At 41.6% G+C, this 57,671-nt stretch carries 57 protein-coding genes (1 of these 57 running past the window's edge); 17 read left to right on the top strand and 40 right to left on the bottom strand.

The features are described 5' to 3' along the window. The 3 genes from CDG79_RS07950 to rpiA all read right to left on the bottom strand — a co-directional run. Positions 1-1,618 carry the 5' portion of a COG1470 family protein gene (locus CDG79_RS07950; protein WP_094341658.1) on the bottom strand. The gene continues 701 nt to the left of window position 1, outside the view, so only the first 1,618 of its 2,319 coding nucleotides appear in the window; it begins with the start codon at positions 1,616-1,618; its stop codon lies off the left edge, out of view. Between the two features lie 13 nt (positions 1,619-1,631). Then, complete coding sequence (locus CDG79_RS07945) at positions 1,632-3,866, bottom strand: hypothetical protein (RefSeq protein WP_094341657.1); 2,235 nt, start codon at positions 3,864-3,866, stop codon at positions 1,632-1,634. A 465-nt stretch (positions 3,867-4,331) separates the two neighbouring features. Further along, positions 4,332-5,039, bottom strand: coding sequence for a ribose-5-phosphate isomerase RpiA (rpiA, locus tag CDG79_RS07940; protein WP_094341656.1), 708 nt, complete (start codon positions 5,037-5,039; stop codon positions 4,332-4,334). Positions 5,040-5,337: 298 nt separating this feature from the next. Here rpiA and CDG79_RS07935 point away from each other — a divergent pair, with 298 nt between their 5' ends. Next, positions 5,338-6,012: an S-layer homology domain-containing protein gene (locus CDG79_RS07935; RefSeq protein WP_094341678.1), complete on the top strand. Its 675-nt coding sequence runs from the start codon at positions 5,338-5,340 to the stop codon at positions 6,010-6,012. A gap of 34 nt (positions 6,013-6,046) precedes the next feature. On the opposite strand, the gene CDG79_RS07930 is transcribed toward CDG79_RS07935, so the two are convergent. After that, a complete protein-coding gene (locus CDG79_RS07930; RefSeq protein WP_094341655.1) occupies positions 6,047-7,288 on the bottom strand; it encodes a hypothetical protein in 1,242 nt (413 codons plus the stop codon). Between the two features lie 429 nt (positions 7,289-7,717). On the opposite strand from CDG79_RS07930, the gene CDG79_RS07925 reads away from it, so the two are divergent. After that, positions 7,718-8,338, top strand: a complete 621-nt coding sequence (locus CDG79_RS07925; protein WP_189524919.1) for a CP12 domain-containing protein — start codon at positions 7,718-7,720, stop codon at positions 8,336-8,338. Positions 8,339-8,406: 68 nt separating this feature from the next. On the opposite strand, the gene CDG79_RS07920 is transcribed toward CDG79_RS07925, so the two are convergent. The 6 genes from CDG79_RS07920 to CDG79_RS07895 all read right to left on the bottom strand — a co-directional run bounded on the left by CDG79_RS07920 (position 8,407) and on the right by CDG79_RS07895 (position 13,577). Then, positions 8,407-9,522 (bottom strand): LptF/LptG family permease, encoded by a 1,116-nt coding sequence (locus tag CDG79_RS07920; protein WP_094341654.1) that lies wholly within the window; start codon positions 9,520-9,522, stop codon positions 8,407-8,409. Between the two features lie 319 nt (positions 9,523-9,841). Continuing rightward, positions 9,842-10,570, bottom strand: coding sequence for an LPS export ABC transporter ATP-binding protein (gene lptB, locus CDG79_RS07915; RefSeq protein ID WP_094328037.1), 729 nt, complete (start codon positions 10,568-10,570; stop codon positions 9,842-9,844). 30 nt (positions 10,571-10,600) lie between these two features. Beyond that, entirely contained in the window at positions 10,601-11,098 is a 498-nt protein-coding gene (locus CDG79_RS07910) for an LptA/OstA family protein (RefSeq protein ID WP_094341653.1), read from the bottom strand. 259 nt (positions 11,099-11,357) lie between these two features. Further along, positions 11,358-11,750: a DUF309 domain-containing protein gene (locus tag CDG79_RS07905; RefSeq protein WP_094341652.1), complete on the bottom strand. Its 393-nt coding sequence runs from the start codon at positions 11,748-11,750 to the stop codon at positions 11,358-11,360. Beyond that, positions 11,747-12,112 (bottom strand): ferredoxin thioredoxin reductase catalytic beta subunit, encoded by a 366-nt coding sequence (locus CDG79_RS07900; RefSeq protein ID WP_094328080.1) that lies wholly within the window; start codon positions 12,110-12,112, stop codon positions 11,747-11,749. The genes CDG79_RS07905 and CDG79_RS07900 overlap by 4 nt, the downstream gene beginning before the upstream one ends. 301 nt (positions 12,113-12,413) lie before the next feature. Further along, positions 12,414-13,577 (bottom strand): DUF58 domain-containing protein, encoded by a 1,164-nt coding sequence (locus tag CDG79_RS07895; protein ID WP_094341651.1) that lies wholly within the window; start codon positions 13,575-13,577, stop codon positions 12,414-12,416. Positions 13,578-13,883: 306 nt separating this feature from the next. Here CDG79_RS07895 and CDG79_RS07890 point away from each other — a divergent pair, with 306 nt between their 5' ends. After that, positions 13,884-14,327, top strand: a complete 444-nt coding sequence (locus CDG79_RS07890) for a DUF29 domain-containing protein (protein ID WP_094341650.1) — start codon at positions 13,884-13,886, stop codon at positions 14,325-14,327. A 172-nt stretch (positions 14,328-14,499) separates the two neighbouring features. Here the strand turns inward: CDG79_RS07890 and CDG79_RS07885 are convergent, their stop codons facing one another. The 11 genes from CDG79_RS07885 to CDG79_RS07840 form a co-directional block, all read right to left on the bottom strand. After that, positions 14,500-14,799 carry a type II toxin-antitoxin system RelE/ParE family toxin gene (locus CDG79_RS07885; protein WP_094341649.1) on the bottom strand — a complete coding sequence of 100 codons (300 nt, stop codon included), beginning with the start codon at positions 14,797-14,799 and terminating at the stop codon, positions 14,500-14,502. Next, on the bottom strand, positions 14,796-15,062 hold the full coding sequence (locus CDG79_RS07880) for a ribbon-helix-helix domain-containing protein (protein ID WP_094341648.1): 267 nt from the start codon (positions 15,060-15,062) through the stop codon (positions 14,796-14,798). The genes CDG79_RS07885 and CDG79_RS07880 overlap by 4 nt, the downstream gene beginning before the upstream one ends. Before the next feature lie 386 nt (positions 15,063-15,448). After that, entirely contained in the window at positions 15,449-15,682 is a 234-nt protein-coding gene (locus CDG79_RS07875; protein ID WP_094341647.1) for a hypothetical protein, read from the bottom strand. Next, positions 15,666-15,833: a BrnT family toxin gene (locus CDG79_RS07870; protein ID WP_223278052.1), complete on the bottom strand. Its 168-nt coding sequence runs from the start codon at positions 15,831-15,833 to the stop codon at positions 15,666-15,668. Before CDG79_RS07870 ends, CDG79_RS07875 begins: the two co-directional genes overlap by 17 nt. After that, positions 15,811-16,224 (bottom strand): type II toxin-antitoxin system VapC family toxin, encoded by a 414-nt coding sequence (locus CDG79_RS45420; RefSeq protein ID WP_094341645.1) that lies wholly within the window; start codon positions 16,222-16,224, stop codon positions 15,811-15,813. Before CDG79_RS45420 ends, CDG79_RS07870 begins: the two co-directional genes overlap by 23 nt. Continuing rightward, positions 16,221-16,481, bottom strand: coding sequence for a DUF2281 domain-containing protein (locus CDG79_RS07860; RefSeq protein ID WP_094341644.1), 261 nt, complete (start codon positions 16,479-16,481; stop codon positions 16,221-16,223). Before CDG79_RS07860 ends, CDG79_RS45420 begins: the two co-directional genes overlap by 4 nt. 144 nt (positions 16,482-16,625) lie before the next feature. Continuing rightward, positions 16,626-17,252, bottom strand: a complete 627-nt coding sequence (locus tag CDG79_RS43510; protein ID WP_223278053.1) for an AAA family ATPase — start codon at positions 17,250-17,252, stop codon at positions 16,626-16,628. A gap of 87 nt (positions 17,253-17,339) precedes the next feature. Further along, positions 17,340-17,852 carry a hypothetical protein gene (locus CDG79_RS43505; RefSeq protein WP_223278051.1) on the bottom strand — a complete coding sequence of 171 codons (513 nt, stop codon included), beginning with the start codon at positions 17,850-17,852 and terminating at the stop codon, positions 17,340-17,342. Between the two features lie 138 nt (positions 17,853-17,990). Further along, positions 17,991-19,781 carry a translational GTPase TypA gene (typA, locus tag CDG79_RS07850; protein ID WP_094341643.1) on the bottom strand — a complete coding sequence of 597 codons (1,791 nt, stop codon included), beginning with the start codon at positions 19,779-19,781 and terminating at the stop codon, positions 17,991-17,993. A 582-nt stretch (positions 19,782-20,363) separates the two neighbouring features. After that, the gene (locus tag CDG79_RS07845) at positions 20,364-22,034 is read right to left on the bottom strand and encodes a dipeptide ABC transporter ATP-binding protein (protein WP_094341642.1); all 1,671 of its coding nucleotides are present in this window, start codon (positions 22,032-22,034) and stop codon (positions 20,364-20,366) included. A 235-nt stretch (positions 22,035-22,269) separates the two neighbouring features. Continuing rightward, a complete protein-coding gene (locus tag CDG79_RS07840; protein ID WP_094341641.1) occupies positions 22,270-22,527 on the bottom strand; it encodes a hypothetical protein in 258 nt (85 codons plus the stop codon). Positions 22,528-23,010: 483 nt separating this feature from the next. On the opposite strand from CDG79_RS07840, the gene CDG79_RS07835 reads away from it, so the two are divergent. Then, positions 23,011-23,319, top strand: a complete 309-nt coding sequence (locus CDG79_RS07835; protein WP_094341640.1) for a hypothetical protein — start codon at positions 23,011-23,013, stop codon at positions 23,317-23,319. A gap of 179 nt (positions 23,320-23,498) precedes the next feature. Here the strand turns inward: CDG79_RS07835 and CDG79_RS07830 are convergent, their stop codons facing one another. Then, positions 23,499-23,708, bottom strand: coding sequence for a hypothetical protein (locus CDG79_RS07830; RefSeq protein ID WP_094341639.1), 210 nt, complete (start codon positions 23,706-23,708; stop codon positions 23,499-23,501). A gap of 384 nt (positions 23,709-24,092) precedes the next feature. On the opposite strand from CDG79_RS07830, the gene CDG79_RS07825 reads away from it, so the two are divergent. Both CDG79_RS07825 and trxA read left to right on the top strand, forming a co-directional pair. Then, on the top strand, positions 24,093-24,410 hold the full coding sequence (locus CDG79_RS07825; RefSeq protein WP_094341638.1) for a hypothetical protein: 318 nt from the start codon (positions 24,093-24,095) through the stop codon (positions 24,408-24,410). A 201-nt stretch (positions 24,411-24,611) separates the two neighbouring features. Next, positions 24,612-24,959 carry a thioredoxin gene (gene trxA, locus CDG79_RS07820; protein ID WP_094341637.1) on the top strand — a complete coding sequence of 116 codons (348 nt, stop codon included), beginning with the start codon at positions 24,612-24,614 and terminating at the stop codon, positions 24,957-24,959. Positions 24,960-25,089: 130 nt separating this feature from the next. Here the strand turns inward: trxA and CDG79_RS07815 are convergent, their stop codons facing one another. The 4 genes from CDG79_RS07815 to CDG79_RS07800 all read right to left on the bottom strand — a co-directional run bounded on the left by CDG79_RS07815 (position 25,090) and on the right by CDG79_RS07800 (position 29,601). Next, complete coding sequence (locus CDG79_RS07815) at positions 25,090-25,623, bottom strand: dihydrofolate reductase family protein (RefSeq protein ID WP_094341636.1); 534 nt, start codon at positions 25,621-25,623, stop codon at positions 25,090-25,092. Between the two features lie 15 nt (positions 25,624-25,638). Then, positions 25,639-25,893 carry a TIGR03643 family protein gene (locus CDG79_RS07810; RefSeq protein ID WP_094328016.1) on the bottom strand — a complete coding sequence of 85 codons (255 nt, stop codon included), beginning with the start codon at positions 25,891-25,893 and terminating at the stop codon, positions 25,639-25,641. Between the two features lie 42 nt (positions 25,894-25,935). Then, a complete protein-coding gene (locus CDG79_RS07805; protein WP_094341635.1) occupies positions 25,936-27,738 on the bottom strand; it encodes an ABC transporter ATP-binding protein in 1,803 nt (600 codons plus the stop codon). Between the two features lie 69 nt (positions 27,739-27,807). Beyond that, positions 27,808-29,601, bottom strand: a complete 1,794-nt coding sequence (locus CDG79_RS07800; RefSeq protein WP_094341634.1) for an ABC transporter ATP-binding protein — start codon at positions 29,599-29,601, stop codon at positions 27,808-27,810. A gap of 193 nt (positions 29,602-29,794) precedes the next feature. Here CDG79_RS07800 and CDG79_RS07795 point away from each other — a divergent pair, with 193 nt between their 5' ends. Next, positions 29,795-30,850 (top strand): L-histidine N(alpha)-methyltransferase, encoded by a 1,056-nt coding sequence (locus CDG79_RS07795; RefSeq protein ID WP_189524918.1) that lies wholly within the window; start codon positions 29,795-29,797, stop codon positions 30,848-30,850. 340 nt (positions 30,851-31,190) lie between these two features. On the opposite strand, the gene CDG79_RS07790 is transcribed toward CDG79_RS07795, so the two are convergent. From CDG79_RS07790 to CDG79_RS42155, 3 genes are all read right to left on the bottom strand, one after another. Further along, the gene (locus CDG79_RS07790) at positions 31,191-31,400 is read right to left on the bottom strand and encodes a type II toxin-antitoxin system HicB family antitoxin (protein WP_442937455.1); all 210 of its coding nucleotides are present in this window, start codon (positions 31,398-31,400) and stop codon (positions 31,191-31,193) included. Then, positions 31,387-31,653, bottom strand: coding sequence for a toxin HicA (locus tag CDG79_RS07785; RefSeq protein WP_094341632.1), 267 nt, complete (start codon positions 31,651-31,653; stop codon positions 31,387-31,389). The genes CDG79_RS07790 and CDG79_RS07785 overlap by 14 nt, the downstream gene beginning before the upstream one ends. A gap of 237 nt (positions 31,654-31,890) precedes the next feature. Continuing rightward, the gene (locus CDG79_RS42155) at positions 31,891-32,046 is read right to left on the bottom strand and encodes a hypothetical protein (protein WP_189524917.1); all 156 of its coding nucleotides are present in this window, start codon (positions 32,044-32,046) and stop codon (positions 31,891-31,893) included. A 68-nt stretch (positions 32,047-32,114) separates the two neighbouring features. Between CDG79_RS42155 and CDG79_RS07780 the strand changes: the two genes are divergently transcribed. The 4 genes from CDG79_RS07780 to patX all read left to right on the top strand — a co-directional run bounded on the left by CDG79_RS07780 (position 32,115) and on the right by patX (position 35,880). Continuing rightward, positions 32,115-32,885: a pentapeptide repeat-containing protein gene (locus tag CDG79_RS07780; protein ID WP_094341631.1), complete on the top strand. Its 771-nt coding sequence runs from the start codon at positions 32,115-32,117 to the stop codon at positions 32,883-32,885. Positions 32,886-32,927: 42 nt separating this feature from the next. Continuing rightward, a complete protein-coding gene (locus CDG79_RS07775; protein ID WP_094341630.1) occupies positions 32,928-33,545 on the top strand; it encodes a TenA family protein in 618 nt (205 codons plus the stop codon). A 209-nt stretch (positions 33,546-33,754) separates the two neighbouring features. Then, entirely contained in the window at positions 33,755-35,545 is a 1,791-nt protein-coding gene (locus CDG79_RS07770) for an FAD-dependent oxidoreductase (protein ID WP_094341629.1), read from the top strand. 107 nt (positions 35,546-35,652) lie between these two features. Beyond that, the gene (gene patX / locus CDG79_RS07765; protein WP_094327999.1) at positions 35,653-35,880 is read left to right on the top strand and encodes a heterocyst-inhibiting protein PatX; all 228 of its coding nucleotides are present in this window, start codon (positions 35,653-35,655) and stop codon (positions 35,878-35,880) included. An 820-nt stretch (positions 35,881-36,700) separates the two neighbouring features. Here patX and CDG79_RS07760 read toward each other — a convergent pair. Then, positions 36,701-37,600 carry a ferritin-like domain-containing protein gene (locus CDG79_RS07760; protein WP_094341628.1) on the bottom strand — a complete coding sequence of 300 codons (900 nt, stop codon included), beginning with the start codon at positions 37,598-37,600 and terminating at the stop codon, positions 36,701-36,703. A 200-nt stretch (positions 37,601-37,800) separates the two neighbouring features. On the opposite strand from CDG79_RS07760, the gene CDG79_RS07755 reads away from it, so the two are divergent. After that, positions 37,801-38,001 (top strand): hypothetical protein, encoded by a 201-nt coding sequence (locus CDG79_RS07755; protein ID WP_094327996.1) that lies wholly within the window; start codon positions 37,801-37,803, stop codon positions 37,999-38,001. A 111-nt stretch (positions 38,002-38,112) separates the two neighbouring features. Here the strand turns inward: CDG79_RS07755 and glnA are convergent, their stop codons facing one another. After that, positions 38,113-39,537: a type I glutamate--ammonia ligase gene (gene glnA, locus CDG79_RS07750; RefSeq protein WP_094341627.1), complete on the bottom strand. Its 1,425-nt coding sequence runs from the start codon at positions 39,535-39,537 to the stop codon at positions 38,113-38,115. Between the two features lie 356 nt (positions 39,538-39,893). Between glnA and apcB the strand changes: the two genes are divergently transcribed. Beyond that, positions 39,894-40,403: an allophycocyanin subunit beta gene (gene apcB, locus CDG79_RS07745; protein ID WP_069071277.1), complete on the top strand. Its 510-nt coding sequence runs from the start codon at positions 39,894-39,896 to the stop codon at positions 40,401-40,403. Between the two features lie 147 nt (positions 40,404-40,550). Further along, on the top strand, positions 40,551-41,369 hold the full coding sequence (locus tag CDG79_RS07740; RefSeq protein ID WP_094341626.1) for a TlyA family RNA methyltransferase: 819 nt from the start codon (positions 40,551-40,553) through the stop codon (positions 41,367-41,369). Here the strand turns inward: CDG79_RS07740 and CDG79_RS07735 are convergent. The 5 genes from CDG79_RS07735 to CDG79_RS07715 all read right to left on the bottom strand — a co-directional run bounded on the left by CDG79_RS07735 (position 41,366) and on the right by CDG79_RS07715 (position 48,274). Next, on the bottom strand, positions 41,366-41,626 hold the full coding sequence (locus CDG79_RS07735; RefSeq protein WP_094341625.1) for a Calvin cycle protein CP12: 261 nt from the start codon (positions 41,624-41,626) through the stop codon (positions 41,366-41,368). The genes CDG79_RS07740 and CDG79_RS07735 overlap by 4 nt on opposite strands. 198 nt (positions 41,627-41,824) lie before the next feature. Then, the gene (locus tag CDG79_RS07730; protein ID WP_094341676.1) at positions 41,825-43,171 is read right to left on the bottom strand and encodes a GTP-binding protein; all 1,347 of its coding nucleotides are present in this window, start codon (positions 43,169-43,171) and stop codon (positions 41,825-41,827) included. A gap of 110 nt (positions 43,172-43,281) precedes the next feature. After that, positions 43,282-43,587: a hypothetical protein gene (locus tag CDG79_RS07725; protein ID WP_094327986.1), complete on the bottom strand. Its 306-nt coding sequence runs from the start codon at positions 43,585-43,587 to the stop codon at positions 43,282-43,284. A 375-nt stretch (positions 43,588-43,962) separates the two neighbouring features. Further along, positions 43,963-45,648 (bottom strand): dihydroxy-acid dehydratase, encoded by a 1,686-nt coding sequence (ilvD, locus tag CDG79_RS07720; RefSeq protein WP_094341624.1) that lies wholly within the window; start codon positions 45,646-45,648, stop codon positions 43,963-43,965. Positions 45,649-46,006: 358 nt separating this feature from the next. Beyond that, positions 46,007-48,274, bottom strand: coding sequence for a RelA/SpoT family protein (locus CDG79_RS07715; RefSeq protein WP_094341675.1), 2,268 nt, complete (start codon positions 48,272-48,274; stop codon positions 46,007-46,009). A gap of 297 nt (positions 48,275-48,571) precedes the next feature. Here CDG79_RS07715 and patD point away from each other — a divergent pair, with 297 nt between their 5' ends. Further along, on the top strand, positions 48,572-48,925 hold the full coding sequence (gene patD, locus CDG79_RS07710) for a heterocyst frequency control protein PatD (protein ID WP_094341623.1): 354 nt from the start codon (positions 48,572-48,574) through the stop codon (positions 48,923-48,925). Positions 48,926-49,125: 200 nt separating this feature from the next. Here patD and CDG79_RS07705 read toward each other — a convergent pair whose 3' ends face one another. Beyond that, the gene (locus CDG79_RS07705; protein ID WP_094341622.1) at positions 49,126-49,716 is read right to left on the bottom strand and encodes a TetR/AcrR family transcriptional regulator; all 591 of its coding nucleotides are present in this window, start codon (positions 49,714-49,716) and stop codon (positions 49,126-49,128) included. Positions 49,717-50,067: 351 nt separating this feature from the next. Here CDG79_RS07705 and CDG79_RS07700 point away from each other — a divergent pair, with 351 nt between their 5' ends. Further along, positions 50,068-51,657, top strand: a complete 1,590-nt coding sequence (locus CDG79_RS07700; protein WP_094341621.1) for a DHA2 family efflux MFS transporter permease subunit — start codon at positions 50,068-50,070, stop codon at positions 51,655-51,657. A gap of 712 nt (positions 51,658-52,369) precedes the next feature. Continuing rightward, complete coding sequence (cysH, locus tag CDG79_RS07695) at positions 52,370-53,095, top strand: phosphoadenosine phosphosulfate reductase (RefSeq protein ID WP_094341620.1); 726 nt, start codon at positions 52,370-52,372, stop codon at positions 53,093-53,095. Between the two features lie 223 nt (positions 53,096-53,318). Here cysH and CDG79_RS07690 read toward each other — a convergent pair whose 3' ends face one another. Genes CDG79_RS07690 through CDG79_RS07680 form a run of 3 tightly spaced genes read right to left on the bottom strand, consistent with a single transcriptional unit; the run spans position 53,319 to position 57,558 of the window. Beyond that, positions 53,319-54,419, bottom strand: coding sequence for a hypothetical protein (locus tag CDG79_RS07690; RefSeq protein WP_094341619.1), 1,101 nt, complete (start codon positions 54,417-54,419; stop codon positions 53,319-53,321). A gap of 20 nt (positions 54,420-54,439) precedes the next feature. Beyond that, positions 54,440-56,335, bottom strand: coding sequence for a trypsin-like peptidase domain-containing protein (locus CDG79_RS43500; protein ID WP_223278050.1), 1,896 nt, complete (start codon positions 56,333-56,335; stop codon positions 54,440-54,442). A 56-nt stretch (positions 56,336-56,391) separates the two neighbouring features. Then, positions 56,392-57,558, bottom strand: a complete 1,167-nt coding sequence (locus CDG79_RS07680) for an AAA domain-containing protein (protein WP_094341618.1) — start codon at positions 57,556-57,558, stop codon at positions 56,392-56,394. Between the last annotated feature and the right edge of the window lie 113 nt (positions 57,559-57,671).

The raw sequence follows: 57,671 nt of genomic DNA, 5'->3' as shown, positions 1-57,671 counted from the left end.
TATCTGTTTGGAAACTAAGCACTTCAGCAATTTGTTTTTCAGCTATTTCTACTTGGGTTGTTTGGCTTACGACTTGAGTCTTTGGAGAAAGGATTTCTATGCCATTACGATAAAAAGCTTGTAATTCAAAAGTGTAATTTCCTTTGGTTTTAACTCCCGTTTTAACATTGCTACAAATTAGCTCTTGTTTTTCTTGTACCTGACAAGGAGGTATTTCATTAGTACTTGCTTTACCTAGTGTTTCAGGAATGCCATTCCTAAAATCATAAGTAATAGGCTGAATTGCTTGGGAACCTTTAACCATCAGAATCAACATTTGCAATTGTTGATAGTTGTGAATATCCCACTTTAAAGCTACCTCATCCTCCTCTTCAGTAATTCGAGGATTATTAGCACTGAAATTTTCTAATCTTAAAGGATCGGGGTTTAAAATTCGCCAGATGAGAAATCCTATCCCTCCCAATAATCCTAAAATTGCCAAAATTAACAGAAGAAATTGCCACCAAGGACGAGGTTTCCATACCAAACTTCCTTGGGGCAATGTGTTAGGTAGGGGTAAATTTGCTTGGTCTTTGATATCGAGTTGAAAGTTCACTACTAATCCTGCACCAAACCAAGGTCGTCGCCACCAAGGTCTGGGTTTGACCGTCAAATTGGCCACTGCACTTCTATTAGGTAATAATCTGACTTCAGTCGGATCGAATTTGTAAGTATATAGTTCTTCTTCGTCTCGACTTTTTAAGTCTAATATCAGTTCTCGGACAATATTACCCTGGTTTGTTAGTGATAATTCGTACTTGCCAAGACTCCGGCTAACTTGTCCCAAAATGGTATTAAGTTCTATATCTAGGCGATAATTTGTTGGAATCTGGATATATACCAAATCTAGTAATACTAAGTCGGGAGAGTTTTCTGAATACAAACGCATTGTCGGAGAATAGCTTCCCGCGAGGGTATCCCCAGGTGGGTGAAATTTCAACAATATTTGACCTTGAGTACCAGGATTGAGTTCTAGTGCAGTCACATCAGATACCAACCCTGTACCCTCAAATCCAGTTGTCGGATAATTGATTGTGAACCAGTCTTCGTCTAAATCTGGACAACTCAAGCGAAACCTGTCTACGAGATAAGAGCGATTATCAACTATTACCTCCACTTGTAGAAATTCACTAGGATTGAAAATTAGCGGCTTATTAGGGTTGGTGTTCGGTCTAAGGGAAAATGTCGGGTCGTTCACCCGAATTGAAGTCTGTTCTTTGAGCAGAACCTTGATTTGGTTGGGGAAGGTTATGGGTGTATCTTGGGGATAATGTTGAGGGGAATCAACGACTAATGTATAGTCATAGGTTCCGGGGAGAGCATTTGCGGCGATTTGAAACTCAAATTTTACTTCGTCACTATTCTGTTGGGGAGCTAATGCTAAACTTTCTCTAGGCGAACTAGACCAACCGGTTAAACTTTGAAATACTTCGTCAAAAACGAAATATAAGTCAATAACCGCACTTTGATCTCCTTGATTAATCACAACTATATAAAGTTCGATAGTATCTCCTGGCATCCCAAATTGAATTCCAGGTGGGTTGATAATAACTTGCAGTGGATTAAATTTAGCTTGCATGTCATTGACTCCCTTATTTGATGTGGTGTAGTTTGACCTGAAAATCTTCACTACCACTCACAATCATGGTTCCTTGATTAGTTTTCAAGTCGATATTATTAATTTTTTTAGAACTTTGGTAAATTGTTTTACCTTCTGCTGCCTTTATTTTGTCGAGTTTGTGTTCAGGGGTTAAGTACCAAATCACCACTCGTCCATCATCGCCACCACTTACTAAGAGACTACCATCCCCACTAAATGCCAGACTACGCACAGATGTTTTTGATGCTGCCCAACGATCTATTGGCGAACAATTGAGTTCATTGATTTTCTCCTGCGGATTGCGATTTTTGCGAGTTTGGCACTGATTCAAATTCCAAATCGTAATGAATCCCGCAGAATCAGAAGTTGCTAGGATTTTTTCTGCCGAGTTAGGAACAAAAGCCAATCCCCAAATATAGTCTTCACGCCCAATTAATGGGTCTAGTTTTTCTAGATTTTGCACTGATAAAGCTGGGAATTGTTTATCAGATGGGGTTGGATTCCATTGCCACAAGATGAAACGCTTAAAGTTTCCAGCAATTACTAGAGTTTTTGCATCTGGGCTGAGATTTAATGCCCGGACTTGGAAACCTGATAGTTTCAATGTACTTTGTACATCGATAACTTGCGGTTCTGGCAGAAAATCGCTGTTAGGTGCCGATCTTGACCATACTCTAACTTTACCACTGCCATAGCCACTGAATAAGTTAAGTGAGTTTGAGGTGAAAGCTAAGTCAAAAACGCGATCGCCTTTTGCTTTAGGATCTTTAAGGTCTTGAAGTTGACCGATCTTTGCACCTGATGGTACATCTCTGAGTTCAATTACACCATTATCTAAACCAACAGCAACACGATCGTTTTGTAAAGGCATGAAGCGTAAGACTTCTACAGCGTCATCGGTAATTGCCATCAAACCCTTGGGCTGTTGGCGTCGATCGCAAGCAATGGGTTGCCCAGAGTATGTTACTGTATCGTCGGGGTCTAAACTATCAGTACCAATTCTCCAAAGTCTTAATGTACAATCATCTGAGCCACTGACCACAGATAAACCAATGCCGCTAAAACGCACTGAGTTTACGGAACGTGTATGCATTACATCTCTTGGTTGCAGTAATAATGCTAGGAGTGCGGCTAATAGTGCGATCGCAGCTAGTTGCAGCCATAGAGGTATAATCGGCTGAGTCTCTACTTCTAATGTCTGCGTAGCTGGATCTGTACTCCCTAAACGTTGGTCGGATAATTCAGATTTGGCTTCTAATAAGAGAGTTTTGCCAATTCCTACCCAAGGGCGTTTCGTTTTCACATTGAGAATAACTTTACTTGTTTCTCCTAAATGGAGGTTGGCAACTTCGGGAAGCTTTTTGAAAGTACATTTTCGCCAGTCTCTACCCTGTACCTGCACATTAATTTGCTGGTTGAGGTTGCTAGCGTTTTTAAATAGTAATTCAAAAGAAGCTGTATGAGATTTCCAGTTAGGCAACCATGCCGATTTACTAGGAATTTTCAGGTTTTTTTGGGTGGTGGTAAAATCTATAAAACCCACAGGTAAAACTTCAATTTTGCCTTCAGCATTGGTTGGATAACCATTATTGCTAACAGCTTCAATAGTAAAAGGGTAATTTTGACTGGGCGCTTGGACTACAGAAGGAGGTTGACATTGAAATGTGGCTTCTGCCGATCCACCTGGTTCTAAAGATAATCGGCGTTCTGCACTACCTGTCAGCCAAGATGGATCGACACCTGTAAAACGTAGCACCACATTAGTTGGTTGTTGCCCCAAATTCCGCACCCGTACTGGTATATCTACAGAATTGCGGGGATAAACTTGGAACTCTCGCACAGGTAATTCTACACTTAAATGTGTTGGTCTGTTGTCTCGCTCGATTTTCAGGCGCAGCACAAGTCTGCACTGTTGTGCTAATTGCGGTGAAAAAATATTCACCATCAGGTTAACAGTACCGACAAATCCCGGAATCGGTGTATTGAATATGAAGACTTGGAATATGGTACTACTCCCTGGTGGTTTAGCTGCTGCCACCTCTGGTTCGAGTCGATACCAGCGATATCCTGTATTCCGCGTTTCTCCGGCGGCGGTAATTTCTATCTGAAAATTGACAAAGCGATCGCTATCATTATTGACAGTTACCTCAAATGATACAGGAGTATCACCTGGACGAAAGGTTAAGTTCTGAGTAGAAAGACTGGCATTAATAACGCTTTTTTCCATACTATTACTTATAATATTTTTTTATACTCTGGATGATTAGCACTATTAAAAAATTAATGTCTGCGAAAACGTGACTATTTGCTAATGGTAATAATATCAGTATTTTTACTAGTATTACTGCTATAGGAATCCGGTTTGATTTCTGAAAAGATACGTAGGGTGCGTTACGAACTCCGTTCTAACCACCCTACAATAGCTAATTTTGTTCAAAAATCAAATAGTAATCCTATATGTCAGCCTAAATAACAGGCTTATTTAAAAATGGGAAGAAACTTCACAATTCATTAATGCAGAGTTAGATGAAAAGGGCAATTTAATAAATATTGGGTAAGACGTGGGTAAAGTAGCGATCGCCCCAATGTGCGATGAAGACTATAAATTTTGGTTAAATTAGTATTTTGATGAACTGGATCTATTGGTTAATTTTGGATTTTAGATGTCTCTAAAATCCAAAATCTATAACTCTTAAAGTTGCCGCACTAATGGCTGACCATCTTTAACTTCACCTACTAAAACTAAATCGACACAGTTAACAAAGATACCATTTTCCAGAACACCGGGAATGTTATTCAATATCTTTTCTAGGCTAACTGGATCTTCAATAGAGTCAAATCTGACATCTAAGACAAAGTTTCCTTGGTCAGTGATAACTGGGCCAGCTTTTTTGATACCCATGCGGAGTTCTGGTTTACCACCGAGTTTTTTGATGGCATTGGTAACAGGGGTAATTGCCATTGGAATCACTTCCACGGGCACAGCGAAACTAGAACCTAAGCGGTCTACCAACTTACCACTATCGACGACGACGATAAACTGCTCTGCTAGGTAGTCTACGACTTTTTCGCGGGTATGTGCTGCACCACCGCCTTTAATCAAATTCTTCTGCGGATCGACTTCATCTGCCCCATCAATGGCAATATCGATGTGGTCAATGGCATCCAAAGTGGCGAGAGGGATACCATACTGTTTCGCCAGCACTTCTGACTGAAACGAGGTAGGGATGCCAATGATATCTTTGAGTTCGCCAGACTTAAGGCGATCGCCTAAATACTGAATCGTATATGCTGTAGTTGACCCCGTACCCAACCCCACAATGGAACCCGACTTGACTAGGGCGGCGGCGGCTTTGCCAACTTCTTGCTTCATCAACTTTACGGGATCTGTTGCTGTCATTCCCAAAACTCCTGAAAAACTGACTATAGTCCATATTAGTGGGCAGATAACGTCAAAAGATGAAAGGTAAAAAACAAGTTTTTGCTGATTTCTACTTCCTTTATTAGGAACTTACAAAAAATAAAACATCCTAGTGTTCGGAACAAAGGAAAAGCTACACCCTACGTAGCCACGCAACAAAGTCCCGCCTAAATTCGTCACTAGCTAAGTTACAGGTTATTAGGAACACCAAATTTTGCGTTAATCTCAGTAACGTAGTTTTTGAAATTCACGTTAGCGGCTAAAAGTGGTTATGGTAATGCGTCAGCTTTCAATTACTCTATCTTTAGTGGCACTACTACAAAATTTACCAGCAATTGCTCAAGTGCCAGAAACTACTTCTGCAATCCCATCTGATTCCATTCAACAGGTAATTGCTGCTAAATGGATGACAAACTTTTCTGATGGCAAGTTTTATCCAGAAAGGTTACTGAGTCGGGCCGAATTAGCGTCAATTATGGTAAAAGCATTTCGGCTAGATAAAAGAGAAGCTGTTAGCAAAGAAAATTTAGTTATTCCAGATGTTCCACGTTCTTATTGGGCATTTAATGATATACAGACAGTCTTAAAAACTGACATCATGAAAGGCTATCGGGGCAATGAATTTTTCCCTAATCAAAAAGTGACAAGAGCAGAAGCTCTGGCTATTTTCGCCCAGGCTTATGGTGTATTTCAGTTTCCTGATGAGGCTGTTAATGAGATTCTGGCTTCCCATCCAGATGAAAAGTCTATCCCAACTTGGGCTAGAAAAGCGATCGCTACAGTAGCTAGTGAGGGATTTCTCAACACAGATACCCAAGGTAATATTTTCCCATTGAAACCCGTTACCCGTGGAGATATGGCTTATGTATTGAGTAAATATTTACAACGACAACAGCAACAACCTGAAACACCAGAAGTTCCGATGATTCCAAATAGCCCACAATCACCCTAGCTAAATTTTATTTAGTCAAGCAACCTACTTACAATCAGTTTTGACCTGGACTTCTATACTTGTCTCGAAGTTGGCGAAGATATAAGGAATTAGACTGTGTTGGTTGCTGCTGCACATAATTCCCATAATTAGGCTGTGTTGGTTGCTGCAAGCCAGAATTCCCATAATTAGACTGTGGTAATTGTGTCGGCTGCTGCAAACCATAATTACCATTTATGGGGGTGACAATGCCTTGATTTGGCATCTGGCTAGAGTAAGGTGAAATATTACTTGGTGCGCCAGAGGTAACTGGGGGCGTTACTGGTGATACATTAGGCACTACCTGACCGTTATTTAAATTATTGTAGGGATTTTGCGGTAAGTTCGTACCCGTTGATGTATAACCTGTACCAGTAGTTAACCCAGTATTAGGCAATACCTGACCGTTATTTAAATTATTGTAGGGATTTTGCTGCAAGTTCGTACCAGTTGACGTGTAGCCCGCCCCCGGAGTTAATCCATTACTTGGTAGAGAATTCTGACTGGGTAAGGTGTTAATAGGTGGCATTAACGTTGTTCCTGCGTCAGAGACTTGACCCACAGTATTTGGCACTGTTGCAGTACCATTGAAGCTAGACAGCTTCTGATTTGTCGATTGGTTGAGTGCTGCTTGCAGAGGGTTGATGGAGACAGAATTTTGAGTCTTGTTGGTTTGATTTGTGAATCCAATTCCCAGACTAGAGGATGTTTGTTCGTCTCCTGTTGATTCAGAGGGTGTAGTTAAGGTATTAAGACCTAGAAACTGGTTATTACTATCAACTGTCCCCGTCCGCAACGAATTTTCTGCTTGGACAACAAAGGGATTTTTCAAAATTGGGGGAGTATCACCATTAACGCCTGAAGCCGGATTTAGCTTGGTATCGCGATCAGACTTTTGTTTGTTAATTACATCTTCTAATAAGCCCTTGCTATTTTTTTCCTGAGTCTTTTCCTTGGGAGTATTTGGCGTTACTGAGAGACTTGCTTGCTCAAAGTCATTAAACAAAACCGGTAGGTTATCAATATCGGCTGCGATCGCTCTGTTTTCTGATGACAGGGAAGAGTCAGCAGGCGTTTGTGAAGAGACTTGGCTTTTTTGCTTATAAACAAAAATATCTGGGTTTGACCAGTATTCCCAGGTTACTAGCCCTACTACAGATAAAAAAATTGCAGTTCCCCAAAAACCAGGTCGCCCTAGATTCCATAACCTGGCTTTGAGATAGCGTAAGTATGCGGGAGGATAATAAGGATGTGGCATGGGATTGGTAATTGAAATTTACTCGAAATCAGGAAGAATTGACGGGATGTGAAGGTGTTGCGGTTTAATGCTTTTGCTTTCCTCAATAGGAAATATCTCAACTAAAGTTGGATAGTGATTTCATCCTAACTTCTCCATCAGTTATTAGTCATTACCAATAGACATGTAGTAGTCAAAAATTTACTTTTTAGTGGCTGGAGCCTTTGGGAAGATTTTTGAGAAAGTTATGGCAATTTATGGTTAGTTTTTCGGTATCGGTCACATTGGATATCATCAGGAGTTGACAGTTGCTCTAAGTTTATTGTTGTAGCTGGACAAAAGTTCAACTTTTTTACTTTCTAGTTAGCAAACTGTGCGCTGCAATGCTTCGATACATACGCCTCTGAGGGCGCTGTGCCGCACTGTACTATTTACCAGGAGACTACACCAATGATGAGAGCTGAAGATATCATGACCAAAAACGTAGTTACCATTCGCGGTTCGGCGACTGTTGCTGAAGCAGTGGCGCTGATGAAGGAAAAAAAATTGCGGGCGCTGGTTGTGAATCGTCGCCATGACAATGATGCTTATGGTATCGTCACAGAAACGGATATTGTCTATAAGGTAACTGCCTACGGTAAAGATCCAAAGCAAGTTTGGGTTTACGAGATTATGAGCAAGCCCTGCATTGTAGTCAATCCTGATTTGGGTGTGGAATATGTAGCTCGGTTATTTGCTAACACTGGTATTCATCGGGCACCTGTGATTCAAGGCAAGCTGTTGGGTATCATCTCGATTACCGACATTTTAACCAAAAGCGACTTTGTAGAAGCCCCAAAAGCGCTACTGCTGGAGGAGAGAATTCAAAAAGCAATTGAACAGTCTCGCGCTATTTGCACTGAACAAGGTGCTTATTCTAAAGCCTGTGCAGCCGCTTGGGATGAGGTAGAAGAACTTCAAGCAGAAGCCGCTCATCAGAAAGCTGAGGGTATGGTATCAGCCAAAGTCTCTTTTGAAGAATACTGCAAGGAAAATCCAGATGCACCGGAATGTCGAAATTATCATCCGTAATTGAAATGTGAGGATGAGGGGAAGATGGGGGAGCAAGGGAACAATTATTATTCTTCATCCCCCTCAATTTACCGTTTGGCAACTCGCATCAACAAAAATAGACCGATTCCCAAGAAAAGAAAGTTGGGCAACCAAGCGCCCATAAAGGGAGAGAGGGCACCTGCTTGCGCGATCGCACCACTAATAAAGAAAATTAAATAGTATGAAAAAATAACTACAACGCTAATCCCAAAGCTGGTACCTCTTCCAGTTCGCTGGGGTATACTTCCCATTGCTGCACCTACTAAGCCAAAAACTACGCATACAAAGGGTAAGGAAATTTTTTGTTGAATCCGCACTTCGAGTTTACGAATTTTTTGGCGATCGCCACCGAGAAGTTCTACTTGTAGTTGATCTAGTGCTTCGGCAATATTCATCTCACCATAGTCACGGCTTTTTTCTGCCAGACTTAATGGCGTGCGTGGTAGTTGCAGTTGTTGGTGTTCAAATCTGACGATGTTGCGGTAGGAGCGATCGGCTGCAACAAAATAAATAGTACCGTTGTAAAAATCCCAGACATTTTGAGAAGGATTCCACTGGGCAGATTCTGATACTACAATTTGATTCAGATTTTTTGTTGAGCGGTCTATAATTGTCAAACCTTTCATCCGCTTACCATCAAATTGGTCGGCGTAAAACAAGCGTGTCAATATTCTATTTCTAGAGCCATCAGGCTGTGTAACATCTTGGTATTCAGGATAGAAAATATTTTGCTGATTAAAAGTGGGCTTGTCTGATTTAAGGGCTTTATCCAGAGTCATTGCTGCTTGGTAATTTGCTGCCGGCGCAATTTGTTCGTTGAATACAAATGTCATTCCTGTGACTACAAGACTCAACATCACAGCAGTTAGCACTATGCGATAGACACTGACCCCACAACCACGCAGGGCAATTAGTTCGCTCTCACTAGAAAGACGACTGTAGGTCATCAAAGTAGCCAGCAGCGTAGACATGGGGAAGGCTAAAACGATAAAGTTGGGAAACTTTAACAAAAAAACCTGAATGGCAATGTCTATGGGTAGCCCAGATTCTACAATTTTTCTGATCAGATCGAATACAGCATCAATTGTGACACCAAGTGATGAAAAAGCTCCGACACCAAAGAAAAACGGCGCTAACAATTCGCTAGCAAGGTAACGATCCATGATCGTAAAAGGTAGCAGCGAACGGAGCTTGTAGAAAGACGGGAAGTTCTTTGATATCATAAGCAATTTGAACAGTTAAATATTGGCAACCCTGGTGAAGGCAGGAACTTGAGGCAGGAGCCAGAATAAAATAGTCTTCGTATTTGGTATTGAAGCCTAAGTTCTGTATCTCACTTCGTTGCAAACTCCTATATTTAGTATCAGTATCAAGACTGAATTCTCAATGACTGAGAAAGCAGAATCAGAGAAAATAATAAATTTATAATTAAAATTAAATATAAAAATAGCCTTTGAAATTATTAACTAAATAATTGTAAATTTAAACTTGAAAATTATCCCCTAAATAATATTGCCGCACGAGGGAATTGCTGTAGAGTTCGTCAGCAGCACCAAAAGCGAGAATTTGTCCCTCACGCATGATGTAGGCGCGATCGGTAATGGCCAGGGTTTCGCGGACATTATGATCTGTAATTAAGATTCCCATGCCGCGATCGCGCAGTTGTGCGACAATTTGCTGAATTTCTGAGACTGCGATCGGATCGACTCCCGCAAATGGTTCATCCAAAAGTAAAAATTTTGGCCCTTCTCGGCCAGCAGCTAAAGACCTTGCTAATTCAGTCCGCCGTCGTTCACCACCAGAAAGTTGAATTCCTTTGCTATTGGCTAATTTTTCCAAGCGAAACTCCCGCAGTAAAGTTGTGAGTCGTCTTGACCACTCCCATCGTGGCACATTCGTTTGCTCTAGCACCAACAGAATATTATCCTGTACCGAGAGTTGGCGGAAAACACTTGGTTCTTGTGCTAGATAGCCAATACCCAGTCGCGCCCTTTGGTGCATTGGCATTCCCGTAACATCCAGATTACCCAGCCAAACTTTTCCTTGATTGGGCTTTTCTAAACCTGTGGCAATGTAAAAGGTCGTCGTTTTACCAGCCCCATTGGGGCCTAGTAAACCAACGACTTCGCCCTGAGCAACAGAAAGATTGACACGATTGACAATTACTCGCTTGCCGTAAGATTTGTGAATATTCTCTAAAACAATTTTCACGCTGGAAGCACCCTTTCTTGGTGATAAATGCTAATTAGAAGGCTTCAAAGAGGGTGTTTTTGGGGCAGGTGTCGCGGTTTGTCCACCATTATCTGATTCCTCGATCATGTAGATAGACTCTACCTGACGGTTAGATTGGGGTAAGGCAACAAATCGCCCTTCATCAATTAAATACGTTACCTTCTCTGCCCGAATACTGTTACCGCCCTGTTGCAAAATATAGACGTTGCCACTGAAATCAATTCGGCGTTCTTTACTAAAGTACTGTGCTTGGGCAGATGTTGCCTGAAGTTGACGAGCAGGATACAACATCTGCACGTTGCCGCGAGCGGTGATTACTTGATTTTTCGCGTCATATTCTTGCACATCAGCGCGGATGGTGAGGGGGCGATTGTCTTTAGATGTTTGTGCAGTAGCGGTTTGCACTTGGGTAGGGAAGGCAAAAGCGCCCCAGAGTGCAGCTGGGAGCATTAAAGCTAATCCCAAGCGACGTATCTGGGATATGGGCAATTCATAGCAGGGCATCATAGCAATTGGGGATTTAGGATTTCAGCTTGCATTCTAATTATCTCAAGTACTTTATCCAGATATGAAATATCCAATCTGGAGTGATTTCCGATAACTACTGGCTGAAATAGTGACGCTACCCCCAACCTCAAGGTTTCAGGTAATTGGCATCTGAGTAAAAATGACGTAGGCACAATACCCTGCGGGAAGCCGCTTTGCGTCTACATGAATTTTGCCTACCAAGGATTTCGGGCAACGCATAACTAATTTGACCGGGTGTCTAATCAGTAGTCAGCACAATTTTAGGTAAAGATAAGACCTGATTTTTACCTAGATCGCCTGATGTAATCTTATCTGGCCCGATTTGTTGTAATGTCGCCAGCAATGCTGCACTCTGACTCAATAGCTCATCTACATCAACACCGCCGTAACTAGATGGGTAACGGCGCAGGCGATTGCCGCCTTCTCCAAGTAGAATTACTGCACCTCGCCAGTTGCGATTCTCTAAATGATACAGCGCTACAGAAATTTGGAGAATGCCTTGATAAAAGGTTTTTTCTGGTTCGCTGGCTTCAATCCATAAAGCCTCTAAAGTGTCATGACAGGCGTAGAACTGACCAGAATTGAACTGTTCTACGCCTTGCCAAAACTCTTGGGGGATGGTTTCGCTCATCCCATGCTGTCTCGGACTTCTTTAATTGTTTCGAGAGAGATATCTTGTTTTTCGCCAGCAAACTCGTTGTCAGGGGTGAGGAACAACATGCAATGGCACTCTTTGCGTTCTCTCATTGGCACACAGGGACAGTTCCAATATGTGGCATGGACTTCAGCCTCTTTATCTTCATAATGGCGACAGGGACATAAAGGCGCACCTAGTTCGTCTTTATGTTTGGCTAGCCCTTCAATCACAACTGCGGTAACAGAAGGTTCAGAACAGAAGTATGTTCCAGTCCGCTTGGCGTATTGTTCGGAAAAATGCCGCATTGCCTCTAGGCTTCTATCGCTGGATTTTGTGTTATGTTCTGATGTGATCATGTCGCTCATAATTTTAAATATTTCTTTGCATTGTACCTCAGCCTCATGTAGGGATTACTGGGTGGATTTCCCCAACCTTGCCTGCCCAAATTGTTTTAGTTTCGCTCAAAGGCTGATATGTCCGGCGTACTGGGATCAAACAAAATTTCAGAAATCACAGAAGTTTTATTTGAATGGGGACTGGGGAATGGGGAAGAAGCAAGGGAGCAGAGACCAAGGGAGAGTAGTTTTCTCTTCAGCAAGAGCAGCACCCCGCCCCTCTGCCTCTTTTCAATTCCCAATTCCCAATAATTCCTGCAATTTATAATAAATGTAATGTTTTTTGTAGCTGGGGTTGTAGAGCGCGATCGCTCTGCACAAAAATACCAGGACGATCCCGATTGATTATCTCTTGTTCTGGTGGTGAAGAAATATTTTGCCACAAAACCCAGCGACTACCTTGAGGAAGAGTAGCAAGGCTCAGGAGGTTTTGAGTCAGCCAAATCAAGGGATAACTTTTAGGAACTACTGAACTGGCATCTTCTAGGGTTGTGGTTGCAGCTAAAGTTTCTAAAACAAAGCGATCGCCTTTGATTAAATCTGTCGATGCTGTCCACAGTTGTACCTGTAATTGCTGTTGCTGTGCGTAAAAGTACAGCGAAGCTGCGGCAATTACTGCTTGTTCAAAGTTTTCTTCTTCCCAATTGCTAGCGTTGTCCAGGGCAATAACTATTTCTTGTCCACCTGTTACCATTTCTAACTCCCGCACCCTTAATTCACCATAGCGGGCGCTAGTTCGCCAATGAATTAGACGGGTGGGATCTCCAAGGCGATAAGGACGGAGCGATCGCACCAATCCCGTTGTCGCTGTCTGTAATGGTCTACCACGAGGATCGCCTCTTTTGCTCTCTTCTTGCCCCATTTCGTCTACTAAGGGGCAGGTAGCTAAGGGTAAGATTGTAGGATAGACGATCGCTGTGGCTGCACAATCACGCTGACGGCGACACCAAAATAATCCCAAAGGCGCACCAGAACCTAGTTCGACTGTGTGCCAACGATAAATGCCCCGGCGCTGGGTAGGGTGGTAATATACCCAACGGTAAGTACCTTGGCTAGGAATTGTTTCGATTGCTTTTTGTACTGGTTTGCCTAAGACGAAGGGCAAAATATCCTCGACTTGCAACAAACTTACAGGCTGCTGTGTCTGATTGCGGATTTCTAATTCCACAATTAGCTCGTCACCTGCTGACACAGGTTGTATGGGACGGCGAGTGATGGATAGACCTGTGAGCGATCGCGGCGGTAAGATGGCTGCTACACCCAAAAGGGCAAAACTAATGCCGCTAATAGCATACAGCCAACCAGCCATCGTATTAATACCTGCGCCAAAAAAACAAATAGCGGTCGCTGCTAGTACCCAACCCCCATAAGTAGGGGCACAAGCGCGGGTTTCTAACCAATTGGTGATGGGTTTGATGATTTTCATGTTTCTTTTTTAACCCAACACTACCCAAAATTCACAGTGTCTCAGGGGTTGTGCCTGATGTTCTTATCGAAACCGCTCTATATTTGGTTTATAACTGCTTGCCATTTAAGCAAATTCATCTTCAGGACGTAATTCATTTTCCATTTCGTTTTCAACTTCCTTGTTCATAAAAACTCTTGTCCTGGTGGGTAGCATTTCCGGCCTTGATAATTCGTATCTTTTCCCCTCTATAAATGGGTGGTTTACATCTATAAATTTGTAATCGTATATCATTAAATTATGGAATGTAGGTAGATAGGTAAAAATATGACAATTACTACCGACTTAAAACAACTCTATGAAACTGATGAAAATTTATGGTTAGAAGAAACCATTGAATTATTAAAACAACGACAGTTTAACCAACTGGATTTAGAAAACTTAATTGAGGAATTAATCAGTTTGGGGAAAAGAGATTTAGCTAAAGCAAAAAGTCTTTTAAGGCAAATTATTATTCATATATTATTACTCCAATATTGGCAGGTGGAATATGAAATAAACTATCGTCATTGGATTGGAGAAATTAAAACCTTTAGATATGACTTAAATAATCATTTAACGACGAATTTAATAAACAAGTTACAGGATGATTTAGAGAATATTTATCAAAGTGCAGTTGATTTTGTGAAAATTAAAACCGATTTAACGATTTTTATCGACAAGTGTCCTTACACTCTTGTTCAATTATTAAATGAAAATTATTTACCTTAAATATATAAATTTTATCTGAGTTTTGTGAAATTAAAGCAGCATCGAAAACCGATGTCTACGATGGTCACTGAGCTTTGTCGTTGGCGCATCCTCTCATAGAGAAGTGCGGGCTACGCCTACGCAATATCACAAATATTCATGAGAATTGCCTTTTTCAGTCCTCAGAGATTAGTTAGTTAGATTCTTCAAAAAGAGACGGAAAGTTACGACGACCACTTACAACCCGTAGAATTTCGATACCATCATCTAGCACTTTGTAGAAAACGATATAGCCTTGCAAGGATACACCTCGGAGGTCTGGACGAATTTTTGCGTAACTTTTACCACTGTTTGGAAAGGCAACAATTTGTTGACACTTGCGGTTAAATTCGCTAAAAAATCGCTCTCCCGCATCAAGGCTAGTTTCGGCAAAGTAGTCGGCAATTTCATTGATATCTCGGCTGGCAAGAATGTTGATGATGTAGCGACTCATGCTTGCGCCTGATGTCGTTGTTGAAACCGCTTTAGAATTTGGTTTACGAATGTCTCCCCATCAATAGATGGCGTTTGGTCTGAAGCTAAAATCGCCGCATCAATTTTTTCTCGCACATCTTCGACCCATTCAGCATCAGCGCGATCGTATTCATCCAGTAATCTTAAAGCAATTTCAAGGGCTTCTTCTGCGGAGCGATATTTCCCAGCCTGGAGCTTGGTTTGAATAAATCGTTCTTGGTCGGGTGTGAGGCTGATGCTCATAGAAAACCTCTATTTAGATTATTCACCATTTTAAGTGAAAAAACTCACCAGAATACCGACGGCGAGGAGCTATGTCTAAGACGGGCTGTTCGGTGACGCACTATGTATTATTATGATGGAATTAATGAGCGATGTCTACGACGGGCTATTCGGCGTCGCACTGTAAATCTATGCTGTGCTTTAGCGATCGCTTTTTGTAAGAATACCTGCTGGCTAGCGATCTGTCTTTACCAATAACTTGAGGATCTAACGTTACACGGCGTTGATTATGCTGATTCTAGATGAGTGACCAGAATTTGTTCGGTTCTTTCAGGGGGTTTCGCTCCAGTTGCAACAGCATGAACCGCATGAAAAATATAGGCAGAATAGTACCGATGAGGAATTGTTCATAGCGTTGTGTTAGGCTGCTGGCGCTGGGCAACCTGGATTAACAACCTTAATGCCTCATTCACTGCTTCATCGTTGGGAAAAGCTTGGGCAACATCGGGAGCTAAAAGTACTAGGTTCGTTTTTGTACGATACCGTTCAACATATTTACCTCTAACCCCGCTTGCCATTTGAGCGAAGTCGTACTCAGGACGTAATTCATCTTCCATTTCGTTTTCAACTTCCTTGTTCATAAAACCTCTTCTCTTGGCGAGTAGCATTTCGGGCGCTGATAATTAGTATCTTTTTCCCTCTATCAGTATGTGCAACAACTAAAAGTTGTTCAAACCTAGATAAGCCAATAATAACGTAGCTACTTTCTCTATGAGACTGAAATGATTTCAAAGCTGTCTTGATGACCAATTCGATAAAACAAGAAATCAGAATCGAGGGTAAGAATTTGACGATACCCTGTCTTTTCAGCCGTCAAAACCAATGTAGCATCTGCTAAATCCATTGGGCGATCGCGGTATTGTTCCATCAGCGCCAACAAACGGCTGTAATCACTCTCCTGAATCTCGTAAACGGTCAGCAGTTTATCTAAAAGAACCTGCCCCAACTGTTTTTGCATTTGCCAGGCGCCACGATGCAGGGCAAGATACATGGCTTCTGTCAGACATGACCAGGTTGTGACAAGAGGCTTTGCCAAACCCATAACCGCAGTTCGGTAAGGCTTGTGCTGGGGTTGGGTCCGATCAACTAAACACAATAAGACTCCTGCATCGCACAGGATCATAGCTCTAGCCCTTGTTGCCGATATTTGTTGAGTAGGAGTTGCTGATAGTTGCTGACTGGTTCATGTGGAGATACCTCTAGGGAATCGACAGCCTCAAACCATTGTGACCATTTTTCCACAAGCGTTTCATCAGGCTGACTGTCAGCATTTTTAACTTGATGTTTCTGGATCACAAAATCAATGAAATCGGTCACTTCTTGGAGGAGTGGTTCGGAAAGTTGCTGCAATTTTGCAATGGTAGTTTCAGGAATAGTCATGATAATTGCCTTTTTCAATCTTCTTCATTTTTACTCAAAAATTTGACTAAATGTATGGCAAGGGCGTAAGCGTAGGCCATCGTAGACATCGCTTTCTATTTAGAAAAATGACGAAGCTAGGCGGTACTAGATACTCTGACATTCTCAAACAAGATACTGCCCCAGTTGCTCATGAGTGGGAACATCAGCAGGTTGAAAGGTTTTTAGGTCTATTTTTGATGGTTGGGCTAATGCTGCTAAACGGTTACATTGAATGGCAATACAACGATCAAAGATATTTCTCACAAATCTACCATTTCCAAGTTCTCCTATTTGATGTTCAAATTGATTCACTAAGAGACACACTGCTTCCAGAGTCTTCTCTGAGAACAGATAGCCATGCTGTTCACACCTGACTTTAAAAATCTCGGTTAACTCGGATGGACAATAGTCTTCAAAGTGAATCGACCTTGCAAATCTTGACTTTAGACCAGGATTAGATTCAATGAATCGAGACATCTCCCCTTTATATCCTGCAACAATAACTACCAGATCCTCTCTGTGATCTTCCATCATTTTTAAAAGAGTATTGATTGCTTCTTGTCCGTACATATCGCCGCGTCCGTCTGGAACAAGAGAGTAAGCTTCATCAATAAAAAGTACACCACCAAGAGCAGATTCAACTACTTTTGCTGTTTTGGGTGCTGTTTGTCCCAAGTATTCTGCAACTAAATTAGTTCGGTCTACTTCAAGAAAATGGCCTTTTGATAAAACACCAAGATTTTTGTATATAGCGGTTATCGATTGGATGAGAACACCAAAGTCCTTGCTGTCAAATCATTTCAGCAAAGTTTTTGTATCTCACTGAACTGCACACCGCTATATCTCGCCTAAAATCCTAGCTACTGTGGTTTTGCCTGTTCCTGGATTTCCCGTGAATACGAGGTGTCTAGTGATTGAAGGAGCTTTTATACCCGCTTGAGCTTGCATCTGGGCTACTTTTGCAATATTTACCAACTCTTGAACGGTAGATTTTACAGCACTTAATCCAGTTAATGAATTAAGTTGATCTAAACATAGCTGAAGCTCATTAGTGACCACTTCAGGTTGATTAGCATTAATGTCAGGTTGCTGAGGTTGTTTGTGAATCTCTTTACAGACTTCTGCTGCCCATTCGTTGCCTATTTGTTTAATGTGAGTACCCAATAAGTTACGAGCTGTTTTTATTGCATTTTCTTTAGAAGGAGCTTCAGTAAAAAACAAGCAATCAATCTCTAACTGCTTTTCAGGCTTTTCTAAAAAATTATAAGCATCATCAATGGTACTCCAAGCAGCCCATAACCAAGAATTGCCTGAAGCACAGATACTAAAGACTGTAGAATTCCACGACATATATAACACCAGACGGTGAACACAATGAATTACACAGTGTTATATTACCCACTCAGGTATCAAGATATTCATTTCCCTATTACCACAAAATAAAAAGCCCGCAGATGCGGGCTTTCTAAATGAATCAAGTAACTAAACTTACCGTTTCGCCAACTTCTTCGACATCTTTCGCAGACGAATTGATTGGGGTGTAACTTCCACCAATTCATCGGCGGCGATGTATTCCAAAGCACGCTCTAGGCTCATGTCTATCGGTGCTTGCAGTTGCACTAATTCATCGCCACCAGCTGCGCGGTGATTGGTTAACTGCTTAGTCTTACAGATATTCAATTCCAAATCTTGGGAACGAGTGTGTTCTCCCACAATCATACCTCTGTAAACCTTTGTGCCGGGAGTAATAAAGAACGCTCCTCTATCTTCGGCATTTCTCATGGCGTAGAAGGTAGAAACGCCTTCTTCAAAGGAGATTAAAACGCCTTTGTTACGGGCTTCAATGTCGCCACTCAGTTGACGATAGTCTAAGAAGCTGTGGTTCATGATGCCTTCACCACGAGTCATCCGCATGAATTCACCCCGGAAACCAATCAATCCACGGGCGGGAATGACAAACTCTAACTGGGTGCGATCGCCACTACCTGGTTGCATATCTTGCATTTCGCCTTTCCGTTGTCCCAGGCGTTCAATACAGCTACCCACAGCATCAGCAGGAATATCTAACACCAAAAGTTCGTAAGGTTCGCAAGGTTGACCGTTGACTTCGCGGTAAATTACCTGTGGCTGAGATACCTGAAACTCGAAGCCTTCCCGACGCATGGTTTCAATTAAGATACCTAAGTGGAGTTCCCCACGACCCGAAACGAGGAATTTATCGGGAGAATCGGTTTCTTCGACCCGCAAAGCGACGTTGGTTTCGAGTTCGCGGAATAGGCGATCGCGTATTTGACGGGAAGTCACCAACTTACCTTCTTGACCAGCAAAGGGCGAATCGTTCACCCAGAAGGCCATTTGCAAGGTTGGTTCATCCACTTTTATTAGTGGTAAAGCTTGCGGTTCGTTGGGATCGGTAATGGTTTCCCCAATATAAGCATCAGCGAAACCAGCCACCGCCACAATATAACCTGCGGTTGCTTCTTCCATGTCTATGCGCTTTAGTCCTTCAAAGCCCATCAACTTGGTAATTTTACCCTTGACAATGGTGCCATCTTCTGTAATTAAAGCTGCTTGTTGTCCTGAGCGGATCGTACCGTTGTGAATTCTGCCAATGACAATCCGTCCCAGATATTCAGAATAATCTAGGGTTGTGACTTGTAATTGCAGAGGCTTAGTGCTGTCGCCCACTGGTGATGGAACGTGTTTCAGAATCGCGTTAAACAGGGGTTGCATATCTACCGATTCTGCTTCCAAGCTGTCTTTGGCGAAACCTGCCATACCGGAGGCAAACAGATAGGTAAAATCACACTGGTCTTCATCTGCCCCTAATTCCAAGAACAGATCCAAAACTTTATCAACAGCAACGTGGGGGTCAGTTTGTCCACGATCGATTTTGTTGATGACAACGATGGGGCGTAGCCCTTTTTCTAAAGCTTTTTTCAGGACAAAGCGCGTTTGGGGCATGGGGCCTTCGTTGGCATCGACAATCAGAAGACAGCCGTCAACCATGCCGAGTACGCGTTCAACTTCGCCACCAAAGTCGGCGTGTCCAGGAGTATCAACAATATTAATTAGTGTTTCTTTGTAGCGAACCGCCGTATTTTTAGACAGGATAGTAATACCCCGTTCCCGTTCTAGGGCGTTGGAGTCCATAACGCAATCCGGAACGTCTTCGCCTTCGCGGAAAATGCCGGATTGTTTGAGGAGTGCGTCAACCAAGGTAGTTTTGCCGTGGTCAACGTGGGCGATAATTGCGACGTTGCGAATTGGGAGCGTCATAGAAGCTTTTGGTGAACTCTAGAGGGGGTTTTGATATTTACATTTGAATGCTAGGCTTTTTTAACAGAATTGGGTATGATTAGCAAAACTCTGTAAAGAACCTTTAATAATTCTAGCGTAATCGTCACAATTGCGGTGAGGTTTGTCAACGCTGCTGAGATGGAAAGTTAGGCAGGCTAATTTGTGTGTTTAAGGTTAAATTATTTACGTGATATTGTTAGAAACCTTAACCGAGGTAGTTGAAGGGTGGGTAAATGTCTGGTTAAAGTTGCTCAGATATTTTATGTACCGTAAATTAGCTTGACTTTTGCAACTATTGACACCAGCATTTCTAACTAGTGTTGTCCTCTCAAATTTCAATGTCTGGAGGCAGTTTTACCAGCGAATTTTTGAGAAATTAAATACCATCACTACCCCCAAACTTAGATAAGTTTTTCATGTCAGGAAAAATAAACTTTTTTCTCTAGATATAGAGTCGTAAATTATTTGCAAAAATCAATTAACCGCAGAGGCGCAGATAGGGGTATCGGAGATTTTCACTACTCATTATGGTCGGAATTGATCGCTCCTCACTTTGTTTAGTTAAGCGCGTGCTAATAAGGGAGCAGCAGCTAGTAGGGTTTTGGTATAAGGGTGCTGAGGATTGGCAAAAATCTTTTTTGTCAGACCGATTTCAACAATTTTACCGCCATTCATCACGGCAATACGATCGCACAAAAATCGCGCTAACCAAAGATCGTGGGTGATGAACAGATAGGTTAACTCAAATTCTTCTTTTAATTGCAACATCAAATCCAGCACTTGCGACTGCACGCTAGCGTCTAACATACTCACTGGTTCATCGCAGATCAAAAGTTTGGGGTGAGTAATCAAAGCGCGAGCGATCGCAACTCTTTGCTGTTGTCCACCAGACAAATCTGATGGATAACGCTCATAATACACTTCTGGCGGTGTTAAACCAACTTTCTCTAGCATCCACAAAACCTGTTCTTTGGCCTTAACAGGATCGGCTAGATTGTGGATAAATAAAGGATCGGCGATACTTTGTCCCACCGTCATCGCTGGATTAAGACAAGCATGAGGATCTTGAAAAACCATTTGGATTTGTCGCCGTGAGGAGCGAATTTCTTGACGCGACAGTTTAGTTAAATCTTGTCCTAAAAACTCTACTTTGCCACTGGTGGGGCGAATTAGTTGCAAAATTGTTCGTGACAGCGTACTTTTACCACAACCTGATTCCCCAACTAAGCCGAGAATTTCTCCTGCATAAAGATCCAAGTCAATCCCATCTACTGCTTTTATTGTCTGGGTTTGTGTCTTAAACAGTCGTTCGATAAAGTTAGGTTCTATGGTGTAGTATTGCTTGAGTTCTGTAAGACTCAAAATTGGGGATTGCTTATTAATAATCGGTAATTGCTTTTCTGAATCATTGGCAATTATCAATTCTCCATCATCTTTTACTGCTTGAATGTGTAAAGCTGCTTTTAAGAGCGATCGCGTATACTCATGTTGAGGCTCCCTAAATACGGTTTCTGTAGAACCCATTTCGACCATTTTGCCTTGGTACATAACGCCAATGCGATCGCAATATTCAGCCACCATTGCTAAATCGTGAGAAATCAGCAACAATCCCATGTTTTCTTCACCACACAGGCGAGTTAATTCTTTCAATATCTGCGCGGAAACGGTGACATCTAAGCTGGTGGTGGGTTCATCAGCAACAATCAACTTGGGGTTGAGGAGTAAAGCTAAAGCGATCGCAACCCGTTGGCGCATTCCACCGCTAAACTCATGGGGATACTGATTCCAGCGACTAGCCGGAATATTTACCTTTGCCAATGTCGCAAGTGCTTTTTTTTTGGCTTCCCGCGTTGATAATTCTGGTGAGTGCGCCTGGAGGGTTTCGATACAATGCTTACCAATCGTCATCAGTGGATCGAGGCGTGTCATGGGATCTTGGAAAATTAAGGCGATCGCTTCTCCTCGAAATTTCCGCAACTGGTTAGGCATCAAATCAAATACCGACTGTCCTTGAAATGTCACCCGTCCCTCAATCCGACTAGAGGCTGGTAGTAAACGCATTACTGCCCTTCCTATAGTTGACTTTCCACAACCCGACTCTCCCACCAATCCCATTTTTTCACCTGGTTGCAAGGTGAAAGATACATCATCAACCGCCCAGCTTGCCTCTTCTCCACTCCGTTGAGGATAGGCAACTCGCAGATTTTCGATACAGAATAAGGCTTCACTCATAGTTAGTTATCAGCCCTGGGCTACCAGCTTTTATAATTTCAAATTTAAGATAGTCTATCAGATTAGTATTAAACCTCCGCTATGCAAACATCTTTATTGTCTTAGCGAATCCTTGAGAGTAGTGATTTATACTGCTTGCATCACTTTTTACTAGTTAATGTTAAGAGACAAGCAAGTATTTTCACTATTAAGCTAATTAATGTTCGCGATCTTGATGATAGCGATCGTTTATGCCTTACTCAGTTTCTAGTAGCCGTGAAATAAGCACGTCTGGTTTTCTACTAATAACAGACCTAACTTTATCTATAGCAGTTACTTCACTGATTTTTACAACCATTTCCCAGAGAGTATCTTCCTCTGTATCTTTGTTGTAAGTTCTATGTTTAAACCACAATAAATCATCCCAAACTCCAATAATTGTGGCGAAATACCACTTATCTCGTACTAGTATCCAGATTTCTTGTTCTAAGTAAGTCTTTAGAAGAGATTTCACAATGACTAAGATATGAAAAAGATTGTGCTACATATTAGGTAAGTATTAACAGCTAAGACAACAGTTAAAATACTGATATATTTTAGTGTCAATTATATTTATATGATTTAACAACTAGCAAGCATAAAATCTCCGAAAACTATGGTTAAGACAATATATAACCTAATAATTGCCTGAATTGGGGAAAAAATACCTGTATAAAATACAATTTCATGATTTAGTATTTGCTGTTACAGACAATAAGTACCTACTACAGCATTATCACTGAAGCCCAATTAGTGCGTATCCACCCAACCTAGCAGGGTTATTTTCTCCTTGGTATATTGAATTAGATCGGCCAGTTCCAGATATTGATAAGGTAGTTTAGCCGATTAATTCACCCATTTGTGGGAGGTAATTAGTAAGCCAATAAGTGTACTTTGATTATAGTAAGACCAACTGAAGATGGTTTGAAGCAGGATTTACGTAACAGATGTATCAATCATGTTAAACCTGATATTCACCAGATGTATAAACATCAAACCCTTGCTGGTTTCAATAGCTTTGTTACTGGCTGTACAAACTTCTGCCAATGCTGAACAACCCCTTCCTAATTTGACTCCAGCACAAACTCAAAGTTTATCCCGTGACTTAGTTCCATATAATTCTCAAGACTTTTTTAGGCAAGGAAAAGACTCGATTGAGAGAGAAATTCAAATTCTCAGACAAAGACAACTGTCCTCAGTTAAACCTGTTCTTAAGATTGATTTAGTCCGGCAGATTAAAAGGCCACCTACTCAGCAAAAAATCTAAATCTTATCTAAGTAAGAATTATTATGCTTCTATAAGACCTTGGATCGCTACTTGTTGTACTGTTAATTATTGAGCTATAGCACCTCAGCTATACCCCAGGCATAACAATCGCTATGCTCTGCTTTTTGTGAACATAGTTTGTACGTTTTAAATAAACTTTGCAATAAAATTTTACAATCTTAATTGTCTAACAAACTCATCAACGCTTGAATTTCAACGTCTTGCGGCTCTGACAATTGGCTCTGTAACCTTAATAATTGACTCTGCAATGCTTCCACTACATGGAGCATATTAGACTCTTGGGCAATTTTTAGCTGATTTTCTTTAATTTGGATCTGTTTAAGCAAGTCATTTTCAACGTGAATTGAGTTGTAATGTTGAGCAATCATAGCTTTACATTTTGTATCAATCTAATCTATGGAGTGCAATTAAATTTATCTCCAATGTATTATTCCACACTTTTATCATTTTTTTCTATCTGGTTATTTAATTTTCATTCCTCGTAGTTTTTATGGGTATGGCAGATTTAATCCACTATGTCGATATTTTTAGAGGCTTTTACAAAAATGGGAATTATGATATAAGATTGGTTGACTTAGGGGTAATTTTAGATAACGGACATTAATATTTACGTATGGATAACAGAAATACTAGGCACAGAGACCACGGAAAAATAATAGTTTGAGAGACTTTTTGCGTAAGTCCTCACAGATAAACTTGTCTGTTACTTCACTGAGTATTGTAGGTATTTTCAATAATTTTTTGTGAATGGCATGAACTTAAAGTTTATAAAGAAAAACATTTTTCCTTTTGTAAAAGTTATATCTACAGTGCTTATAACCAGTGCAATTGGATTAGAATCGTGGAATATTTATGCCGTACTAACTAATAGTAATGTACCAAGCAGCCTGAATCCAATTTTTTGGATTGAGCGTTTTGCTATGACGTGCCACTTTACCCTGGGTATTATAGCAGCTTTTTATGCACCTTCAATAAAAAAGATCCCAATCCAGTATGCTATTTATACTTTTTTTGTAGGCACAATTGGCTTGTTAGAACTGTTTGATCGAGATGGCGCTTCTACATCTTGAAGGTGTGAGATTTTTGGATTAGGTAGGTTGGTAGCGATCGCATGATGCACCATCAGATTATCAAATCCCCGCTACTGAGCAAAAGTCAGTTGCGGGGCTTTCTCAATGTAGGTCACTGGTGAATCTGACAGGCAGAAGGAGGTATAGTTTGTATAGTGAGTTTTTTGCTGCAATTTTAGTTTGATACTAAGGAATAAAAAAATGTCTACTGATACTCAGATAGTTAATTACGTTGAAGAAAGTGAATTTGATGTTGTTTTAAATGGAAGTGAAGAGAAAGTTGTTGTTGTTGATTTTACTGCTACTTGGTGTGGCCCCTGTCGGCTGGTTAGTCCGTTAATGGATCAACTCGCCCAAGAATACAAAGGCCGCGCTAAAGTCGTGAAGGTAGATGTTGACAGCAATAAGCCGATTTTCAAAAGATACGGTCTTCGCAGTATTCCAGCAGTTTTAATTTTCAAAGATGGCAATTTAGCAGAAACCATCGTGGGAGTTTCTCCTTACGAGCAGTTTAGCGAAGCTGTTCAGAAGCTTCTTGAGGTTGTTTAAACTTAATTCGTAATTAAAAAATATCCGATTCCTAAAAACGGCAATGACGTTTCAGGTGGTGCTTAAATTCCCCGAAGTTCGGTGCATTGAACTTATCACCACCTAAAGCGTAATTATGAGTTATACATTTTTAAGGATTCACTTTTCGCCTATAATGTGATTGCAGTAAACCACTAGAATATTGTTTCGAGTTAATTAGCTCCAATTGTTCTTCAGGGCTAGGCGGTGGGAAAAGCTGTATACCGCTACCTAAGATAGTTGGAATAGTTGAAATAATATATTCGTCAATCAAACTGTGCTGAAGAAACGAATTGATTAATGCTCCACCACCAACTAGCCAGATATTTTCAAAACCTTGAGCCTCTATATTTGCTAAGGCGTTATTTACTGGATCGGAAACAAATACAACGTCCTCACGGTCAGATTGGAGATGGCGTTTGGTGAAAACGAAAGATTTCTTCCCCGGATAAGGCCATTCATCAAAACCAAGCCCTACTTCATAAGTATTGCGACCCAAAACAATCGCATCAATGGATTCGTAGAAATCACTATAACCGAAGTCTTCCCCTTCAGTGTCAAGGATTGATAGCCATTCAATTCCTCCATCGCTGCGAGCAATATAGCCATCCAAACTAGCTGCAATGTAGAGTGTAACTTTCGTCATTTTACTTTCAATTAGTTACGTTTTTTGATTGTGCGATTTAAACCGACCTGCAATAAATTCTCGCTTAGATAAATGCTTTGTATTGCGTTTGGTGACTCGCTCTCGCCACATTTGGAAACTAGATTCTTTCATTTCGCGCCTCATTAAGGCAATTACCTGTTTCTCCAGCAACCCAAACTGAGCTTCAATAGCATCAAAAGATGTTCTATCTTCCCATGCCATCTCAATGATGCGATCGATGGTTTGTGAATCGAGGTTAGGTAGCTTCATTCCTTTTCTGGCAATTGGTAAATTTGAGCTATATACAACATTTTACTTTTCATTTTGAAGAACCGTTGTGTCTGCTGCACCCAGTTGCAAGGCATAGAGGTTGGCATAGACACCTTGTCGATCGATGAGTTCGGCGTGAGTACCTTGCTCTACAATTTGTCCCTGCTGAATTACTAATACCCGATCTGCTTGAGTAACTGTACTCAGGCGGTGGGCAATTACGAAACTGGTACGACCTTGCAGCAAACGAGCGATCGCAGTTTGTACTAGCGCTTCTGTGCGCGTGTCAATACTACTGGTGGCTTCATCAAGAATCAGAATTCGGGGGTTAATCAACACCGCACGGGCAATACTGATTAGTTGTCGTTGTCCCTGGCTCAGGGGCGCTCCCCGCTCACCCAATTGGGTTGTATAACCTTGTGGCAGTGAGGTAATGAACTCATGCACATTTGCCAGTTGTGCAGCCTCTTCGATATCAGCTTGGGTACTATAGGGAGCGCCAAAGGCAATGTTTTCGGCGACGGTACCACTGAACAAAATATTATCTTGTAGAACGATGCCAATTTGACGGCGTAGACCTGCTTGAGTAACGCTACGCACATCAATATCATCAATTTTCACTGCACCACTAGAGACATCATAAAAGCGCAAAATCAAGTTAATAATTGTACTTTTTCCCGAACCAGTCGGCCCGACTAATGCAATCATCTGTCCTGGATAGGCGTGCAAATTCACCCCTTTAAGAACCAATTGATCTGGGTTATAGCCAAACTTGACATTCTCAAATGTCACTTCCCCCTGAATGGGCGGCATTTCTGTCGCATCAGGTGCATCTTTAAGTTCTGACGGTTCATCTAGTAATAGAAAGATTCGCTCTAATCCGGCGAAGGCAGATTGAGCTTGGGTGTAAAACTGGCTGAGAATCTGGATAGGGCGGAAGAACTGCTGGACGTAAAGTAAAAAGGATGTCACCACACCCACTGTTGCAGATCCAGTGACTGCGAGGTAGCCGCCATAAGCCATCACACCTGCGGTTGCAAGTGTGTTGAGAAAATCGATGGAGGGCAAAAAGGCCGAAGTAATTGCTACAGCCTCAACGTTGGCATCACGATTGGCGGCGTTAAGAACGTCGAATTCTGCGATATTCATCTGTACCCGATTAAATGCCTGTGCTTCTCTGACGCTGCCAATATCTTCTTCCAACTTGGCGGAAAGCTGACCAATAGTCTGTCGAGTAACGCGAAACCTGGTTCTTGCCCAACGAGCAAACAAACTTGTGGTAAAAATCATCAGTGGCACAACCAGGTTGCTCAACAATCCGAGTTGCAGGTTGATGGAGAGCATGGCAATGATTATGCCGACCAAACTGAAAACGTTGCCCAACATTTGGGCGATCGTTAGTCCAAATGCCTGATTTACAGTATTAACATCATTTAGCAGGCGGCTCATTAAATCGCCCGCTTCGCTGCGATCGAAAAAGCTGAGGGGCAGACTTTGGATTTTAGTAAAAATATCTTGCCTCAATTGAGCCAGCAATCGCTGCATAATCCAGCCGACTCGAATAATTTGACCTCGGATTGCTAAAACGCCAAGTCCGTAGTTCAGCCCTAGTAGCCCTAATAACATTAAGAGTCCCTGCAAATTACCTTGGGCAATTAGGCGATCGACCGACCAACCGAGGAAAAATGGGCCAATTGCTTGGGTTGCGGCACCAATAAATACTAATGTCAGGGCGATGGGAATTTCTTTGCGATAACGTAGCAGATATTGCAAAAAGCGTTGCAGGGTGGAGATTTGCTTACTCGCTCGATCGTCAGATGCAACAACAGGAATAGTGCCTCTCATAGCAATTTTGGATTTTAGATTTTGGATTTTGGATTACAAGGCTGTTATAAAAATCTCAAGCGATGCTATTTACGTTAGTTTGGGATCATTTTTTTCTTTCGTCTTTACCTGAGATTCCAAAATCACACCGTAGAGAGGGCTGGTTTCCATCAATTCCTCGTGAGTACCTTGGGCTACCAATCGGCCTTTATCAACTAGAAAAATGCGATCGGCATTCTTAACGGTGCTAATACGTTGAGCTACTACAAAAGTTGTGCAAGTTTTTTGGCGCATTAAGCCATCTAGTTCGGCTTGAATATGGGCAGCAGTTTTGGCATCTACAGCTGAGGTACTATCATCCAAAATCAGAATGCTGTAATCGGTTAGTAAGGTACGAGCGATCGCAATTCTTTGTTTTTGTCCGCCAGATAGGCCCACGCCTCGTTCACCCACAATCGTCTCGTAGCCATCGGGTAGACCAATAATAAAATCATGCATTTGGGCGGTTTTTGCAACCTCAATCACTTGCTCTAGGGTTGCATTGGGTTTGGCGTAGGCAATATTTTCGCGGAGTGTGCCAGAGAAAAGAGTGGTTTCTTGAAATACAATGCCAATTCGCGATCGCAGGCTTTTAAGTGTAAAACTTTTTACATCTCTTCCGTCAATGCGAACTGCTCCCCCGGTGACATCATAAAAGCGGGGAATTAAGTTCATAATTGTGCTTTTACCGGAACCAGTCATCCCTAGAACGGCGATTAGTTCGTTGGGTTTGGTTTCAAAGGAAACTTCTTTGAGAGCTTCGGTACTGGCTCCCGGATAGCGAAAGGAAACATTTTCAAAGGTGATTCTCCCACCGCAGGTTTCAAATGGCACAGCGCCGGGACAATCGCGGATTTCTACCTCAGCGTCTACAACTTCATAAACTCGTTCCGCAGAAGCAGCTGATTGAGCGATCGCAGGCGCAGCAAATCCAATCAACAAAATCGGTTGGAGAATCAATGCTAGGTAGGAGTTAAACGCCACCAGTTCGCCAATGGAGAACCTACGCCCAATCACCTGCGCTCCCCCGTAGCCGAAAACTGCCAGTGTTACCAAGTTACTCAGCAAAAAGATAAACGGGAAGGTATTGTGGATGGCGTTAATGGTCTTCATGTTTGCCTTCACTAAACCATCATTTAGGGTCGTGTAACGCGACCTTTCGGCTGATTCCCTAACAAAGGCTTTCACCACCCGTATTCCTAGCAAGTTCTCTTGTAATACGGCATTGAGGTCGCTCAGTTGCTCTTGGACTTGCCGAAAAAGTTTATTATTGCGACCGACAAATTGTGCCATCAACCATGCTGATACAGGTACTGCTGTTAGTGTAATCAGTGCGAGTTCCCAATTCATTACCAGCAAAACTACCGCAATAGTCACCAGTGTGACAATTCCACCAATGACCTGAATTAAGCTAGTACCAATAAAGGTACGGATCTGCTCAATATCGCTGGTAACACGGGTTAACAGTTGGGAAGTCTGCGCCTGGTCATGATAGCTAAAACTGAGATTTTGAATTTTGCTGAAAATCTTGTTCCGCAGGTCATAAGCTACACCCTGAGACGCTGCTTCTGCCAAATAGCTTTGTCCAAAGTTAAATAAACCACGAGCGATCGCGGCGAGTACCATCCAGGCGGCGCTGTATAGCACAATTTGGAGGTTGTTTTGGCTAATACCTCGATCGATTCCCCACCGAAATAATTGTGGAGTCACCGCATTTGCGATCGTCAACAGCAACAGGCTGACCAATGCTCCTAGCGAAGTCCATCGGTAAGTGCTTAAACTCTTAAGCACACGCTGCATTGACTGTATCGACGAAGTTTCTCGGAGTTCTGGCTGCTGAACCACTGAAATACACCCCTGTATCTTTGAAAAATTATCTCGCACTTTGATTGTAAAAAAACAACTGGTCAATGGCGAATATAAAATCTATTTGTGGTGACAATTCCACATTTGGGGACAACTGCATGGGAAAATACGTCTTTGGCAAGCATTGCGGCTAATCCATTTAAATACCGAAGAAAACCAAAGAACAAGAATAATGGCTCAAAATTTTTATAGCAATTCCCAACTTCCCTCAGATATGTCAACTGCTATCAGTCGCACAGCAAAGCCAAGTTCTGAGTTCTACTCTATTTTTTCTGAAGAAGAAATCTTAGGGATAATTAATGCATTAGAAGTCAGACGAGAAATCCCTTTAAAGTATTCTTATAAAGGTAGAGGTGCAAAAATATGGGATGACTTTTATCTAAAATATCTTATTCCTAGATGGTATCGAACATCGAATGTAGAAATTGAGCTTTTAAAGGCTAATTTTAACTACTTTAATGAAAATATTAAAAGTGGCGAAAAAATCAATGTCGTAGATGTAGGTGCAGGAAATTCATATCCTGCAAAAGATTTTATTCAGAAACTTAATAAATTAGATAAGATTAATAAATATATTGCCTTAGATATTAGTGAACAACTGCTTGATGTATCCAGAAATAATTTAAAAAAATGGTTTCCTAAAGTCGATTTTATCAGTTCTCCAATTGATATAGAAAATAGTTCTATACCAAAAAAATTATTCCAAAATAAAGCCGAAATTGAAAATAAAGCCAACATATTTTTACACTTAGGCGTTACTATTGGAAATCATCAAAATAGAGATCGGGTATTCAAGAACTTTAGAGATAGTATGGAAAAAAATGATTTTTTGGTGTTCACTAATGAGATTGGCTCTAACTCTACATGGGATGGAAACGTCAGAGGTGGCTGTAAGTATCATGTAGAAGAAATATATGGATGGGTTCAAAATAAGATTGGCATTAAGTCTGAAGATTGTGAATTGGTGAGAAAGTATGATTTAAAAACCGATAGTATAGTTGCCAACATGAGATTCCATCATGATTACACTATAAACTTTAGTCTGACGGGGATAGATAAAAATATTGAAATTTCCGAAGGAGAAGAAATTACTATTTGGCGACATCATAAATATGAAATTCCTCAACTTTTGGAAGAACTAGAACGTTCTGGATTAGAACTTATTCAATATAGTACCGACAAATACAAATCACATATTATGGTAATTTGTAAGGTTGCCAGTAACTAACATTTTCAACTACACAATACCCGATTTATTAAATAAGTCGGGTATCTAAGTTTTCACAAATGATTTAGAACTGCTATAGGACTCCTATTTGATTTTTGAACAAAATTAGGTATGTAGGGTGTGTTAGAACGAAGTTCGTAACGCACCATTATCAAGGGTTTGGTGTGTTAACGACAGCGTAACACACCTAAAATTCGGAGTGGTGCGTTAGCCTTTGGCATAACGCACCCTACGTATATTTCAAAAATCAAATATGAGTCCTATAGATACGATTATGGTAGATAGTGCCAAATATTTCTGATGATGCTAAAAACTCAGTTTGACTTGGTTGGTGTATCAATTAAATATACATCAAACGCGGTCTAGGTTGAGGAATTGAACGCCCTAAATCCTTGGCTGTTTCTATCCATTGCTGCATAACTAATTCTACATTGTGCAAGGCTTCTTGATAAGTATCACCATCAGCAGCACAACCTGACAATTCTGGTACTTCCGCAATAAAGGATTGATCTAGTTCACTCCAGTAGAGAATAATTTCATAGCGAAACATTATTTTTACTTCCTAACTTATATTTGATAATTACTGCACGAATTTGTTTAATCTGATAGCTTTTGGCTTTCCCTCTCTTTTGTTGTAAGTTCAATATTTCCTCAACATCGGCTTTGACAAAAATGCGATGATCGCCACGAATCCGTTCATCAAAGCCTAGTGTATATAAGAGTTGCCACAGTTGGGCAAAAGGGATATCTGTATCAGAAGTCCCAGAGAGAATTTTTTCTAAGAGTTTGTCTTGCTGACTCACGTTTTTTTGACTGCTTTAATGTTTCTATAGTCTCATATTTATTTAAAATCAGGGCATATAAGAGCAAATTTCTCTTTTTACCACGGCTTCACTGATTTACTTGATTAAAGAAAATCCTGATTATTTGGATGTTAGAGATGCTTGATTTTAAACGATATTTTGCACAGCCTTTAGTGTTGTTCCCTCAGTTTTGACTATCATACAGATGCATCATTTTGCTTGACATTGATAGCTTGGTTATTTCTCTACAATGCGGAAATGCGATCGCCTAGCAGACGCACCAGAAGGTATAGCCTGGTAAACACGGTGTATTAAACCCAACCTATAAGCACTATACTCAAACTTACAAGTAATATAGGTAACTACAGAGGTCAAATTATTGAGATTGCTCATATCATAATGCTGAGGTATAAATCCGTCTCAGTTAGTGTTAAATATTGAGTAATAAATATTACGCGAATATGAAGAACCAAATTCTCGGTGCAGCCGCATTTTTAACCACCATTAGTTTGACAACAAGCGTACAAGCGGCAAATTCTGAACATGTTAAACAATTATTGGCAACCAAACAATGTCAAAACTGTGATTTGACTAACGCAGGTTTAGTGATGGCTGACTTATCTGGAGCCAATTTGAGCGGTGCTAATCTCACAGGTGCTAACCTCAGTCGGGCAAACTTGAGCGGTGCAGATTTGCGAGGTGCAAACTTGAGTGGCGCTAGTTTATTTGGTGTTAATCTCAGCGAAGCTAAATTTAGTGGGGCAAATTTGGCGGGTACTGATTTGAGAAATACCTATCTAGCAAATGCAGAAATGAAAGGTGCTTACCTAAATGGGGCTAACTTCCAAGGTGCAGTTGGCATCCCATCACAAATTGCTTCACCAGATGAATTTTATGCTTTAGGCATAGCAGAAGGGCAAAAAGGCAACCAACAGCAAGCAATCAGTTATTTTAATCAAGCGATCGCTATTAAACCAGAATTTGCAGGCGCTTATTTAGCTCGTGGTATCGCCCGTTACCAAATACTAGATAGACAAGGTGCATTCCAAGATGCCCAAGTTGCTGAAAAGTTATTTACATCCCAAAACAATACCTCTGGAACACAAACAGCCCAGGCTTTTATTAAAGAACTGAAAACACCCGTAAACGATCAAGTAAGCACTGGTAGTCCCAGTTTCGTTGACTTTTTGGGAAGTCTTGGCTCAGTCTTACTCCAGTTCTTCCCTTTTTAAGTGTTTCCTTTTTGAGAGGATAAAACAAATGACAAATGACAAATGACTTTATCTAATGAATTATGGGTAGTAAATCAAGACTTAGCTCAAGCTTGCTTAGAGCATCCTTTCGTTCGAGGCATTGGCGATGGTACTCTTGAGCAGGTGAAATTTGCTTACTACGTAGGGCAAGATGCTTTTTTCTTAGAAGCTTTTGCCCGTGCGTACAGTATCGCCGCAGCTAAAGCACCAGACTGGTTAGGTTTCACCACATTTCATAACTTAGCTAGTGGAGTTTTAGAAGAACTGCGGCTGCATAGTGGCTATGCTTCCCAGTGGGGAGTCAATTTGCATTCTGTGGAACCTGGAACCGCTACCCGCCGCTATACTGACTTTTTGTTAGCAACTGCTTGGAGTGGAGATGTGGGTTTAACTGCGGCGGCGATGTCTCCCTGTATGCGTTTGTATGCCTTTTTGGGAGAACAATTAGCTCGTAATGATATTCCTAATCATCAATATGCAGACTGGATTCGTACTTACAGTAGCGCAGAATTTCAACCACTAACACAACAATTAGAAAGTTTGGTTGACAATTATGCCACTACCAATTCTGTTGTGCATTCAATCTATCGTTATGCTATGTTTTGCGAACGCGATTTTTTTCAGGCTGCGTGGGAGTAGTAAAAACTGCTGTTATCATCTGCTCAAAGATAGTCTAGACAAATTCTTGAATATATACACCTCGTCTCCTCACCCACAATCATCATTTCTATTGAAAAAGTTTTGAGTATTTTTAGGACTTACGCAAAACGGCTTCCCACAGGGTATTACCCCTACCAGAAAATCAAGGTTTGGGTTATTTTTTGCCTAAGTCCTGTCTAAATTAAGCAATGGTTAATCAGACATACATAGCTGATGTCTTAGTTGTCGGTGGTGGAACCGGAGGCACTGCGGCTGCTATCCAAGCAGCGCGACGGGGAGCCAAAACGATTCTGGTAAGTGAATTTTCTTGGTTGGGGGGAATGCTAACTTCAGCTGGAGTATCTGCACCCGATGGTAACGAATTAGAAGCTTTTCAAACGGGGTTATGGGGTGCGTTTTTGCAGGAATTGCGACAACGACAGCCCGGAGGATTAGATAACAGTTGGGTAAGCTTTTTTAGTTACGATCCTCGAATTGGGGCAGAGATTTTTGCCAATTGGGTGCAAGAATTGCCAAATCTGCACTGGATTTCTGGACAAGTGCCAATAGAAGTTTATCGTCAAAGTGATTCTATTACTGGTGTGCGCTTTGCTGATTTTGCTGTCACAGCCAAAATTATTCTCGACGGCACAGAATTAGGAGATTTATTAGCTTTAGCTGAAATACCTTACCGTTGGGGCTGGGAATTGCAATCTGAATGGGGAGAACCCAGCGCCCCAGTGAATTTTAACTCTTTCACCAAGAGATATCCAGTGCAAGCGCCTACTTATGTAGTGATTATGCAAGACTTTGGTGATGCGATGTCTACGACGGGCGTAGCTGCGGCACCAGAAATTCCAGCTGCCCCTAACTATAATCCTTCAGAGTTTACAGGCGCTTGGGATGCCTATGGAGCAGAGACATTTTTGAATTATGGACGTTTGCCTGGTGGGCGATTCATGATTAATTGGCCAATCTGTGGCAATGACTACGGCCAAGGATTAGGGCGGCTGATAGAGTCAGATGTGTCCAGAGGTGAATTCATCCAAGAATCTCGCTGGCACAGCCAAAATTTTGCCCATTTTATCCAAAATCAGCTTGGTCGCCGCTATGGTTTAGCAGAAAAAGTATTTCCTCACACCTCTACAGCTTTTGCACTGCATCCTTATTACCGCGAAAGCCGCCGCTTAGTGGGGCTAACTACTGTCAGAGAACAGGATATTTTGCCGATCGCTGAAGGGAGAGTTGCATCTATATTTAATGATGCGTTCGCAGTTGGTAACTACGCCAATGACCATCATTATCCTGGTGTTCAATTCTCACTGCAACCAAAATCTATCCGTTGGGGCGGACGTTGGACTGGAACTCCCTTTACAATTCCTTACAATTCCCTAATTCCAGCCACTACAGATGGTTTCTTGGTTTGTGAAAAGAACATTTCTGTCTCCCACATTGCCAATGGGGCCACCAGATTACAACCGGTGGTTATGGGTATTGGTCAAGCAGCAGGAATGGCGGCAGCGATGTGTGTTGAGTTAAACTGCCAGCCGAGGCATTTACCTATTCGGGCGCTGCAAACAGCTTTATTAGCAGATAATCGCTCAAAAACAGCAATTATTCCTTTATTTAATCTTCCACCCAATCGTTCGGATTGGCTGCACTGGCAACTGTATTACTTAAATAACCCACAAGCCTATCCAGATAGTGGTTATTGCCCTTGCCCATCGGAGAATGAGTACCCTGACTCTGCTTTTGACAAGGCATTAATTCGAGAAAGTAACTGTTTCAAAGGCATTTTCTCCCGTTTGGATCGGCAGGAATACAGATTTGCTGTCACAGCACCAGCTGCATATCAAGGGCAAAATTGGCAGCTTGTGACTTTGCGATCGCATATTGACGAGCAATTAAGCGCTTATCCTCACGAACAATTAGTTACATTGTGGGGTCGTTACAACCACTTTGGTAATTGGTTATTAGTCGAACATTTAAACGGAGGATAAAAAGAGTTTATTTTCAGTAAAACAGAATACTTTTTGATGAATTATCCGGATATTAATCAAAAAGCTAAGTATCAGTGAAGTGGAGAGTTCCAAAATAGACATTTGCTATGCGTGCTGCCATTTCACTTTTAGTATCGAGTCTGGTGTTCGGCCCCTTAGCTTCTAACTGCCAAGCAATGGTCAATCACTTATCAACTGGGCTACTTTCCACGCCTGTTTCGGAACAGTGGCTCTCGGCAGCATCTGAACAAAATCCAGATGATGCGCCACGTCATCGCGGTAGTGGGCGTAGGGAAGTAACGCAAAAATACGGAATTACCTATGTTGTGGTTTAACTACCGTAGGATAATGCCTCTTTTTCCAAAAGAACCAAATTACCAGAAAACACGATGTTGTGTTAACATCTTTCACACAGCTTTTCTGGCAGAGATATATACAGTTGACACACGAAAATCTTCAGCGATCGCTTAGTATTTCAACTGCAAGCTTTGTATATCATAAGTTGGTATTAATCCTGGCGATCAAAACGCAAATCAAATTAAGTGCCTCGATCGACAGCATTAACAACTCCTCAAATGCTCATATTCCTGGGAAGCTCTGCGTCTCAATCTTCAACGACTCAAAAAATAGATGTTACTTTGGCTATCAGTTAATCTAAAGCACATCTAATTTAGACATTTTGGTTGTTGAAGAAACAGTATTAAAGCAACTTCACTTTATTCCCCAACAGGTTTTCTTCTCATTCATTGAGTAGCTAGTTTCTATATGAGCAACTAATGGATATTAGCTTTGACGAGTGTTTAGCGTCCTTACCGAAGCATAAAATCCCTTTCGTTTCATTTGAGCTTATCTAAAATATGGATTCGCACAAGTAGTATAAGTTTATTGCACTTGGCAACATATATTACTACTTGTGACCTACTCTTCTACCCTGGTTCTTTTGCTCGCAGATGGCTACCAACATAAATAGATATTAAGAAGGATTTGATAGCTCAATAGATTATCTTACTCTCTTAATTATTGTACACCCAAGGCCAGATGCAAAATTTTGCATCTGGTCTTTTTAAATTCTTTTTTGATGAATTTTACTTAAAGAAAAGGGAATAGAGACAAGGAAGATTAAAGAAATAACCCATGCCCAATTCCCAATACCCTTTACACTTTTGTTTTTTTGCGGTTATTTTCTGTTTTCTGGATACCGTTGAGGAACATCGGCACAAACTTCTCGATAAACATCTGGGGATCGCGCTGCCAAGCCTTTTGTGCAGCCTGAATCCTAGTAAATTGCAACTCAGGGGCTAATAAAGTCTGGGGTAAGCGTTCCATCAGATACTGGGGGCGTTGCCAAAGCGGCATAGTATTTGCCACTTCCACTAGGTTGGCAACTCGTCGTAGTTCTGCACCCAAGGTAATATCCATTCCTGATTCAAATGCCGCTTGTTCAATTGCGGTATATTTTCGCTTGGCTTGCTCTACTTTTTGCTGATGTTCTGGACTCTTACGCGCGATTTCTCCTAGCCAACGATTACCCCAACGGACATGTCGTGCTTCCTCTGGGAGAATTTTTTCAATGGTTTCCCGAATTTTGATGTTTTCTTCTGTCTGCGGCGCTTGCTTGAGTGCATAAATGTGAGCAGAAAAATACTCACATCCTCGTTTTTCGGTGGCGCTAATTGCCGCAAGAGAAGAAATCACAAAATCTTCGAGTTCTTGGACTGGATCTTGTTGTTCGTGGTCGAGTAGGCGTTCAAATTCATTGATATAGGAAGAACCGGGCGGCTTCCCAATATCTACTCCCAGGTCTGCCAACAAGTCAGTTAGCCACATGGCATGACGAGCTTCATCTGAGATGTGATGAGACAAATCCCGCACCAGTTCTCGTGGCTGTCCATTCAGTTGTTCAATTAGGTCAGTCAGGTCTTTACAACTGCGTTGTTCGCTGTAACGGTAGCGGTTAAGGGTAATTAGATGGATTTCGCGATCGCATACCACCCGTTTCAATATCTCTCTGGCACCTAAAACATTCTGAAATTTACGTGGGTAGGTAACTGTCATAGATTATGTAAAATTTTGTAAATCGTGTATTTGATCCTAACTTATTTGCAACTGCTGTATTTGTGCCATGAATTGGACTATTGTCAGCAAAATAAAATATAAAGTTATGTAAAAAGTAGCTTATGTTACAGAATTATTGTTATATTAGTATAGTGAGAAAACAAAAATTATATATTCACAAAATAGAGAGGACTATGGTTATGTCTATTGCAGATAAATCTCGTGCATTAATGGTGCGCGAACATCAGCAAGTCAAGAATCGCCAACAATCAATACTGATGCGAGCTGCACAAGAACTTGGTCTTCCTGAAGAAGCATCTCACTATTGGAACCCGATTCAAGGGAAGGTAGATGCTAACACTCGGATGATTTATGGGCCTAGTCATGCTTCCATGAGCTAAGTTTCAAGAGTTTTAAGTGAATATCTCAACTGACAACTCTGGAAAAAAAGCCACCCTCTACTCTAGGGTGGCGAAACTTATTAATTTTAGTTGATGAGATCCGATCCTTAATTAAGCATCGTAGTAGAGGTAAAATTCGTAGGGATGAGGACGTAGTTGCAACTGCTTGACTTCATTACCTAGCTTGTAGTCAATCCAATTTTCGATAAAGTCTTCCGTGAAAACGCCTGATTCTGTCAAAAATGCGTGATCTTTTTCCAGTGCTTGCAACGCCAATTCTAAAGAACCTGGAGTTGAAGGAACCTTTGCTAGTTCTTCTGGAGAGAGTTCATAGATATTCTTATCTAAGGGTTCACCAGGATGGATTTTGTTCTTGATGCCATCAAGACCAGCACAAAGCATTGCAGCAAATGCCAAGTAGGGGTTAGAAGTAGCATCTGGACAACGAAATTCTAAACGCTTGGCTTTGGGGTTAGTACCAGATAGAGGAATACGGATTGAAGCAGAACGGTTCCCTTGGGAGTAAGCCAAGTTCACTGGTGCTTCATAACCAGGTACTAAGCGCTTGTAGGAGTTGGTGCTGGGGTTAGTGATTGCCAATAGCGCTGGGGCGTGTTTGAGAAGACCACCAATGTAGTACAACGCCATTTCGCTCAAACCAGCATACTTATCACCTGCGAACAGAGGTTGGCCACCTTTCCAGATGGACTGGTGACAGTGCATTCCCGAACCGTTATCGCCAAAAATTGGTTTTGGCATGAAGGTAACGGTTTTGCCATATTTCTTGGCAACGTTCTTGATGACATATTTGTAAATCATCAACCAGTCAGCCGCTTCGATCAACTTACCAAATTTGAAACCTAGTTCGCACTGACCACCAGTAGCAACTTCATGGTGATGCTTTTCAATGGGCACACCTAATTTTGCCATTGTCAACAGCATTTCTGTACGGATATCTTGAAAAGAATCCGTCGGTGAAACTGGGAAGTAACCTTCTTTGAAGCGTGGTTTGTAGCCCAAGTTGGGTTTTTCATCGGTACCGGCTTTACCAGAATTCCAAGCACCTTCTTCGGAGTCTAAGAAGTAGTAGCCTTCGTTAGCAGTTTGGGCAAACCTAGCACTGTCAAAGATGAAGAACTCAGCTTCCGGGCCAAAGAAGACTGTATCACCAAGACCAGTGGAAACCAGGTAATCTACTGCTTTTTGGGCAATAACACGCGGACAACGGTTGTACCATTCGCCCGTGCGGGGTTCTTTGATACTACAAATTATACTTAGCGTTGGCTCTTTCATGAATGGGTCGATCCAAGCAGTGTTGGGGTCGAGTACCATCGTCATGTCCGATTCGTTGATCGCTTTCCAACCCCGGATGCTGGAACCGTCAAAAGGTACGCCATCAGTGAATGCAGTCTCATCGATTTGGTCTTGGAACAGTGTGAGGTGCTGCCAAGTTCCTACTGTATCGATGAATTTGAGATCAATCAGTTGAATTTTTTCATCTTGAATTCTCTTCAAGACTTCTTGTGGTGTTGTCATTGTTACTCCTTCTCTACCGATTTTCTAAAGTAAACCAGAATCTTCCATTGCATCCTAACCCTGCTGATCTCAATCAAGCCGTGACACACCAGAAATATCTTAAATACTAGACATTAGGGGATTTTGTAGCCTGTGCTACAGATATCTGGATTACAGGTTATATTAACCTTTCAGCAATCATCTGTACAAAACTGGAAAGTTCATCATATATGGGTCAACTTTGGCATAGAATCCTTAAATAGTGGATAGATTGTTTTTGTGCCGAATCTATTTTAAATAGCACAAAAATTTGCTGGCGCGTAAGTGCAGCCAAATAAATATCAAACCATAAATAGCAAGGATTGGGAGAAAAAAGAATGCGCGATGCGGTAACAAGTTTAATTAAGAATTATGACTTAGCTGGTCGGTATTTTGACCGGAATGCGATCGATAGCCTGAAGTCTTACTTTGACAGTGGTACAGTCCGAGTCCAAGCGGCGGCGGCGATAAATTCTAATGCGGCTGCACTTGTCAAGCAGGCTGGTTTAAAGTTATATGAAGAACTGCCAGAATTGATCCGTCCCGGTGGAAATTCCTATACAACTCGTCGTTATGCGGCTTGCCTGCGCGATCTAGATTACTATTTGCGCTACGCCACCTATGCGCTGGTTGCTGGGAATACAAATGTATTGGATGAGCGTGTGCTGCAAGGACTGCGGGAAACTTACAATTCTTTAGGAGTGCCTATTGGGCCTACGGTTCGCGGTATCCAGATTCTCAAGGATCTGATTAAGGAGCAAGTAGCAGCAGCAGGTGTGGTTAATACTGCTTTTGTAGATGAACCATTCGATCACATCACGCGCGAGTTGAGCGAGATCGATATTTAGCATCTAGCTCTGGTGGCTAAAAATCGCGGAACTATACAAACAAAGTTCGCATAAGTGGAATTAACAATTATCGCACTTTGGCTTGACTGGCAAGGTGCGTTTACTTTTATTAATACAGTTTGAATCTTACCAGGAGAGTCTAGTTAATTGGCTAAACAGAGACTCGACACACTATTAGTAGAGCGAAATTTATGTTCTTCTCGCGCCTTAGCACAACGGTTAATTCAGGCGGGGGAAGTTACTGTTAATCAGCAGTTAGTTGATAAGCCTGGTACAGAAGTTGATATTGCAGCTCAAATAAAAATTAAAGAGCGATCGCCTTTTGTTTCTAGAGGCGGTGAAAAACTTTCCAAAGCTTTGTCAGTATTTGCGATTCCTGTAGTAGAGCGCATTTGTTTAGATGGTGGGATTTCTACTGGTGGTTTTACTGATTGTCTCTTGCAAGCTGGAGCTAAACAAGTTTACGGTATTGATGTTGGTTACGGACAAGTTGACTGGCGGTTGCGAAATGATTCGCGGGTGATTTTGCGGGAACGCACCAATTTACGGCAACTACGACCAGATGAGTTATATGGCGAAAATGACCCGATTCCTGATTTGGCAGTAGTTGATGTATCGTTTATTTCTTTAACTAAAATTCTGCCTGCTTTGTGGCAACTAACTCAAGCTAACCGAGAAGCTGTGTTGTTAGTCAAGCCACAGTTTGAAGTTGGCAGATCCCGTGTGGGTAAAAAAGGCGTTGTGCGAGATCCAAACGACCAAGCTGATGCTATTTTCCAGGTGTTGCAAACAGCCCATGAATTAGGATGGAAATACAAAGGCTTAACTTGGTCGCCGATTACTGGCCCGGCTGGGAATATCGAATATCTTTTGTGGTTGGGAATGGAAAGTGAAACACCATCACCTGATTTAGAGGCAATTAAGCAGATAACACAATCAGCAATAACTGATTTACGGAAAAGTTAAACGTCGTAGATTAGACATTCTACAGAAGCTGGATGGCGATCGCAGTAGTTTTCCAAAGAGGTTTTCTTTAATTTTGCTTGCTGTTGATCGGCTTTCTCAGCTTGCAATTCTTCCACAATGTCCCAAGCTACGGCACAACCCGCAGAATTACTACCATCTAGCTCACAAGTTGTCCGCGCTTCAGTAATGGCTTCAGTAATGGCTTCTTCAAGATTTGCCGCTCCAGCAGTTTCAAATGAGTTTAAGGTAGTTGTCATGATCCTTTCACCTTTAATTTATACAGATAGATATTAGGGGATAGGGAATAGTTTTATTTCCTATAGCCTGTTCCCTGTAACCTGTTCCCTTAATCTTGCATCCCAAATTCAGAATGTCAGTCAATTGTCAGAAGAGCTTGATAGAAGTTCATAAACACTTGTAAACGGTAACAAATACTTAATAAAACTTATTTATTATCAATACTTTATGCCTAGCTCTTGTCGCAAGCGATACAGAATTGTATTCCGATCGACTTGAGATAAAATTTCTTGAATGACGCTGCTAGCGCCCAACTGTCCCCAAGTGCAGCCTTTTTCGAGATAGAGTTGGGCGGCTTTGCCAACGGAATATGCACCATAGCCGGCGATACCAGCTTGAGCGATCGCACTGCCAGCAAAAGCAGTAATATTGCTCGGATTATCACCACTGGTTATTGCAGCCGTAGTTTTACTTAAGCCCAAAATAAAACTACTACCTAATTCCCCCAGTAGCAAGCCACCAGAACTAAATAAAATCGTTTTTAAAATTTTTCCGGCTTCATAGCTAGTCATCGGCAAACCATATAATCTAGCGAGGGCGCGAATTAAAGCTAAATCGGCAACAGTTCCGCCAAGGATATCTAAGAAAGCGATGGGATTGAGCATTACTGCCAAAGCTTTGTATTTGGTAAACTGCCAAATGATATTTTCAGCTTCTTTTTCGCGTAATTCGATAGTTTTTTGAGCGATGGCTGCTTCTGCATCCCGTGCTTGGATGAGGGCATTTAAAGCCAGAAGCGATCGCCCTTCCCGATTCAGAATATTCAGAATTGTCTCTTTGAGTTCGTCTACTTGGGGTAGTGGTGTCTCCCATTCATAGCTGACACGCCCATCAGGCCACTCAACCCGCACCTCCATTGCTGCTGGTTCCGCCGCCACCATCACAATTTCATCAGGTAGTAGAGGTTTCGCTTCGGGATGTCCAGCACCCAATTGTTGTAAATTTTGGTAAATCGCTCCCCGGTCTGTATCTGGATAAAGGTCTATTTTGTTAAATACTAAAATCAGGGGTTTTTGCGATCGCCTCAATTCCAGCAGTGCCTGATACTCAGTGCGCGTGATATCACCAGATACGACAAACAAAATCAAATCCGCCTGATGCACAACTTCTCGCGCCATAAGCGCCCGTGACTCGCCCTCAATTTCATCTAAGCCGGGGGTATCAATTAACTCTACTAGTACCTTACCTCCTGGCTGCCAACGCACTGAACGGGGCCATTGAGTGACACCATTTAAGGGCCCAGTTTGCAGAATTTTATCTCCCAGCAAAGCATTTAAAACTGCTGACTTTCCACGACTCACCAAACCAAAAGCAGCAATTCTGATAACATTAGAGTCCAGCTTGTTGAGTGTGGAATTCAAAGCTTCCAATTCTGGTTTGATCAAACCTGCCAATTCTGGGTTAGATGACAGCTGTCCTGATTTGCGAAGATATCCATACCAAGACAGCGCTTGTCTGAGACTGGCGCGGGCACGATTTAAATGAGTTTCTTGCAGATTACGCACGAAGTTAGGTTGATTCAAGGTTGGACAAACAACAGGCTACATATCCATTTTGATCTAATTCCAAGGTTGTTAGCCTGTTTTGTCAAATTAGGCAATTGTGCGATATCTATTTAGAACATGGGATTGTGTTCATTATCCCAACACTTGCGATCGCGCCAGTTTCTGCCGGTATGTTCGCACTCAGATGGATCGTCTATCCAAGGAATCGATGTAGAGTGGTGCGAGGTTCCAATTGAAGCGAAGAAGCTAGCAGTGAATAAGGGCAATAATAAGGATAAAGTTATTAATGTAAAAATGGGGAGAGCGATTAAATATCCAGTGAGTAGCACAATGTTAGTTTGAGTCCAAAAAACTGTGCCTAGTTTATTATTTTTTTGGCTAGTTTTTAAACTAGTTGTTGAATTTGAGAAAAGCATAATGCAACCCTATGAATACCAGTTTATATAGCAATCCCATTTGATTTGCCAAAGCAATGCTGACTGAAAGCTAGCCGGATCGGGTTTTAGCTATCAGTATATTTAGCATAAATCAAATAGGAATTCTATACGAGTACGGATTTTTACGTAAGAATATTATTGAAGCTATGTACTCTCATGTCAAAGGTGCAAGTGGCTACTTCTTAAAAATTTTAATCTTTGGGCGCTAAAAAATGTTTTTCGTGAAAATATGTTGAAGTTGTGGCAATCGTCCTTGCGTAAATTCTGGCAAATTTAGGGATGGTTTTTTTGCACTTTGAATGATATGAACTACCTACACTGACCTGATGGTACGGTGTAGGTAGTTCATATCATTTAAAACAAATCTAAATCTGTCACAGCACCAATACTACTAGAAGATACCAAAAAGGCATATTTCGCCAACACGCCTTTAGTGTAACGGGGGACGGGGGGTTGCCAGTTAGCACGACGACGGGCTAATTCTTCTTCAGATATATTCAACTGCAATAAACGAGCCGGTGCATCAATCGTAATACTATCGCCTTCTTCGACAAGAGCGATCGCACCACCAACTACTGCTTCTGGTGCAACATGACCAACCACCATACCGTAAGTACCGCCAGAAAAGCGCCCATCAGTAATTAATCCCACCGCATCACCTAAACCAGCCCCGATAATTGCCGAGGTGGGAGCCAACATTTCTCGCATTCCAGGGCCACCCTTGGGCCCTTCGTAGCGGATAACCAAAATATCACCAGCTTGAATTTTACCCGCCAAAATTGCATCTAAAGAAGCTTCTTCTGATTCAAATACCCGTGCTGGCCCGGTAATTACTGGTTTCTTCACCCCGGTAATTTTAGCGACAGCCCCTTCTGTTGCCAGATTCCCTCTGAGGATGGCTAAATGTCCTTGAGCATACATCGGGTTATTCCAAGTCCGAATCACATCTTGGCTGGTAGATGGTTCTTCGGGGATGTCTGCCAATATCTCTGCAATGGTTTCACCGCTAATGGTAAGGCTATCACCATGTAATAAGCCATGCACAAGTAGCATCTTCATTACTTGCGGAATGCCACCAGCCTTGTGCAAATCTGTCGCTACATATTTCCCACTTGGTTTTAAATCACACAAAACGGGAACACGGGCGCGGATTGTTTCAAAGTCATCCAGGGTTAACTCTACATTAGCGGCGCGGGCGATCGCTAAAAAATGCAATACTGCATTTGTGGAACCACCCACCGCCATAATTACAGAGATGGCATTCTCTATAGATTTGCGGGTGATAATTTGGCGGGGTAAGATTTGTTTGCGAATCGCTTCGACTAATACAAAGGCTGATTTTTCTGCGCTGTCAGCTTTTTCGGCATCTTCGGCTGCCATTGTCGAAGAATAGGGCAAACTCATTCCCATTGCTTCAAATGCTGAAGACATGGTGTTAGCCGTGAACATTCCCCCGCAGGAACCAGCACCAGGACAAGCGCGACTTTCGACTTCTAATAATTCCTTGTCGTCAATTTTTCCAGCACTGTATTGACCAACAGCTTCAAAAGAACTAACAACAGTTAAATCGCGTCCGTTGTAATGACCGGGTTTAATTGTGCCACCGTAAACGAATATAGCAGGGATATTCATCCGAGCGATCGCTAACATTGCCCCTGGCATATTTTTATCACAACCGCCAATGGCTAGCACACCATCCATACTTTGCCCAGTACAGGCGGTTTCAATGGAATCTGCAATCACTTCCCGCGATACTAGGGAATATTTCATCCCTTCTGTTCCCATTGAAATCCCATCGCTGATGGTTATTGTGCCAAACATTTGTGGCATCGCTCCGGCAGTTTTAATCCCAGCTTCGGCTCGTTGCGCCAGTTGATTGATCCCCATATTGCAGGGAGTGATGGTGCTGTAACCGTTGGCTATACCGACAATGGCTTTGTTGAAATCTTCATCTTTAAAACCAACTGCACGTAGCATAGCTCGATTTGGCGATCGCTGTACCCCTTGCGTCACTACTTGGCTTCTTAAGTTCTCCGACATCTTTTTCCTTCCCTGGCATCATCGCAACAATTGCGATTGGATTATCTGATTTTCTCATGCATACGCAGCGCGATGGAACATGAGTAATCATAAAGATGTGGAATATACCACCGTTGATTTTGAATTATCAAATAAAATACACTTATCTAAGCAATAACACCGCGCCTTTATTTGCTCCTCTGTGCCCTCTGCGTCTCTGCGGTTCGACTCCTAAATGGTTAGGTTATAACAATTCAATTAATGATTGCAACACATCCTTGGGTAAAGACGCGATTCATCGCGTCTCTACAAATAGTCTGTTTGTCGCACTCTTTTTTCAAATTGGTATTAACGCACTGTAACGCACCCTACCAATCACCTACTCGTCAATTTGACCAACGCGGCGGATATTTAAAATGTCGCTCATTTTCTTAATTTGCACGAACACTTGCTCTAGTTGAAAGCGATCGCGTATATCTATTCCTAAGTCCATCAATGCAGGTTGGCCAATAGCCGTTTTCACCTGGGCATGGCGGACATTGATCCCTTGGTCACTCAACCGTGACAAAATATCCTTTAGCACCCCAACACGGTCAAGGGCTTCAATTTGAACATCCACTGGATATGTGTGCGGACGACCGCTATTTTCTGCGCCTGGATTCCACCTAACTGGTACTAAGCGCTCATACTCCACAGTTTCTAGATTATGGCAGCCTTGGCGATGAATTGAAATCCCCCTACCTCGCGTCACCACACCAATAATCGGTTCGCCAGGAATCGGGGTACAACACCCAGCTAAATAGTATACCAACCCCTCTACACCAACAATTGGCGAGTCACTGGCGCGGGAAGTAGTTGGAGGTGCATCCCGCAAAGCCTTTGATGTTGGTTCTTTGGGAATAAAAGGCGATACTGTAGAAACTGGCTGTTGTCCCTTCGCCACTTCTCGCCAGCGATTTAGCACTAGGTTCAACGTAATTTCTCCGTAACCCAAACCAGCGAGTAAATCTTCTACGCTGTGGTAGTTACACTTTTCGCCAACAATTTGCATTGCGTCGGACTTTAGCAGACTATCAAAACCAGTTTTACCGAGTTCCTTTTCTAACAATTCCCGTCCACGGGCAACATTTTCTTCCCGGCGCGATCGCTTGTACCATTGTTTTATTCGATATTTCGCTGCCGAACTTCTGACAAAATTCAACCAATCTAAACTCGGATGGCAGTTCTTTTGGGTGAGAACTTCTACAATATCGCCATTTTGTAGCCGTGTTGATAGAGAAACCATTCGCCCATTCACCCGCGCCCCCGAACAGTGATTTCCCACTTCCGTATGAATGCGATAAGCAAAATCTACAGTGGTAGAACCGGGGCTTAAAGGTACAACATCCCCCTTAGGGGTGAAGACATAGACATCATCTTCAAATAGATTATCTTTGACGCTATCAAGATATTCTTGTGCATCCTTGAGATCGGTTTGCCATTCCAGCAGCTGCCGCAGCCAAGTAAATTTGTCATCTGTCGCTGTCAAATGGCTAATACTAGAACCCCCTGTTTCTTTGTACTTCCAATGGGCGGCAATCCCATACTCAGCGATATGATGCATTTCGATTGTCCGAATTTGCACTTCCAAAGGACGGCCAGTTAGTCCAATTACCCCAGTATGCAACGACTGGTAACGGTTAGGTTTAGGCAATCCAATGTAGTCCTTAAATCTCCCAGGAATTGGGCGAAACGCATCATGAACCACCGCCAACGCCCGATAGCATTCCTCATTAGTTTGAACAATAATCCGCAACGCAGCCAAATCATAGATTTCATGAAATTCTTTTTGCTGGCGGTGCATTTTTTGATAAATGCTATAAAGGTGCTTGGGACGACCGCTAATATCCTGAAAAGCGATTCCAGTTTGCTGCAAACGTTCCCGCAAAATATCTGTAGCCCTAGCCAGTTTCTCTTCTCGCGCCGTCCGTTTTTCGGAAACATGCTCTTGCATTTGGCGGTAAGCTTCCGGTTCCAAATACTTAAAAGCCAAATCTTCCAGTTCCCATTTAATTCGCCAAATCCCCAAGCGATTGGCTAAGGGTGCGAAAATATCTCGCGTTTCCTGGGCACTGCGGCGGCGACTAGCTTCTGACATATATTGTAAAGTTCGCATATTATGCAAACGATCTGCCAATTTCACCACAATTACCCGAATATCTTGCGCCATTGCCAAAAACATCCGCCGGAAGTTTTCGGCTTGACTTTCGGTTTTGCTGGTGAAATTGATTTTAGAAAGCTTAGTGACACCTTCAACCAATTGCCGTACTTCTGGGCCAAAGCGTTCTTCTATTTCTTCACTTGTAACTTCTGTATCTTCAACAACATCATGAAGAAATCCAGCTGCTATCATAGCAGCACTGCCTCCCAAGTCACGCAGCAAGTCAGCGACAGCGATGGGATGGGCAATGTATGCTTCTCCCGATTTCCGGTATTGACCTTGATGCAGTTGGTAAGCAAATTCAAATGCGCGACCAATTAAGACTGTATCATTATGCCTTCGGTCATCTTCCGCTTCGCCGTGACTTGTCGATGACTCCTTCAAACATTTTTTTAACCATTCTGGAATGGCTAGATCAATTGGTGAATTAATAGCTAGACTGCTCATACAATTGGGTTTGGATAGGATCGGTAGATTAAGTGAATGATAAATAAAACTGCCAGCATCAACTGAAGAAGATGCTGTCGCCCAGAGACGGGTAGAAAAAACAGTGTCAGAATGATTTTCCAATGGCTGTTGGTAATCATCCAGTTTGAGTTTCAAGGATCATAAACTTGAAAATGCATTGATGGCAAACAAAGCCTCAAACCATAATTTGAGGCTTTTAGTGCTGATAAATGTAAAAGAGAAGTTTATTGTAGAAGAAAAATTACTTGACATTAATACTATCTTAACTAGCACTGGATGTCTTTAAACCCTGAGAAATATTTGGCACTCGTAACCTTGCTAGAGCAATTACGCACGGATGCCACAACTACCCAAATCGCTGCACCCGAACTGCGACAGCGTGTAGCCTCGTTGCAGCAATTTTTCAGACAGCAAATTGTGCCTTTGGCTGATGAAAACTGGCGAGTCCAGTCTTATCAAACGGAAATGAGTAAACAATTGCGTTTGTTGGCAATAGATGTGATGTTTTTGCAAGGAGCGCGGCAAGCATCGACTGCACAAACGAGACTTCAAACGATTAGCGATCGCTTGACAACCCTCATTCAGTACTGTAATGCTATTCTGCAACCAGAAGCGGAAGGAGAAAAATAACAATTGTTCACCTTTTTCTCTAATTTCTCCATCATCTCATTTATGACCTATAATGGAAAGTTATTTTGCTAACAAGTTGGAATGGGGAATGGGGAATGGGGACTGGGAATTGGGAATGGGAAAGACTTTTTGCAAGTTATCACTCAAGTCCCCTTATCCCCTGCTTCTTCCCCAGTCCCCAATTCCCAGTCCCCAATTCCCTATGCCCCAATACCTTTGAGAAGAAGATTCATTGTGCGGCGCATATACGCTTCTACTGGCTCGATTATGGGTTTAAAAATAAGTGCATAGTAGAGTGACCCACTTAAAAGGTCGATAACTAGCTCAATATCCGCATCCTTGTGTATTTCGCCTCTAGATTTTGCCCGCTTAAGTACTTTAGACAAAGCTTCACGTCGGACTTTGGTATATTTTGTCCAGTAAACCTCGGCAAATTGAGGATTGCTAGATGCTGTACTAATTATCAAAGCGAGTGTCTGGCGACCAAGGGGACTATCTATTTTTTTAGCGGCATTATTAATCAAAATATCCATGTCTCCCCAAAAGCTGCCAGTATCGGGGATCGCTAAATCATCTCTGAAACTTTCTATCGCGTCTGCAACTAGTTCTTCTTTGGAAGTGTAACGCCGATAGATAGTCGTTTTCCCAACTCCAGCACGAGAAGCGATCGCTTCTATACTCATGCTCTGATATCCTACCTCTGCAAGCAAGTCTAAGGTCGCTTGCAGAATTGCTTGGTCGGCGTGGATGCTGCGCGGTCGTCCAGAAGGGCTGTTGATTTGGTTACTCATAAAAATCTCATCCCCAAGCGATATCTTCTTGGCAATTTGCTTCTACCTTTGGGTACAGAACAAGCATCTGGGAAACAAATAAGCCCTACAACCCAGTTTTCATGCACGAAAACAGCAGAAACTACCATCCATCTTTAGCATAAGTATTTTTGCTACTTCTCGTTGAAGTCTCCCTTGACCATTTTTATATGATACGCTACCGTAGCGTATATATACAATACTTAATTTTAGCTTCTGTGATGCCAAATAAATAGCCCAATCCAGGTATCGCATTGATACCAATTTTTCAAAATAAAGCTTTACCTAGCTTGCTTCTGGTCTTTAGCGAGTATTACGAATTACAAAATTAAAATGGCTACTAATATTAAACGTTCTAGTACCGATCAATTTGGTTATGTCCACGGGCCATTGAAGTGGGCGATCGCCTTTACTGCTTCATTAGGTGCAATTTTAGAAGTAATTGATACTAGTATTGTTAACGTCGCTCTCACCGACATTCAAGCAACTTTGGGTGCAACTGTAAGTGAAGTGGGTTGGGTAGTTAGCGGATATGCGATCGCTAACGTCGTCTTAATTCCCTTATCTGCATGGTTGGGAGATTACTTTGGGCGGAAAACCTACTTTATCTTCTCACTGATTGGTTTTACGATTTCGTCTGTTTTATGTGGGCTATCCTTCAATCTCCCAATGTTGATCGCCGCCCGGATTCTCCAAGGTTTATGCGGTGGCGGATTGCTAGCGAAAGCCCAGGCGATTTTGTTCGAGACTTTTCCCCCAGCCGAACAAGGTTTAGCTCAAGCAGTTTTTGGTGTAGGTGTGATTGCTGGCCCGGCAATTGGCCCAACACTAGGAGGATTCTTAGTAGATGGTTTAGGCTGGCGCTGGATTTTCTTTGTCAACATTCCCTTTGGGATCGTGGCAGTAGCCATGTCTTTGGCATTTTTGCCCAAGAATAAGGACAAAGGCGATACCCAAAACCAAGCTGTTGATTGGTGGGGAATCGGGTTTTTAATCGTCGCTGTGGGCAGCTTACAAACTGTATTAGAACAAGGGGAGCAAGATGACTGGTTTTCCTCTAGTTTCATCATCACTCTGACCATTCTGGGCATTGTTGGCTTGGGGTTGTTTATTTGGCGAGAACTGAAAATAGCTCACCCTGCCGTGGATTTGAGAGTTTTGCATCACCGTTCTCTAGCTGCGGGAAGCGTTCTCTCAGCAGTGGTGGGTATGGGGCTTTATGGCGCACTCTTTGCTGTACCGATATTTGCTCAGAGTGTGCTGCAATTTACGGCAACACAGACAGGACTATTATTAGCACCTGGGGCTTTAGCATCTGCGATCGGGATGGTTTTATTAGGCAAACTGACTAGTATAGTTGATGCCCGATTTCTAATTGCGATCGGTGCTGTCGGCTCATCTGGAGTCATGTTTCAACTAGCAGCAATTACCCCACAAACGGGTATAGATGATTTATTTTGGCCATTGGTATGGCGCGGAGCCTTTACTGTGTTTATGTTTCTCCCTTTAAGTTTGGCAGTTTTAGGCCCACTACCCAAAAAAGATGTTTCTGCTGGTTCTGGTTTCTATAACCTGACTCGACAACTAGGTGGCAGTATCGGCATTGCCTTACTTACTACTCTGCTCGATCGACGACAGACTTTTCATCGAGATATCTTGTTATCAAAACTTAGTCCTTACGATCCAGAAACCAATCAGCGCCTCGATTTCCTGAATGGGGCACTGCAAAATCAAGGTATGGATGCGACAACGGCTCAACAACAAGCACTAGCTTTATTAAGTCAAACTGTAGATACTCAAGCTGCTGTTTTATCTTATGCAGATTGCTTTCGAGTCGTAGGGATCGGGTTCCTTTGCTCATTACCTTTGTTACTATTCCTGGGCAAAGGTGGTGCAGGAGTAAAAGCGCCAGTCGGTCACTAGGGGTTTATCGCATTAATTTTGATGAGTTCGTAGTAAGCACTACCCTGTGCGAACATTGCTTAAAAATCCAGGACTAAAGTCCTGACTACGAACTTGTTCACCTTATATAAAACTAAGGTTTATAGCGATCGCATCCCAATTTTAAATTCTCTGATTGTAAAACTACGTAATAACACGTGTTAAAAATTATTCTCTACATATTTATCTGGATAAAAAAGTAAAAGTCCCACTCAGTTTTGACCAGGACTATGTGAAGTTTTATTACTAAAATTATAAATCTCGATCTTAGAAAAAGTTCATTATTGTAATAATACTAACGCTGGTCAACATTATTAAAGCGCCCATAGTTATTGATTGTCCTAAAGAATTGGGCAATTTTGAATTCTTCATTTCAGTAAAATCCTTTTTGTTAATAGTTCCTTAACCATATCAAAATCAGTATAAATATCTATAAAAGCTCTGTAAAACTTAAAATTCCGTAAAATTTCTTAGTAAATAATTTATTTATTGCTCGTGTATTCGTTTTGACTAAATAAAAATAGGACAACGCCCTCATCAGCACTGAAAACTCGGAACTGTTTTCCCCATTCCCCATTTCCAAAATGTAGTAATTTCCGAACAAAATAATTACCTTATCTCCGAGCGGGATACGCGCCTTTATGGGTTAAAATAAATCTTAATCAAGGTAAAAATATTTGAACAGAAGATTATCATGACAGTCTCCACGGCATCTAGAAACCAAACGATCGCTTTTGACTTAGAAAAATTAAATGAGCAATTTGAAACTGCCACTCCCAAAGAAATACTGGCATGGTCTATAGAGAATATCCCAACGGGATTGGTGCAAACAAGCGCCTTTAACGTGGATGACATGATAATTACCCATATTCTTTACAGCGAACTGAAGCATCCCGTTCCTGTAATTTTTCTCGACACCTTGCACCACTTCCCTGAAAGCCTAGAGTTAGTAGCCAAAGCCAAAGAAATTTACAACCTGGATTTGCAAACTTTCAAAACTCCAGACGTAGATACCCGCGAAGCCTTTGAAGCTAAATATAGCGACAAACTCTGGGACAAGGATATTGCAAAATTCCACCACATTACAAAAATTGAACCACTACTACGGGGTCTAGACGAACTCAACAGCGTCGCTTGGATCACCGGTCGCCGCCGTGACCAAGCAGTCACCCGTGCTAATATGCCCATATTTGAATTAGACGGTAAAGGTCGGCTAAAAGTAAATCCTATAGCCACTTGGACACGCCAAGACAGCTGGGTTTACGTGGCTGAACACGGAGTCATCTACAACCCACTCCACGACAAAGGTTATCCCAGCATAGGCGACGAACCCATCACCACCAGAGTAGGTGAAGGCGAAGACGAACGCGCCGGACGTTGGCGGGGAAGTGATAAAACAGAATGCGGAATCCATATTTAAGGGGAAGTAGGGAGTAGGGAGTGGGGAGTGGGGAGTGGGGAATAGAAGAAAAGAAAAATTTCCCCCGACCTTCCTTACTCTGCGCCTCTGCGGTTAGATAAGCTAATGAGCATTTAAGTTGCATAACACCAGGGCTGAAGCCCTTACTACAAGCGAATCAGTCTGGAAAAATGAATGACGATTAGCTTAATAACAGTGTTACACAACAAATTTAGAGGCTAGTTTATTGACCATTTTGCTGGAAAAGCTGCTCTAGAGAAGCTAATTCAGCTTCTCTAGCTGCGTCAACCTCTGGCAAAGGTCGCTGCATAATTGAGTGAAGCGATCGCTTTTGCACTTTTACAGCCTGTAAGCCTAACTCCCGTAAGAAATCCTCAATTTTTAGCACCATTTGTTTGCGGTCAGCTTTTGTAACATCGGGACTTTGGTAAATTGAAGCCTTAATAGTAGGCAAAAATATTGTTTTAACTACTTCATATTTCCCATCAAGCACAGTCTCTTGGGCTTTATTAACCAGTTCTTTGATAGTGCTTAATGACTCCCAATCTTGCTGTTTACGCTTTTCTATACGAAACAGCATATAGCTGTAGCCTTCTAGGGGTTTACCATCACGCTCAAAAGTTTTTGTTGTTCCAGGTGAACCAAAACAAAGGCTATCATTGACAATACAAAGGTTATCGCTGTTTATCTTGTTATCCTGCGCCAAAATTGCGGCAAAATAACCTGCTTTCAAGGAATTGCTACCACCTCCATCAGCTTCAGAAAATGTTTGTTGGTAGCCTAGTTCTAACCGACGCTCACCAATATCGAGTAAATCTTCAATACCTCGATATATTGGTTCTGCTAGCTTTATAACACTTGAGAGTTCCGGCACAGGTAGCAATTCAGAAAATCTGCCCATCGTCTTAATAAATTTACCGATAGAGTCATTATTCGCTATGCTAAATAAGCCTGCTTGTAACTCGACTAATCCATCATTGAAGGGAAATAAGGATGTGAGAGGATAGTTGCATTGAATGACTTTATCCAGATTATCTGCTATTGATTTTTCTAATTGTCCAGGTGCAGCTAAATAAGGAATTATTACAGATTTCCCACCGTGATTGAAGTGAACAGCAGCATGAACCAGCGGATATCTTTGCTTGAACCATTCTACATCTTTAGCCAAGCGCATCTCCACTAACCAAATACGACAATAGGCTTCACCTGCAATAATGGGTTTTTCATCGTAGTCTACATCAACTCGATGTTTCGGTAGAGAAAGTGTCTTATATTTTGGAGCCTCACGGCTGAAAGTTTCAGATAAACTCTGGAAAAAGCTCATGAAATTATTCCTCTGCTACATCAACCTAAATGCGGTGAAATCTGATTCCAAATAGCACGAATGGGAATGCCTCCCGTTGAACCTGGAGTCACGGTACGTCCTATACCGGGATTTCCTTGATGAATTGCAATCAATTCCCATTGACGATTAAAAATTGGTGCGCCAGAGGAACCGTTATCAGTTTTCACATTATGATCAATGTAATCTTCTCCTACTTGCGTAATTTGTCCAAAGTCGGAAATTATCACCGGGTTTCCTTGTGGATGATGAATAATGCGAATATCTTGACCGCTATCTAATATAGATGTTTCATTAATAAAAATAGCTTTTTGTTGCTCAGGATTATCTTTTATTTTGACTAAAGCGTAGTCAGGGCGATTATTATAGCTGACAAAAGTCATATCTAGTTCAAATAAATCATTGTCTAACTGACTGCTGTCAGCATTGTAGTTAAAACGTATCCAAGCTTGTCTAACTTGAGTTTTGTTGAAAATGTGATTGCAGGTTAGTAATAGATTTTTACCTACCAATACTCCTGTAGCAATACCCATTCCTTTAGGTGATTCGATTCTGCAAACAGTGTTACGAGCCTTTAAAGCGTTGAGATTTTCCCAACCTCGTTCAGCTAATTTAGTGAATAATTTTATATCTTGGTCTTCAATCTCATAACTTTCTTTTCGATTTAGTAGATACTGTAATAATTTCACTATTGGGTGATGATCTATTCGCTGATTAGAGACTTTATAATCTTTAAACTTTGCTACTACTCTGTTACTGAATTCTACAGGATTACTAATAAAAATTAGAGGTCTAATAAACGAATCTTCAACACCAGATGAGCTAAATATACTTCTCCAACTAATTGCATTATCAAACCTTGTAGCAAAGAATTTTTCTAAACTATTCTCTAAACATACAACATCATTTTGATCTAAAAATATTTCCGGCTTCATGACGTTTTCATTTGTCCAACTTAAACTATAATTTGCAGTTGCAAATAACGGATTTTCAAAAGATTGAGTTACTCCAATAGATAATGAATTATTAATCTGTTTTAATGCTTCTGGCTGGTGGTAATTTTCTGAATTATGAGTATATTTTTCCTGTGTATCGCTAAATTCCATATTTAGTATCGCAGTACTCTCAGACTTAACAGATGTCTGCTGTTTGAAGCGATGCTGCAAATCTTGAATAAACTCTTCAGTAGAAGTTGATTTGAGACGATATTTATTCAAGGCTCTATCAATTGGTTTGAGAATATTTTCATAGAGATCATCGATATATTTCTCTCGTATATTATATGACTTATCTAGATTGAATGACCAGTAATAATACCATTGCCAAAGTGACCTAAAATTATTGGAGTGTGGAATAGGCATACCTATTGTTTGAAGGATACTTATTTGTAATATCAACTCTCGATAGAGTTTTCTATAATCCTCATCTTCAGATTTAATTAAATCATCAGTACGTCCCTGAATAGCAACCGAAATCATGATTCCCTTCAACTTTTTAATTTTTGCTACCAGGTTTTCAAATTGTGAGACTTGCCATTCGTCAACTAACTGTTGCTGAGATTTACCTGTAACATGATGTTGAAATACAACAATATCAGTTTGATTTAAAGTGGTAGTGTATAGGTCATGAACATATCCTGCTTTAGATGCATATCCCTTTTCTAAAGATGACCAACAATCGCGCCAATCCGAAAGAGATTGAAAAGGATTATAATTTTCGATTAGAACCCCTTCTTCTTCAAGAAATTCAATTATGTATATAATATCTTTGTAAAGTTTTGTATAGGTTTTCTCTTTCTCTTTAATGGGATTACGATATGCATCAGTCGCAACCGCAATCATAATTGATTGCAACTGTTGAATTTTGGTTAACAGTTCTTCAATTTGTGTTATTACCATAGACAATTTCGGTCTTCTTTAAATTCATATTTGCAACAGTACATTAGCAATTTTATTTATTTTTGATTGCAGAGGTTTTGTATATGCTCTATGAGCCGATTAATTTGGCTGTCCCTGTTGCGATCCCACTCACAAGACCAAATTCTGTAAATGCGCCAGCCTAATTTTTCTAAGACTTCTTGGCGGAGGCGATCGCGATCGCGTGCTGTAGGATATTCACTATAAGTTCTGCCATCACACACAATCCCTAGAAGAGACTCTTCTGTTTCCGCCTGGGAATTATCTATCACAACTAAGTCGATTGGGTAAGCTGAACGACCTACCCGTTTCTTAACTGCGTATCCCCTGTCTGTTAAAACCTGATATATATCTTCTTCAAAAGGTAAGTCTAAGTGAGACAAGTCATCATCACTCTTTTCATCTAGTTTTTGACCGCCACTTTGAACGTATGCAAAATACTTCTTAATCAATGCAGCTTGTGGACTGACTCCGGCGCTAATATTCACGTCTTTAATCGAAGCGACTAATACAAACTTGCATCTAGCGCGAGTTATTGCAACATTTAATCTTCGTTTCCCTAAATCTTGCTGTTTTTTACTGAAGTAACCAAAGCTGTGATTTAACTTACCTGGATTTTTGTTATCAAAACCAAAGCCAAAGCTTAGGAAAATCACATCTCGCTCATCACCTTGAACATCATCGATTGGTTTAACAAAGAACTTATCCGAGTTCTCTTGACAAAATTCCTCTATCTCAGGATGTTTAATACTTATTTGTTTGAGTTGTTCCCAGATGGCTTTTGCTTGTTGTTTACTTGAGGTAATAATACCCAAAGATTGCTGAGTGTGTTGTTTAAAATGCTGGACTGTCAGCTTTGCAATTTCCTCTGCTTCACGGATATTGTCTCCACGACCACCACGGTCATATATTCCCCCTTCAACCGGATGGAAATGTACGCCTCTGCTGGCATCTTTTACAGGGTTGGGGAAAGAAATAAGTTTTGAATTGTAAAACTCTTGGTTTGAGAAGGCAATTAGGCTTTCGTCTTGGCTGCGATAATGCCAACTTAAAGTACGAGGTATCATAATTGATAAATTAGAACACTCATCAAGTAAATTTTCATAAAATTCTTGCTCTTCATCGTCGCTATCATCGGAGGCTGCACTTTCAAAATAAGAGGTTGGCGGTAGCTGCTGGTTATCGCCAACAAGGGAGCATCCCATTTTTGCAGAAATACTGATTCATGAGTGTAGTATGGGGAGAACACAATACTGACTTAAACCATAGGCATGACCCCCGAAGAAAAAGAACGGTTACAAGCAGCAGTAAAAGAAAT

This window comes from Nostoc sp. 'Peltigera membranacea cyanobiont' 232 (genome assembly GCF_002245985.1).
In the GTDB taxonomy this organism is placed as follows: Bacteria; Cyanobacteriota; Cyanobacteriia; order Cyanobacteriales; family Nostocaceae; genus Nostoc.
Note: the sequence above shows the minus strand (reverse complement) of the source record. Positions and strands in the feature narration are given on the sequence as shown.

Excerpts from the sequence above, each read along its gene's own strand:
- CDG79_RS07935 (WP_094341678.1), top strand. The coding sequence starts at position 5,338 with ATGCGTCAGCTTTCAATTACTCTATCTTTAGTGGCACTACTACAAAAT.
- CDG79_RS42155 (WP_189524917.1), bottom strand. The coding sequence starts at position 32,046 with ATGAGCAATCTCAATAATTTGACCTCTGTAGTTACCTATATTACTTGT.
- CDG79_RS07810 (WP_094328016.1), bottom strand. The coding sequence starts at position 25,893 with ATGAAGCTACCTAACCTCGATTCACAAACCATCGATCGCATCATTGAG.
- CDG79_RS07690 (WP_094341619.1), bottom strand. The coding sequence starts at position 54,419 with ATGAGCTTTTTCCAGAGTTTATCTGAAACTTTCAGCCGTGAGGCTCCA.
- CDG79_RS07835 (WP_094341640.1), top strand. The coding sequence starts at position 23,011 with ATGTTAAACCTGATATTCACCAGATGTATAAACATCAAACCCTTGCTG.
- CDG79_RS07760 (WP_094341628.1), bottom strand. The coding sequence starts at position 37,600 with ATGACAGTTACCTACCCACGTAAATTTCAGAATGTTTTAGGTGCCAGA.
- CDG79_RS07910 (WP_094341653.1), bottom strand. The coding sequence starts at position 11,098 with ATGATGCCCTGCTATGAATTGCCCATATCCCAGATACGTCGCTTGGGA.
- CDG79_RS07825 (WP_094341638.1), top strand. The coding sequence starts at position 24,093 with ATGAACTTAAAGTTTATAAAGAAAAACATTTTTCCTTTTGTAAAAGTT.
- CDG79_RS07705 (WP_094341622.1), bottom strand. The coding sequence starts at position 49,716 with ATGAGTAACCAAATCAACAGCCCTTCTGGACGACCGCGCAGCATCCAC.
- patD (WP_094341623.1), top strand. The coding sequence starts at position 48,572 with ATGTCTTTAAACCCTGAGAAATATTTGGCACTCGTAACCTTGCTAGAG.
- apcB (WP_069071277.1), top strand. The coding sequence starts at position 39,894 with ATGCGCGATGCGGTAACAAGTTTAATTAAGAATTATGACTTAGCTGGT.
- rpiA (WP_094341656.1), bottom strand. The coding sequence starts at position 5,039 with ATGACAGCAACAGATCCCGTAAAGTTGATGAAGCAAGAAGTTGGCAAA.
- CDG79_RS07725 (WP_094327986.1), bottom strand. The coding sequence starts at position 43,587 with ATGCTTTTCTCAAATTCAACAACTAGTTTAAAAACTAGCCAAAAAAAT.
- CDG79_RS07770 (WP_094341629.1), top strand. The coding sequence starts at position 33,755 with ATGGTTAATCAGACATACATAGCTGATGTCTTAGTTGTCGGTGGTGGA.
- CDG79_RS07895 (WP_094341651.1), bottom strand. The coding sequence starts at position 13,577 with ATGAAAATCATCAAACCCATCACCAATTGGTTAGAAACCCGCGCTTGT.
- CDG79_RS07930 (WP_094341655.1), bottom strand. The coding sequence starts at position 7,288 with ATGCCACATCCTTATTATCCTCCCGCATACTTACGCTATCTCAAAGCC.
- CDG79_RS07815 (WP_094341636.1), bottom strand. The coding sequence starts at position 25,623 with ATGACGAAAGTTACACTCTACATTGCAGCTAGTTTGGATGGCTATATT.
- CDG79_RS07875 (WP_094341647.1), bottom strand. The coding sequence starts at position 15,682 with ATGAACAAGGAAGTTGAAAACGAAATGGAAGATGAATTACGTCCTGAG.
- CDG79_RS45420 (WP_094341645.1), bottom strand. The coding sequence starts at position 16,224 with ATGATCCTGTGCGATGCAGGAGTCTTATTGTGTTTAGTTGATCGGACC.
- typA (WP_094341643.1), bottom strand. The coding sequence starts at position 19,781 with ATGACGCTCCCAATTCGCAACGTCGCAATTATCGCCCACGTTGACCAC.
- CDG79_RS07735 (WP_094341625.1), bottom strand. The coding sequence starts at position 41,626 with ATGACAACTACCTTAAACTCATTTGAAACTGCTGGAGCGGCAAATCTT.
- CDG79_RS43500 (WP_223278050.1), bottom strand. The coding sequence starts at position 56,335 with ATGGTAATAACACAAATTGAAGAACTGTTAACCAAAATTCAACAGTTG.
- CDG79_RS07755 (WP_094327996.1), top strand. The coding sequence starts at position 37,801 with ATGTCTATTGCAGATAAATCTCGTGCATTAATGGTGCGCGAACATCAG.
- CDG79_RS07905 (WP_094341652.1), bottom strand. The coding sequence starts at position 11,750 with ATGAGCGAAACCATCCCCCAAGAGTTTTGGCAAGGCGTAGAACAGTTC.
- CDG79_RS07775 (WP_094341630.1), top strand. The coding sequence starts at position 32,928 with ATGACTTTATCTAATGAATTATGGGTAGTAAATCAAGACTTAGCTCAA.
- CDG79_RS07790 (WP_442937455.1), bottom strand. The coding sequence starts at position 31,400 with ATGTTTCGCTATGAAATTATTCTCTACTGGAGTGAACTAGATCAATCC.
- patX (WP_094327999.1), top strand. The coding sequence starts at position 35,653 with ATGCGTGCTGCCATTTCACTTTTAGTATCGAGTCTGGTGTTCGGCCCC.
- CDG79_RS43505 (WP_223278051.1), bottom strand. The coding sequence starts at position 17,852 with ATGTCGTGGAATTCTACAGTCTTTAGTATCTGTGCTTCAGGCAATTCT.
- CDG79_RS07795 (WP_189524918.1), top strand. The coding sequence starts at position 29,795 with ATGGCTCAAAATTTTTATAGCAATTCCCAACTTCCCTCAGATATGTCA.
- CDG79_RS07880 (WP_094341648.1), bottom strand. The coding sequence starts at position 15,062 with ATGAGCATCAGCCTCACACCCGACCAAGAACGATTTATTCAAACCAAG.
- CDG79_RS07925 (WP_189524919.1), top strand. The coding sequence starts at position 7,718 with ATGATGAGAGCTGAAGATATCATGACCAAAAACGTAGTTACCATTCGC.
- trxA (WP_094341637.1), top strand. The coding sequence starts at position 24,612 with ATGTCTACTGATACTCAGATAGTTAATTACGTTGAAGAAAGTGAATTT.
- CDG79_RS07700 (WP_094341621.1), top strand. The coding sequence starts at position 50,068 with ATGGCTACTAATATTAAACGTTCTAGTACCGATCAATTTGGTTATGTC.
- CDG79_RS07780 (WP_094341631.1), top strand. The coding sequence starts at position 32,115 with ATGAAGAACCAAATTCTCGGTGCAGCCGCATTTTTAACCACCATTAGT.
- CDG79_RS07945 (WP_094341657.1), bottom strand. The coding sequence starts at position 3,866 with ATGGAAAAAAGCGTTATTAATGCCAGTCTTTCTACTCAGAACTTAACC.
- CDG79_RS07830 (WP_094341639.1), bottom strand. The coding sequence starts at position 23,708 with ATGATTGCTCAACATTACAACTCAATTCACGTTGAAAATGACTTGCTT.
- glnA (WP_094341627.1), bottom strand. The coding sequence starts at position 39,537 with ATGACAACACCACAAGAAGTCTTGAAGAGAATTCAAGATGAAAAAATT.
- CDG79_RS07805 (WP_094341635.1), bottom strand. The coding sequence starts at position 27,738 with ATGAGAGGCACTATTCCTGTTGTTGCATCTGACGATCGAGCGAGTAAG.
- CDG79_RS07860 (WP_094341644.1), bottom strand. The coding sequence starts at position 16,481 with ATGACTATTCCTGAAACTACCATTGCAAAATTGCAGCAACTTTCCGAA.
- ilvD (WP_094341624.1), bottom strand. The coding sequence starts at position 45,648 with ATGTCGGAGAACTTAAGAAGCCAAGTAGTGACGCAAGGGGTACAGCGA.
- CDG79_RS07680 (WP_094341618.1), bottom strand. The coding sequence starts at position 57,558 with ATGGGATGCTCCCTTGTTGGCGATAACCAGCAGCTACCGCCAACCTCT.
- CDG79_RS07920 (WP_094341654.1), bottom strand. The coding sequence starts at position 9,522 with ATGGATCGTTACCTTGCTAGCGAATTGTTAGCGCCGTTTTTCTTTGGT.
- CDG79_RS07885 (WP_094341649.1), bottom strand. The coding sequence starts at position 14,799 with ATGAGTCGCTACATCATCAACATTCTTGCCAGCCGAGATATCAATGAA.
- CDG79_RS07890 (WP_094341650.1), top strand. The coding sequence starts at position 13,884 with ATGACAATTACTACCGACTTAAAACAACTCTATGAAACTGATGAAAAT.
- CDG79_RS07845 (WP_094341642.1), bottom strand. The coding sequence starts at position 22,034 with ATGAGTGAAGCCTTATTCTGTATCGAAAATCTGCGAGTTGCCTATCCT.
- CDG79_RS07715 (WP_094341675.1), bottom strand. The coding sequence starts at position 48,274 with ATGAGCAGTCTAGCTATTAATTCACCAATTGATCTAGCCATTCCAGAA.
- CDG79_RS07900 (WP_094328080.1), bottom strand. The coding sequence starts at position 12,112 with ATGATCACATCAGAACATAACACAAAATCCAGCGATAGAAGCCTAGAG.
- cysH (WP_094341620.1), top strand. The coding sequence starts at position 52,370 with ATGACAGTCTCCACGGCATCTAGAAACCAAACGATCGCTTTTGACTTA.